Consider the following 56,354-nt stretch of genomic DNA (forward strand, 5'->3'; position numbering starts at 1 on the left):
CAGGCAGGCGCTGTCATCGGGCCAGCGCCGGCGCAGCACGATGTGGCTGCCCTGTACCAGCCGCAGCGCGGGGCCACCGCTGCGCGCCTGCATCCGTTCCAGCAGGCCGCCCGCCCATGGGCCGGCCGCATTGACCACCGCGCGGGCGCTTACATGCGGCTGCCGGCCATCGGCCGTTTCCAGCCGCGCCTGCCATCGGCCCTGTTCGGCGTGCAGATCCACGCAGCGGCAGTGCACCTGCACCCGTGCGCCCCGCTGTGCGGCATCCAGTGCATTGAGCAGCACCAGCCGCGCATCATCCACCTGCGCATCGGCGTAGCTGAAGGCCTGTCGCAGCGTCGGCGAGAGCCACGTGCCGAGCGGGTCATGCCGCAGGTCCAGTGCGTGGGAGGCGGGGAAGGCGGCGCTGCGCCGGCCCAGGTGGTCATACAGCCACAGCCCCGCGCGCAGCATCCAGCGTGGACGCAGGTGGGGTTCCCACGGCAGTACGAAGCGCAGGGGTCGAACCAGGAAAGGGGCCTGGCGCCGGACCACCTCGCGCTCGCCCAGTGCCTTGCGCACCAGGCCGAACTCGCCCTGTTCCAGATAGCGCAGACCGCCGTGGATCAGCTTGCTGCTGGCGCTGGAGGTGTGCGCGGCCAGGTCGTGCTGTTCGCACAGCAGCACGCGCAGGCCGCGGCCGCTGGCATCACGGGCGATGCCGGCGCCGTTGATGCCGCCACCGATCACCAGCAGGTCGACTTCGTCCATCGCGCCTCCGTGTCCTGTGTGTGCGTAGAGTCGAGCTTGCTCGACTGCCGTGCCGATCGATAGTCGAGCAAGCTCGACTCTACAAAAGAGCAGTCGAGCAAGCTCGACTCTACAGAACGCGGGTGACGGAAACGACGACGGGCCCCGCAGGGCCCGTCGCGTTACATCAATGAAGCAGGTGCAGCGTGGATCAGAAGCGGGCGCCGATGCCGAAGCCGACGGTCCACGGATCCATCTTGGCTTCGCCGATCTTCTCGCCGCCGACCTTGATGTCCGGGCGGGCGCGCATGTAGCGGGCGTCGGCACGGGCGAACCAGGTGGAGTTGATGTTCATGTCGACGCCGACGGTGCCGATCACGCCCTTGGCATCCTTGAAGCGGATGTCGGTGTCAGCGCCGTTGCCCAGCTTCTCGTTGCTGAAGCTCGACTGGTAGTAGCCCACGCCCACGAACGGACGGAACACGTTGTCAGCCTGGCCGAAGTGGTACTGGCCGCTCAGCGCGATCGGCTGCTGCTCGACCGAGCCCAGGCGGGCGTTGTTCGGGCCCTTGAACTTGTTGTCGAACTTGTCGGCCGCGCCCCACAGCTCAACGGCCCAGTTGTCGTTGATGTAGTAGCTGAAGCTGACGGTCGGCGCCGGGCCGCCATCGGTCTTCTTCACGCCGGTGATCGGATCGTTCTTCGGTTCCAGCAGCGAGATGCCGCCAACCACGGCAAAATGCTTGCCCGAGGCGGTGTCGGCAGAGCTGCTGTCCTGGGCGAAGGCGGCCGGTGCGAAGGCAGCGGAGGTCAGCAGGGCGAGACTCAGGATACGGATGGAGCGCATGGGGGTATCTCCTAATGCTTCTTGTTTTGGGCCCCCGGTTGCGGGGCGAGCACACCGTAGTCGCCTCAACATGAATCGAATCCGACGCGCGTTAAAAAATGGTTTTCCTCGTTCAGCGAAGGGTGCGAAAAGCCTGTTTTCATGGGCATTTCCGCGTGCGGTGACATTCATGCAGTTGGAGAAGATGTGAGCGCGGCGATGCTGTGCATCGGCCTGCACGCGCAGGTGAACGCGGACTGTCGCGTGTTGCTGCTCGGTTCGATGCCGGGTGTGGCGTCGTTGCAGGAGCAGCGTTACTACGCCCACCCGCGCAATCGCTTCTGGCCGATCGTGGCCGACCTCTGCGGGTTCGCTGCGGATCTGGACTATGCGCAACGATTGCAGGCAGCGAAGACCGCCGGCATTGGCCTGTGGGATGTGATCGGCCGCTGCGAACGACGCGGCAGCCTGGATGCGGGCATCGTGCGTGGCACGGAAGTCCCCAATGCGTTGCCGGAACTGATCGCGCAGCTGCCTGAGCTGAAGCTGATCGGCTGCAACGGCGGTGCCGCGCTGCAGGCGTACCAGCGCTGGGTTCTGCCTCACCTGGCGGCCCCGCCAACGCTGCTGGCACTGCCCTCCACCAGCCCGGCCAACGCGGCGTGGTCGCTGCCACGGCTGCGCCAGGCCTGGCAGCCGCTGGCCGTCGCACTGGCGACATGAAGCGGACATCCTGCCGACAATACGCTACCGACTGGTCGCAGCCGCCGCCCATGGGCAACAGCCTGTCCCGGCTGCGTGCGTACTGAAAACACCTGTAACGGTTGGCGCAGACCCCCGCTGGCCGCACAATAGACGTTTCCCTACACCAGATTGCCGGAGTTATCCCCATGGCCGAAATCAAGGAAGCACTTGTCCCCGATATCGGTGACTACAGCGATATCCCGGTAATCGAGGTGCTTGTCGCCGTCGGCGATACGGTCAAGAAGGACCAGGGTCTGGTCACGCTGGAAAGCGACAAGGCCACCATGGAAGTGCCGTCCTCGGTCGCCGGTGTGGTCAAGGAAATCAAGGTCAAGGTCGGCGACAACCTGTCCGAGGGCAAGGTCGTGGCGCTGATCCAAGTGGCCGAAGGCGAAGCCGCCAAGCCGGCTGCCGCCGCACCGGCCCCGGCCAAGGCCGCTGCCCCGGCCGCCGCCACCCAGAGCGCGCCGGCTCCGGCCGCCGCTGCCCCGGCCGCCCCGGTCGCCAGTGGCGGTGCGGTTGAAGCCCTGGTGCCGGACATCGGCGATTACACCGACATCCCGGTCATCGAGGTGCTGGTCGCCGTGGGCGACACCGTCAAGAAGGACCAGGGCCTGGTCACGCTGGAAAGCGACAAGGCCACCATGGAAGTGCCGTCTTCGGTCGCTGGCGTGGTCAAGGAACTGAAGGTCAAGGTCGGCGACACCCTGTCGCAGGGCGCCGTGGTTGCCATCATTGAAGCCGAAGGCGCCGCTGCTCCGGCCGCTGCTGCCCCGGCCCCGGTGGCAGCCGCACCGGCCGCCGCACCGGCGCCGGCCCAGGTCAGCGCCCCGGCGCCGGCTGCCGCTGCCCCGTCCGCAGGCGCGCCGTCCAGCCCGCCGGTGCAGTTCAACGCCGATGGCGTGCTGCCGGCCAAGGTGCCCTATGCCACCCCGGCCGTGCGCGTGTTCGCCCGCGAACTGGGCGTGGACCTGCTGCAGATCAACGGCACCGAGAAGGGCGGCCGCATCACCAAGGGTGACGTGCAGAAGTTCGTCAAGGCCGCGCTCAGCGGTGGCGTGCCGGCTGCCGGCGGTGCCGCCGCTGCTGCCGGCGGTGGCCTGAACCTGCTGCCGTGGCCGAAGGTCGACTTCAGCAAGTTCGGCGAGACCGAAGTGCAGCCGCTGTCGCGCATCAAGAAGATCTCCGGCGCGAACCTGGCCCGCAACTGGGCGATGATCCCGCACGTCACCCAGTTCGAGCAGGCCGACATCACCGACCTGGAAGGCCTGCGCGTGGCGCTGAACAAGGAGAACGAGAAGGCCGGCATCAAGCTGACCATGCTCGCCTTCCTGATCAAGGCCAGCGCCGCGGCACTGAAGAAGTTCCCGGAATTCAACGCCTCGCTCGATGCCAGCGGTGAAAACCTGACCCTGAAGAAGTACTTCCACATCGGTTTCGCTGCCGATACGCCGAACGGCCTGGTCGTGCCGGTGATCCGCGACGTGGACAAGAAGGGTGTGGTGCAGATCGCCCAGGAAACCGGCGAACTGGCCAAGAAGGCGCGCGACGGCAAGCTGGGCCCGGCCGACATGAGCGGTGGCTGCTTCTCGATCAGCTCGCTGGGCGGCATCGGTGGCACCGCGTTCACCCCGATCGTCAATGCACCGGAAGTGGCCATCCTGGGCGTGTCCAAGTCCTCCATCCAGCCGGTCTGGAATGGCAAGGAATTCGCGCCGAAGCTGATGCTGCCGCTGTCGCTGAGCTACGACCACCGCGTCATCGATGGCGCCCTGGCCGCACGCTTCACCACGTACCTGTCGCAGGTGCTGGCCGACATGCGCCGCGTGCTGCTGTAAGGCACCGCTTCGCCCCCACCGTGCGGCCGCTGCCCCTGGCGCGGCCGCGTGAACAGATGCAGTGACAGCCCGTCGGCGATGCCGGCCGGGCACAAGGAAAACCACCATGGCCACGATTGAAGTCAAGGTTCCCGACATCGGCGATTACAGCGATGTGCCGGTGATCGAAGTGTTGGTCGCCGTCGGCGACACGGTGAAGAAGGATCAGGGTCTGGTGACCCTGGAATCGGACAAGGCCACCCTGGAAGTGCCGTCGTCGGCCGCCGGCGTGGTCAAGGAAATCAAGGTCAAGCTGGGCGACACGCTGTCCGAAGGCGCCGTGGTCGTTGTGCTGGACGCCGAAGGCGCCGCCGAAGCCCCGGCCAAGGCCGCTGCGCCGGCCCCGGCAGCGGCCGCCCCGGCCAGCAAGCCGCCGGTGACCCCGTCGCACCGTGCCCCGGCCGAGCCGGCCGCGCCGAAGCCGGCGCTGTCCAGCGGCAAGCCGGCCGACATCGAATGCGAAATGGTCGTGCTGGGCTCGGGCCCGGGCGGCTACACCGCCGCCTTCCGCGCCGCCGACGTCGGCCTGGATACGGTGCTGGTCGAGCGCTACGCTAGCCTCGGCGGCGTCTGCCTCAACGTGGGCTGCATTCCGTCCAAGGCCCTGCTGCACGCCGCGGCGGTCATCGACGAAGTGGCCCATGCCGGTGATTTCGGCGTCGAGTTCGGCAAGCCGACCATCACCCTGGACAAGCTGCGCCAATACAAGGAAAAGGTCGTCAACCAGCTGACCAAGGGCCTGGCCGGCATGGCCAAGCAGCGCAAGGTCCGCAGCGTGCAGGGCGTGGGCAAGTTCGTTTCCGCCAACGAGCTGGAAATCACCGCCGCTGACGGCAGCACCCAGCTGCTGCGCTTCCAGAAGTGCATCATCGCCGCCGGTTCGCAGGCGGTGAAGCTGCCGAACTTCCCGTGGGACGACAAGCGCGTGATGGATTCCACCGACGCGCTGGAGCTGGCCGAAGTGCCGGGCTCGCTGCTGGTCGTCGGCGGCGGCATCATCGGCCTGGAAATGGCCACCGTGTATGGCGCGCTGGGCAGCAAGGTCACCGTGGTCGAGTTCATGGACCAGCTGATGCCGGGCGCCGACAAGGACCTGGTCAAGCCGCTGGCCGACCGCCTGAAGAAGCAGGGCATTGAAGTGCACCTGAAGACCAAGGCCTCGGGCGTCACCGCCGATGCCAAGGGCATCACGGTCACCTTCGAGGCCGCCGAGGAAGGCCAGGCGCCGGCGTTGGCGCAGGGCACCTTCGACCGCGTGCTGGTGGCCGTGGGCCGCTCGCCGAACGGCAAGAAGATCGATGCCGAGAAGGCCGGCGTGCAGGTCACCGACCGCGGCTTCATTCCGGTCGACCGGCAGATGCGCACCAACGTGCCGCACATCTTTGCCATCGGCGACATCGTGGGTAATCCGATGCTGGCCCACAAGGCCACGCACGAGGGCAAGCTGGCCGCTGAAGTGGCTGCCGGGCACAAGAAGGAATGGGTGGCCCGGGTGATTCCGTCGGTGGCTTACACCAACCCGGAAATCGCCTGGGTGGGCGTGACCGAGACCGAAGCCAAGGCCAAGGGCCTGAAGGTCGGCGTGGCCAAGTTCCCGTGGGCCGCCAGCGGCCGTGCGATCGGCATCGGCCGTACCGAAGGCTTCACCAAGCTGATCTTCGACGAAGAGACCCACCGCATCATCGGTGGTGCCATCGTCGGCGTGCATGCCGGTGACCTGCTGGCCGAGATCGGCCTGGCCATTGAAATGGGTGCCGAAGCCGAAGACATCGGCCACACCATCCATGCGCACCCGACGTTGAGCGAATCGGTGGCGATGGCCTCGGAAATCTACGACGGCACGATCACCGATCTGTACATGCCGAAGAAGAAGTAAGGCGCCCGCGCGATGGAGTCGAAAAACCCGGCGAAAGCCGGGTTTTTTGCGCGTAGCGTCGGCGGGGTAGATTCGACTGGGTAGAGTCGACTGTTAGTCGACTGCTCTCCCATCAGCTCGCGACAACCCCGCGCTGCGCGCGATAGTCGACGGGGTAGAGTCGACTGTCAGTCGACTGTTCTCCCTTCAGGTCGCGACAACCTCGCGCTGCGCGCGATAGTCGACTAACAGTCGACTCTACCCAGTCGACTCTACCCAGCCGGCTCTACTCAGAGCTCCGCGTCGCAAACAAAAAACGCGGCCCCCGATGTTCCGGAGGCCGCGCCAGGAGAGAGAGCGTGTGGAAGGAGCGGGGGATCAGAACACGAAGCTGACGCCCGCCACCGGGCCCTTGAATTCCTGCTTCAGGCCGATGGTGCCGTCGCTGCCCTTCTTGTCCGCATCGAGCTTGAACCAGTCGTAGCCGGCGAACACACCGAAGTTCTTGGTGAAGCGGTAATCGACGATCGCGTTGGCGCGGCTCAGGTCGCCCTTGTAGTCGTCGAAGCTGCCCCAACGGGTGTTCAGGTACTGGCCCTGCAGGGTGATCATCCACTTTTCCGACGGGGTGAAGCTCAGCCGCGCGCCGACCACCGGCGCCACGCCGTCGGTCTTCTCGTTGAGGAACTGGCCCTCATACACGGTGCCCAGATCGGCGTAGGCCTTGCTGCTGACCTTGGCGTACTCGGCACCCAGCTGCAGGCCGAGGTCGAAGGTATCGGTGTCCACCACCGAGTAGTCATAGACCAGGCTGGCCACCTGGTACTTCAGCTCGCCCTTGACGAAGCTGCCGGACGGCACGTTGACATCACCGAAGGAGATGTCCTGGCCCAGGGTCTCGCGGCGGTCCTTGTCGTACTTGAAGTAGTTGAACAGCAGGCGCTGGCGGTTGCTGATGCGGAACATGCCGTCGATGCGCGGTTCCCACTCCTTGCCACCCAGCTTGAAGTCCTCGGAGAAGCCGATGTCCTGGCCGGCGACGTTGGTCTTGCCGCGGATCGTGTTGTCCGAGTCGATGTTCATCGCACCCAGGCGCAGGGCGAAGCGGTCATCGCCTTCGGCGGCGTGGGCGGCATTGGCGAACGAAGCGCCGGCGGCGAGCAGGGAGAGGGCGAGCAGGGTGGGTACGGGGCGCATCGAAGAGTCCTTGCAGGGGTTCATCAGAATGAAAACCACTGTGCCGGACGCCGGCGTCCACCATCCGTGAACGTATGGTCCACGTCATGTGGACGGTTCAGCGCTGTCGCCACGATGCAAAAAGATGGCCCCGGAGCCGGGCTTCGGGGCCATCGTGGGACCTGCGGGGCGGAGCGTCGACGAGGTTGCTGCAGGCAGGTCGCAAGATCGGACCGACGGCCGCAGCAAAAGTTCCGCCGCCTGCGACCAAAGTTCAATATTGCACCGCAACATGACACGGACGTCATTGTCCCCGGGGCGGAACGCAAAAATGTAACCGTTACCGCAACTTGCGGCCTTCCGGGATGAACAGGGAGCGGTTGTCTCGCAAATTGTCCCATTGCTATAATTTGGCGGCTCGATGAGGCCCCCCTGCTGTAGCCGCCTCAGCCATCCACTTGCAACCACGCGGGACGTCCTGTGCTGAACTCCGTTGATGCGGGTCGGCGACTGATGCTGCGCGCCGCGGTCTACCCGCTGGCCGCGGTCGCTGTCCTGGCCCTGGCCTTCCTGCTGGTGGGTCCGAAATATGCCCTCGGCGCGCTGGCGTCCGGTGTGGCCATTTCGGCCGGCGGCTGGGTTGCGGCACGAATGGCGCTCAGTGGTGGGGCGGTGGCGGCGGGTTCGGCGATGGCGCGGCTGATCGTCGCGATCGTGGCCAAGTGGGTGGTCGTTTTCGGCGTCCTGCTGGTGGGGTTCCTGGTCTTCAAGCTGCCTGCATTGGCGCTGTTGGCCGGTATCGCCGTCGGCCTGATGTTCCAGGTCCTGGCCATGGCCAGGCGTTGACAAAAATTCAAATAACTAAGGTTCCGGACACATGGCGGGCGAGGCTCTAACCCCTACCAGCTACATCCAGCATCACCTGCAGAACCTGACCGCTCCGGTCGGCAAGGGCGAGGGGATGTTCTGGCATATCCACGTCGATACCTTCCTCACCGCGGTCCTGATGGGCCTGGTGATCGTGGTTGCCTTCTGGCTGGGCACCCGCAAGGCCACCGCCGGCGTGCCGGGCAAGTGGCAGGCGTTCGTGGAAATCTGCCTGGAGTTCGTCGACCGCCAGGCCAAGGACACCTACCACGGCAAGAGCAAGCTGGTCACGCCGATCGCCATCACCATCTTCTTCTGGATTCTGCTGATGAATCTGCTGAAGATGATCCCGGCCGATTTCATCGCCAAGCCGCTGGAAATGGCCGGTATCCACTACTGGAAGCCGGTGCCGACCGCTGACGTCAACGCCACCCTGGGCATGGCCTTCAGCGTGTTCTTCCTGATGCTGTTCTTCGCCCTGCGTGCGAAGGGCCTGGGCGGTTTCATCAAGGAATTCCTGACGGCGCCGTTCGGCAAGTGGATGATGCCGTTCAACCTGATCCTCAACATCGTCGAGTGGCTGAGCAAGCCGATCTCGCTGGCGATGCGACTGTTCGGCAACATGTTCGGCGGCGAAATCGTGTTCCTGCTGATCTGGGTGCTGGGTGGTGCCGGTTTCTTCGGTGCCATTGCCGGTGGTGCGTTCGGCCTTGGCTGGATGCTGTTCCACCTGCTGGTGATCCCGCTGCAGGCCTTCATCTTCATGATGCTGTCGATCGTGTACCTGAGCCTGTCGGAAGACGCTCACTAACGTTTCAAGCTTCAACGCGTTTCAACCTTCATCCGTTTCATCACCCTTAGCAACTTAAGTTCCTGGAGATAACCATGTACTTCGCCGTCCTGACCAACTTCGCGCAGATTCAGAGCTCCACCGCCCTTGCCGTCGGCATCATGATCGGCCTGGCCGCGCTGGGCGCCGGTCTGGGTCTGGCCATCATGGCTGGTAAGTTCCTGGAGTCGGCCGCCCGCCAGCCGGAACTGATCCCGGTCCTGCAGGTCCGCATGTTCATCACCGCCGGCCTGATCGACGCCGCGTTCATCATCTCGGTCGCCGTCGGCCTGCTGCTGGCCTTCGCCAACCCGCTGTCGGCTGCCTTCGCTGGCGCCGTCACCAAGGCTCTGGCCGGCTGATACAGCGGTTTGAGACGACCGGGTGCTGATGCACCCGGTTTCGGATGAAGGCCGGATGCGCCGCTACGGCGGCGCGTCCACCCCGAAACCAGCGATCGAGCTAACCATGAATATCAATTTCACCCTTCTCGCGCAGGCGCTCGCCTTCGCTGGTCTGATCTGGATCATCGCGACCAAGATCTGGCCGCCGCTGATGAACGCGATCGAAGAGCGCCAGCAGAAGATTGCTGAAGGCCTCGCTGCTGCCGACCGTAGTCAGAAAGATCTGGCCCAGGCGCAGGAGAAGGTCAACGAAGCGCTGAAGGAAGCCCGCACCAAGGCCAACGAGATCATCGATCAGGCCCACGCGCGCGCCAACCAGATCGTCGATGCTGCCCGCAACGAAGCGATCACCGAAGCCACCCGTCAGAAGGAACTGGCCCAGGCTGAAATCGACGCCGCCGCCAACCGTGCCCGTGAAGATCTGCGCAAGCAGGTGTCCGCGCTGGCCGTGACCGGTGCCGAAAAGCTGCTCAAGCGCGAAATCGACGCCAACGCCCACAAGGCGCTGCTCGACGAGCTGGCCTCGGAGATCTAAGGATGAGCCAGGCCCTCACGCTTGCCCGCCCGTACGCCCGCGCCGCGTTCGCGACCGCGCGCGACGAAGGCGCGTTCGCGCCGTGGTCGGACGCCCTGGCGTTCTCCGCCCACGTCGCCGCCGACCCGCGCGTGGCGGCCCTGCTCGCCAACCCGGAGCTGGGTCGTGACGACGCCGTCGCCCTGCTGGCGCCGGTGTCCCACGGCGAGACCTACTCGCGCTTCCTGGCCATCCTGGCCGATTCGCATCGTCTGCCGCTGCTGCCGGAAATCGCCGGCATGTTCGACGCCCTGCGCGCCGAAGCCGAGCACGTGGTCAAGGCCACGGTGACCTCGGCCGCCGAACTGTCGGCCGGCGAGCTGGACGCGATCAAGGTCGCGCTGCGCAAGCGCTTCAACCGCGAGGTCGATGTGACCACCGCGGTCGATGCCTCGCTGATCGGCGGCGCCGTGATCGACGCCGGCGACGTGGTCATCGATGGTTCGCTGAAGGGCAAGCTGGCCCGTCTGCAGACCGCGCTCGCTAACTGAATTCATTTAACGTCCGGCCCCGCTGCCGGCACTAGGACTTGACGATGGCAACCACGCTCAACCCCTCCGAAATCAGCGAACTGATCAAGAACCGCATCGAGAAGGTCAAGCTGGCCGCGGAATCGCGCAACGAAGGCACCGTGACCAGCGTGTCCGACGGCATCGTGCGCATCTTCGGTCTGGCCGACGTGATGCAGGGCGAAATGATCGAACTGCCGAACAACACCTTCGCCCTGGCCCTGAACCTGGAGCGCGACTCGGTCGGCGCCGTGGTGCTGGGTGACTACGAGCACCTGCGCGAAGGCGACGTCGCCAAGACCACCGGCCGCATCCTGGAAGTGCCGGTCGGTCCGGAACTGCTGGGCCGCGTCGTGAACGCGCTGGGCGAACCGATCGACGGCAAGGGCCCGCTGGGTACCGACCTGACCGCTCCGGTGGAGCGCGTTGCTCCGGGCGTGATCTGGCGCAAGTCGGTCGACCAGCCGGTGCAGACCGGTTACAAGTCGGTCGACGCGATGATCCCGATCGGCCGTGGCCAGCGCGAGCTGATCATCGGTGACCGCCAGACCGGCAAGACCGCGATGGCCATCGATGCGGTGATCAACCAGAAGGGCACCGGCATCAAGTGCGTGTACGTTGCGATCGGCCAGAAGGCTTCGACCATCGCCAACATCGTGCGTAAGCTGGAAGAAAACGGCGCGCTGGCCCACACCGTCGTGGTGGCCGCCACCGCTTCCGAATCGGCTGCCATGCAGTACATCAGCGCCTACTCGGGCTGCACCATGGGTGAGTACTTCATGGACCGCGGCGAAGACGCGCTGATCGTGTACGACGATCTGTCCAAGCAGGCCGTGGCCTACCGCCAGATCTCGCTGCTGCTGAAGCGCCCGCCGGGCCGTGAAGCCTACCCGGGTGACGTGTTCTACCTGCACTCCCGTCTGCTCGAGCGCGCTGCCCGCGTGTCCGAGGAATACGTCGAGAAGTTCACCGAAGGCAAGGTCACCGGCAAGACCGGTTCGCTGACCGCGCTGCCGATCATCGAAACCCAGGCCGGCGACGTGTCCGCCTTCGTTCCGACCAACGTGATCTCGATCACCGACGGCCAGATCTTCCTGGAAACCGATCTGTTCAACGCCGGCATCCGCCCGGCCGTGAACGCCGGTATCTCGGTGTCGCGCGTCGGTGGCTCGGCCCAGACCAAGATCATCAAGAAGCTGTCGGGCGGCATCCGTATCTCGCTGGCCCAGTACCGTGAGCTGGCTGCGTTCGCGCAGTTCGCCTCGGACCTGGACGAAGCGACCCGCAAGCAGCTGGAGCGCGGCCAGCGCGTCACCGAGCTGATGAAGCAGAAGCAGTACGCGCCGATGTCCATCGCCAATCAGGCGCTGTCGATCTACGCCGTCAACGAGGGTTACCTCGACGACGTTCCGGTCAACAAGCTGCTGGCGTTCGAAGAAGGCCTGCACGCCCACTTCGCCAACACCCAGGGCGAGCTGGTCAGCAAGGTCAACGCCACCGGCGGTTGGGACAACGACATCGAAGCTGCCTTCAAGAAGGGCATCGCCGAGTTCAAGACCACCGGCAGCTGGTAATCGCGGTCCTGTAGAGCGGAGCCGCTGGCTCCGCTGGACCAGATGACAAACGGTTGAACAACGCGGGGCAACCGCCCCGCGCCACGGGAAACAAGAGATGGCAAGCGGACGCGAAATCAAAACCAAGATCAAGAGCGTGCAGAACACCCGCAAGGTGACGCGCGCCCTGGAAATGGTCTCGGCCTCCAAGATCCGCAAGGCGCAGGATCGGATGAAGACCTCGCGTCCGTACGCGCAGGCGATGAAGCAGGTGATCGGTCATCTGGCCCAGGCCAGCACCGACTACCAGCATCCGTTCCTGGTCGAGCGCGAGCAGGTCAAGCGGGTCGGCTTCATCGTGATCTCCTCCGATCGCGGTCTGGCCGGTGGCCTGAACAACAACCTGTTCCGCAAGATGCTGGGCGAAGCCAAGGCATGGCAGGACAAGGGTGCCGAAGTGGACCTGGTGACCATCGGCCAGAAGGCATCGACCTTCTTCCGCCGCGTGAAGGTCAACATGGTCGGCAGCGTGACCCACATCGGCGACGTGCCGAAGCTGGAATCGCTGATCGGTGTGATCAAGGTCATGCTCGACGCCTTCACCGAAGGCAAGGTCGACCGCGTGTACCTGGTCTACAACCGCTTCGTGAACACCATGACGCAGAAGGCCAGCTTCGATCAGCTGCTGCCGCTGCCGCCGGCTGAAAAGCAGGTCGCTCACCACGACTGGGATTACCTGTACGAACCCGATGCCGCGACCGTGCTCGAGCACGTGATGACGCGTTACATCGAATCGCTGGTGTACCAGGCACTGCTGGAAAACGTTGCCTCCGAGCATGCAGCTCGCATGGTTGCGATGAAGGCGGCGAGCGACAACGCCAACAAGCTGATCGGCACCCTGCAGCTCGTCTACAACAAGGCGCGCCAGGCAGCGATCACCCAGGAAATCTCCGAAATCGTCGGCGGCGCGGCAGCAGTCTGACCGCGTTCGTTCAAAGCACACATTAGAGGATGCAGCAATGAGTCAGGGCAAGATCGTTCAGATCATCGGCGCGGTCGTCGACGTCGAATTCCCGCGTGAGTCGGTGCCGAAGGTGTACGACGCACTGAAGGTCGAAAACACCGAAATCACCCTCGAAGTCCAGCAGCAGCTGGGCGACGGCGTGGTGCGTACCATCGCCCTCGGTTCCACCGACGGCCTGAAGCGCAACCTGGTTGCCGTCAACACCGGCCGTGGCATCTCGGTGCCGGTCGGCGCCGGCACCCTGGGCCGCATCATGGACGTGCTGGGCCGTCCGATCGACGAAGCCGGCCCGGTGGCCGCCAGCGACAGCTGGGAAATCCACCGTGCGGCCCCGTCGTACGAAGACCAGTCCCCGGCTACCGAACTGCTGGAAACCGGCATCAAGGTCATCGACCTGATGTGCCCGTTCGCCAAGGGCGGCAAGGTCGGCCTGTTCGGCGGCGCCGGCGTCGGCAAGACCGTCAACATGATGGAACTGATCAACAACATCGCCAAGGCGCACAGCGGTCTGTCCGTGTTCGCCGGCGTGGGTGAGCGTACCCGTGAGGGCAACGACTTCTACCACGAAATGAAGGACTCCAACGTCCTGGACAAGGTGGCGATGGTGTACGGCCAGATGAACGAGCCGCCGGGCAACCGTCTGCGCGTCGCCCTGACCGGCCTGACCATGGCCGAGTACTTCCGCGATGAGAAGGACGAAAACGGCAAGGGTAAGGACGTCCTGCTGTTCGTCGACAACATCTACCGCTACACCCTGGCCGGTACCGAAGTGTCGGCACTGCTGGGTCGTATGCCGTCGGCGGTGGGTTACCAGCCGACCCTGGCCGAGGAAATGGGCGTCCTGCAGGAGCGCATCACCTCGACCAAGAACGGTTCGATCACCTCGATCCAGGCCGTCTACGTTCCCGCGGATGACCTGACCGACCCGTCGCCGGCGACCACCTTCGCCCACCTGGACTCGACCGTCACCCTGTCGCGTTCGATCGCTTCGCTGGGTATCTACCCGGCCGTCGATCCGCTGGACTCCACCAGCCGCCAGATGGACCCGCTGGTCATCGGCCACGAGCACTACGACACCGCCCAGCGCGTCCAGCAGACCCTGCAGAAGTACAAGGAACTGAAGGACATCATCGCCATCCTGGGCATGGACGAACTGTCCGAAGAAGACAAGCAGGCCGTGTCGCGCGCCCGCAAGATCGAGCGCTTCTTCAGCCAGCCGTTCCACGTGGCCGAAGTGTTCACCGGTTCGCCGGGCAAGTACGTGCCGCTGAAGGACACCATCCGTGGCTTCAAGGCCATCGTCGATGGCGAGTACGACCACCTGCCGGAGCAGGCGTTCTACATGGTCGGCGGCATCGAAGAAGCGGTTGAGAAGGCCAAGAAGATGGCTGAGAAGGCCTGATCATGAGCACCATTCGTTGCGACATCGTCAGCGCTGAACAGGAAATCTTCCGTGGCGAAGCGACCCTGGTCGTGGCGACCGGTGAGCTGGGCGAGCTGGGCATTGCGCCCAAGCACGCCCCGCTGATCACCCGACTCAAGCCCGGCAAGGTCGTGGTCACCACGCCGAACGGCGAGCAGCTGGATTTCGCCATTTCCGGCGGCATCCTGGAAGTGCAGCCGCAGGTAGTGACCGTGCTGGCTGACACCGCCATCCGCGCGCAGGACATCGACGAAGCCTCGGTCCGCAAGGCCAAGGAAGAAGCCGAGCGCATCCTGGCCAACCGCGGCGAAGCGATGGAAGTGGCCGAAGCCCAGCAGAAGCTGGCCGAAGCCGTTGTCCAGCTGCAGGCCCTGGAACGCCTGCGCAAGACCCTCAAGCACTGAGGTTCACGCGCAGCATCCACGAAAACGCCGGCCTTGTGCCGGCGTTTTTGTTTGCGCGGGTGGTGGCCGGCGCACCGCGACCATGCTCGACTGCCTTTCGTGCAACGGTCGGCGTAGAGTCGAGCTTGCTCGACTGCTTTTCGTGCAGTGGTCGTCGTAGAGTCGAGCTTGCTCGACTGCTTTTCGTGCGGCGGTCGGCGTAGAGTCGAGCTTGCTCGACTGCTTTTCGTGCGGCGGCGGGAAAGTCAGTCGACTGACAGTCGACTCTACCCCGTCACCCGCACCCGGTCGGCGTTTCAACCGTCAGCGGTACACCACATACCGCATCAGCAGGAACGAGACGCAGGCCAGCCCACCTTCCACCAGCGGTTTGGCCAGCCACGCGTACTGCAGGCCCAGCGCATGGTCGGCGGCGGCCACCAGCAGCGAGCTGGCCGCGGTCAGCAGCAGCCACAGCGGCAGGAAGCGTGCGAACCGGCGCCAACCCAGCCGCTGGCGGCCCTGGCCATCGACGAAGGTGTAGCGCCCGTTGAGCCAGAACCCCAGCAGCATGCCGCCCACGCGCCCGGCCACGTTGGCCGGCACCACCGCCATGCCCGCCGCCGTGCAGGCGACGAACAGCAGCCAGTCCAGCAGCAGCTGGGCCAGGCCGACAACAAGGTAGGAACGTCCCTGGCGGAACAGGCTCATGGCGGACCGGTGGGGCAATGGATGCCCATGTTAACGGCCCACGCTCTAGAATCATCGGCAACGAACCACGGACTGCTGTTGCCATGACCCAACCCCTGCACGTCATCATCCTCGCCGCCGGCGCCGGCAAGCGCATGAAGTCGGTGCTGCCGAAGGTGCTGCAGCCGATCGCCGGCGCGCCGATGCTGGCACACGTGATCGCTGCGGCGCGCGAGCTGGAGCCGGCCGCGATCCACGTGGTCTACGGCCACGGCGGCGAAGCCGTGCGCCAGTACTTCGCTGGCCAGCAGGATCTGCAATGGGCTGAACAGGCGCAGCAGCTCGGTACCGGCCATGCGGTCGCACAAGCGATGCCGCAGGTGCCCGATACCGCGCAGGTGCTGGTGCTGTACGGCGACGTGCCATTGATCCGCGCGCAGACCCTGCGCGACCTGCTGGCCCAGCCGGGGCGGCTGGCAGTGCTGGTGGCCGATGTCGATGATCCCACCGGCTACGGCCGTGTGCTGCGTGATGCCGAAGGCAAGGTGGGGTCGATCGTTGAACAGAAGGACGCCAGCGACGACCAGCTGCGCGTGCGCACGATCAATACCGGCATCATCGCGGCCGAATCCACCGCGCTGCGCCGCTGGCTGTCGCAGCTCTCCAATGGCAATGCGCAGGGTGAGTACTACCTGACCGACGTGTTCGCCTTCGCCGCGCACGAATACACCCCGGCCGAGATGGCGCTGGTGGCCGACCCGCAGGAGGCCGAGGGGGCCAATGATCCCTGGCAGCTGGCGCAGCTGGAGCGTGCCTGGCAGCGCCGCGCAGTGCGTGCACTGTGCGCGCAGGGCGCACGCGTGCGTGATCCGGCACGCCTGGATATCCGCGGCACGGTGAGCGTGGGCAGCGATGTGCTGATCGACGTCGATGTCATCCTCGAAGGTGATGTGGTGCTGGGTGACGGTGTGACCATCGGGCCGTTCAACCGGCTCAAGGATGTCACCCTCGGGCCGGGCACCAAGGTGCTCGCGCACTGCGACCTGGACGGCGTGGTCACCGAGGGCGCGGCGGAGATCGGCCCGTTCGCACGCCTGCGACCGGGTACCGTGCTGGCCGACGGCGTGCACATCGGCAATTTCGTCGAAGCGAAGAAGGCCAGGCTGGGTGTGGGCAGCAAGGCCAACCACCTGACCTACCTGGGCGATGCGGTGATCGGCAGCAAGGTGAACATCGGCGCCGGCACCATCACCTGCAACTACGACGGGGTGAACAAGTTCACCACCACCATCGGTGACAACGCGTTCATCGGCTCCAACAGTTCGCTGGTGGCGCCGCTGACCATTGGCGATGGCGCGACCATCGCCGCCGGCTCGGTCATCACCCGCAATGCCCCGGACGGCAAGCTGACACTGGCACGTGCACGACAGGAAACCATCGATGGCTGGAAGCGCCCGCTCAAGAAATCCTGAGCCCCGCCTTCCGCACGCCGATGAACTCGAGGTGCTGCCGGCCATCGAGCAACGTGCCGGCGGATTGCTGAAGGGCCATGAGGCGTATGCGGTGTTCGCCGCACATGGCCTGGATCTGCCGACACTGCACGAAGGCCTGCGACGCCGCCAGCTGTGGGTGGTGGATGCGGCTGACGGTGGTATCGCTGGCTATCTGCTGGCGGGCGAACTGGCGGGTGAGTTCCATGTGCTGCAGATGGATGTGGACCCTGCGCATGCGCGGCAGGGCCACGGGCGCGCGTTGCTGCGCCATGCGTTGGCACAGGCGCGGGCAAGCGGCTATCGCTCTGCTGTGCTGACCACCTTGTCCGATGTGCCGTGGAATGCGGCCTTCTATGCCAGCGAAGGGTTCGTTACCGTAGCGGAAGCGGAGTGGGGCGCGGCGCTGCGGGCAGTGATGGCCGAAGAGGCCGCGTTGGGGTTCCCGATGCATCTGCGGGTGGCGATGCGGCTGCTTTGGTAGGTGCCGACCTTGGTCGGCACATCCACGCATGGCGTGGATCTACCAACCCGATCGGAGCGCTCAACCCACCGGCAACAGGATCGACACGCACAATCCACCATCGCCGCGATTCTGCAATGAAACGCGCCCGCCGTGCGCCTCCACGATCTCGCGCGTCAACGCCAGCCCCAACCCGGTGCCGTTGCGCTTGGTGGAATAGAACGGCATCAACGCGTTCTGCAGCACCTGCTCGTTCATGCCCTTGCCGCGATCGAGCACATCCAGGCGCAGCCACTGCGGCAACCGCGTCAGCTGCACCTGCACATCGTCGTTGGGCGGATCAGCCTCGGCACACGCTTCGTGCGCGTTCTTCAGCAGGTTCAACAGTGCCTGCCCGAACTGCGCGATGTCGATGCGGCTGCTCAGTTCCTCGTCCGGCTCGCGATCCATGGTGAACGGAATCTGCTGGCGCAGGCTGGACAGGAACGGCGCCCAGTGCACGGTCTGCAACTGCGGCTGTGGCAGCTTGGCAAAGCGCGCATAGCCGCGGATGAAGCCTTCCAGATGGCGCGCGCGGTCTTCGATGGTGGTGAAGATCTCCGGCAGCCGGTCGAAGCGTTCGCGTTGCACCAGCACGCCGCCGGAATGGGCCAGCGAAGCAATCGGCGCCAGCGAATTGTTGAGTTCGTGGCTGATCACCCGGATCACCTTCTTCCAGGTCTGCACTTCCTGGCGTCGCAGTTCGGCGGTCAGCAGGCGCACCAGCAGCAGGTCATGCGGGCGGCCGTTGAGCTGGAACGCGCGACGCGAGAGGTGATAGACCTGCTCGTCATCTTCATCGCCATCCTCGCCCTCGGCATGCACCGCGAACAGGCTGTCACCGCCACGGGCGATGGCATCGCGCAGTTCCACCGGCACCTGCTCCAGCACGTCCTCCAGGCGCTGGCCTTCCAGCTTCCAGCCGCCGTGCAGCAGCTTGCGTGCGGCCAGGTTGGAGAACACCACGCGGGCGATGCCATCACCGCCGGAGGCGATCAGCAACATCGCCACCGGCGTGTTCTGCACCATGGTGTCCAGCAGCAGTTCGCGCTGCACCAGGCCCTGCCGCTGCGCGCGCAGCACGTCGCCCAGTTCGCGGTGGGCCTGCACCAGGTCGCCCAGCTCGTCATTGCCCGGCCAGTGCACGCCGAAGTTGTACTCGCCATCGCGGTAGCTGCTGGTGGTACCGGACAGGGCGCGCATCAGCGAACGCACCGGCGCGGTGGCGCGGCGCAGCGTCCACCACATCAGCGACAGCAGGATCAGTGCCGATACCGTGGTCACCACCCAGCCGTGATCCATCCAGTAGGCCAGCAGCCACGGCAATGCGGCGGCCAGCGCCAGCACCGGCAGCAGGCGCAGGAACAGGCGGAAGGTGAAGGAGCGCCGCTTCATTCGCGTGGAATGCCGTGGCGGTCCATGCGCCGGTACAGCGCCTGGCGGCTCAGGCCGAGTTCGGCAGCGGCCTGGGCGATGACGCCGTGGTTGCGCGCCAGTACATCCTCGATGCGCGCACGGTCGGGATCATTGCCCGCACTGGGCGCAGGCCGGGGCGCCGCAGGCGCGCGCGGCAGATTGAGGTCGGCCACTTCAATGCGGCTGCCGGTGGCCAGCAGCTCGGCGCGCTGGATCACGTTGCGCAGCTCGCGCACGTTGCCGGGCCACGGGTGCCGCTGCAGCGCAGCGGTGGCGGCACTGGACAGCGGCTTGCCTGCGGTCAGGAAGCGCTCGGCCAACGGCACGATGTCACCAGGGCGCTCGGCCAGCGCCGGCAGCACCAGCTCCACGGTATTGAGCCGGTAATAGAGGTCCTCGCGGAAGCTGCCATCGCGGATCATCGCCGGCAGGTCGGCATTGGTCGCGCTGACCACGCGCACCTTGACCTGGCGCTCGCGGTTGGAGCCCAGGCGCTCGAAGCGTCCGGTTTCCAGTACACGCAACAGCTTCATCTGCCCGCCCAGCGACAGGTTGCCGATCTCATCAAGGAACAGTGTGCCGCCGTCGGCGGCTTCGAACTTGCCTTCGCGTGCCTTGTTGGCGCCGGTGTAGGCGCCGGCTTCGGCACCGAACAGTTCGGCTTCGATCAGCTCCGATGGCAGTGCGCCACAGTTCACCGCCACGAATGCCCCCTTGGCCACCAGCGAGTTGGCCTGGATGATCTGCGCGATCTTCTCCTTGCCGGCGCCATTGGGGCCGGTGATCAGCACCGGCAGCTCCGAGCGCGCGACCTGGCAGGCCAGGGTGATGACGCGTTCGCTGGCCGGATCGGCGACCACGGCGCCGCACAGGTCGTACTTCTCTTCCAGGGCGTTGCGCTGGCGCAGTTCGCGCGAGCGACGGCGGTCCAGTTCGCGGCGTGCCTCGGACAGTTCCAGCAGGTTGTTGACCGTGGTCAGCAGCTTGCGGTCGTCCCAGGGCTTGGCCAGGTAGTCGGCGGCACCGGCCTTGACCAGGTCCACCGCACTGCTCAGATGGGTCCAGGCGGTGAGCAGGATCACCGGCAGGTCCGGGTGACGCGCGCGGATCTGTGCGAACAGCGCCTCGCCTTCCTCGCCCGAGGTGGTGTCTTCGCTGAAATTCATGTCCTGGATCACCAGGTCGACCGGCTGCGATTCGAGCAGCGCCAGGCCATCGGCCGGGGTCTGCGCCTGCAGGGTGTCGATGTCATGCAGGGAGAACAGCACGTCCAGCGCGGTGCCCACGCTGGCGTTGTCGTCGATGATCAGGATCGAAGGCATCAAGCAGTTCTGCGGAAAGGGATGGGCGGCGCCGTTGGAGCCGTTCGCGTGCCTGCGCCGGGAGAGCCCGGCGCCACCCATCAAGCATAGCCAAACCGGCGCCCGTGCAGGGCGCGTTGCTCAGCGCTGCGGCGCCGGAGGGGGCGGCGGCGGCGGCGGTGGTGGGGCGACCAGCGCCAGGCGCCAGGCGGCCGCGTCCACCGGTACCGTCAGCTCGCGCTTGTCGCGCCGCAGCAACAGGTACACGGTCGGTGCGCTGGTCTGGCGCAGGGCCTCGCTCAGATGCTCGACCCGGCGCACGGCGGTATCGTTCACCCGCAGGATGCGGTCGCCGTGGCGCACGCCGAAGCGTCCCTCCGGTTTCGCCGCCTCCACATGCACCTGGCCCTCGGTCGAGCGCAGCGACAAGCGCGCATCGTCCTGGCGCCAATCCAGTGTCTGCGCGCTGCCACCACCGGCCAGCGCCGGCAGTGGCAGAAGCAGCATCAACGCCATCGTGCAGGCGCGCATCTCACGCCCCTCGCGTGGCGACGGCCGGCGGCACCGCCGCCGCACGCCGGGCCGGCCCGAACACCGCGATCTGGCCCAGCACCCACAGCAGCAACGCACCCAGCGGCAGGTAGAACAATGGCATGCGCGGCAGCTCGTACAGGTTCATCAGAGCCAGATTGATCGCATAGGCGGCCAGCATGCCCAGCACGATGCCCAGCGTGGCCAGCAGGAAGTTCTCGGTCTGGAAGTAGCGCAGGATCTGCCCACGGGTGGCGCCCAGCGCACGGCGGATGCCGATCTGCTTGCTGCGCTGCTGCACCCAGAAGCTGGCCAGGCCGATGATGCCCAGCGCGGTGACCACCAGCAGCGAGATGCTGACGGTGATCAGCAGGCCGACCATGGCGCGGTCATTCTTGAAGAAGTCCTTGCGCTGGTCTTCATAGGTCAGCTTGTCGCGCATCAGCCGGTTGGGGTCGTTGCGTTCCAGCGCGACCGCACCGGCGTCGAGCACTTCCTGGCGGCGTTCCGGCGAGGTGCGCAGCATGTAGGTGCCACCGTCGTCGAAGGTGCGCCGCACCGGCAGCAGCATCGAATTGGTCCAGTTGTCATTCCAGCCATTGGGCGTGCTGAGCGTGTCGACGATGCCGACCACGTGCAGCGGCTGCTTGCCCATGTAGTAGGTCTTGCCCAGCGCGCTGCCGTTGGGTTCCATCTTGGCGGCGGTGGCCTGGGTGAAGATCACCGGGATGGCCTTTTCCTTGGCGCCGCCCTTGCTGACGTCTTCGAAGTTCTGGTACTCGTCGGGCAGGAAATCGCGGCCGGCGATCAGGTTGATGCCCATCGTGGCCAACCCGTTCTCCGAGAGGGTGTACATCGAAGCGTTGGTGGTCGGCCGTTCCTGGTCGACTTCGCGCGAGATGCTGCTGCTGGAGGAGCCGTTGCGGAACGGAACCTGGTTGATGATGGTGGCGTTGCTGACGCCGGGAATCGCACGCAGCGAGGCCAGGTCCTCGCGGGTGCGGGCCAGGGCGTCGGTCTGCTTGCCGATGCCACTGACGCGCAGCATCACCAGTTCGTTTTCGGCGATGCCGCTGGGCATGCTGATCTTCTCCACGCGCTGGCTGACCAGGAACAGCGCGTTGCAGACGATGGCGCAGGTCAGTGCGACTTCCAGCACGATCAGGGCGGCAGCGGTCTTGTGCCGGCGCAGTGTGCTGAGGATGGGGCGGATGTCCATGGGAGTCCTCGTTCGGGTGCTTACTGCGACTTGAGCTGGATGGCCGGGGTGACCTGCATGGCGCGCCAGGCGGGCAGGAAACCGGCGGCGAGGCTGGCAAACAGGGTCAGGCCCAGTGCGAGCAGCAGCATGTTGCCGTCCAGGTGGGCCAGCTTGGCGTACTCCACCGGCTGCTGGCGCACCGCGAACAGGCCGAGCAGGGCCAGGCCGATGCCCAGCACGCCACCGACCACGCCGACCGCGCCGGCTTCCACCAGGCACTGCAGGAAGATCTGGCCGCGGCTGGCGCCCAGGGCACGGCGCACGCCGATCTCACCGCTGCGGCGCAGGAACTTGGCCAGCAGCAGGCCGACCGTGTTGACCAGGCAGACGCCGAGGAAGCCCAGCGCCAGCCACAGCTGCAGGCGCACATCGCTGGGCACCGCGCCGTTGAAGTCCAGCCATTCCATCACGGTGCGCAGGCGCACGTTCGGCGGGTGCTTGAAGCGGCCGGCCTCGCGCTGCTGGGTCGAATAGTTCTCCAGGTAACGGCGGTAATCGCCGGCCTTGGCCGGGTCCATCTCCACCCAGTACTGCAGCCAGGCGCAGGGGGCGTTGAGCGAATAGCTGTTGCCGTCGGGGTTCTCGCCGAAGCAGTTCATGTTGCCGTTGTTGCCCAGCTTCAGATCGAACGAGGTGGAGATCGGCAGCAGCAGGTCTTCGTTCTTGCCGTAGCTGCCGGTGGTCAGGTCATAGAAGTGCGGCTCGGGGCTCCATTCCTTCATCACGCCGACGATGCGGTAGCTCTGGCCTTCCATGCGCAGGTCGCGGCCCACGCTGTTGGCGCCCTGGTACAGCTTGTCATTGAGCGCCTTGGAGATGACCACCACGCGCGCGCGTCCGTCATCGTCCTCGCGCGTCCACGGACGGCCGTACTGCATGGGCACCTCGAACATCGGGAAGAAATCGGCCGAGGTCCAGCGGGTGTCGATGCTGAAGGGCTTGAGGGTGCTGTTGTCCGGTTCGATGGTGCCGCCGCCGCCGCTCATCAGCGCCTGGCGTTCGCCCTTGGCTTCGCGCAGCAGCGCTTCACCGTCGAAGCGGGTCAACTGGGTTTCCGGCTCTTCGCCGGCGACATAGGCGCCGGTGGCGGCGTCGAGCTGCACGTAGAACAGGCGGTCGCTCTTGCCGGGAATCGGATCACCGGACAGCACATGGAACACGGTCAGGGTGGTCATCGAGGCGCCGATGCCAAGCGCGATGGCGATCACCATCAGCGCGGTCAGGACCTTGTTGCGGCGGAAGCTGCGGGCCGCCAATCGGGCGTAGTAGGCGAACATGGTCGGGCCCTCACTCGTTGACGGCGACGATGTGGCGCACCGGCGTGGCCAGCACCGGCTCGCGCACCAGGTCGGTCACCTGGCCATCGACGATGTGCACGTTGCGCTGTGCACGCGCGGCCAGTTCCGGGTCGTGGGTGACCATCACGATGGTGGTGCCGGCGGCGTTGATTTCTTCCAGCAGTTCCATCACGCCGCGGGCCATCTGCGTATCCAGGTTGCCGGTCGGTTCGTCGGCCAGCAGCAGGCGCGGGCTGCCGGCCAGGGCGCGCGCGATGGCCGCGCGCTGCTGCTGGCCGCCGGACAGTTCATTGGGGTAGTGCTTCATGCGCGAGCCGAGGCCGACCTGGCTCAGCGCCTTTTCGATGCGCTCGCGGCGCTCGCCGGCGCTCATCTTCCGGTAGCGCAGCGGCACATCGACGTTGTCGAACAGGTTCAGGTCGGGAATCAGGTTGAAGCCCTGGAAGATGAAGCCGATCTTCTGGTTGCGCAGGCGGCTGCGGGCGTCGTCGCCCAGCGTGCTCACGTCCTGGCCGTCGAGCATGTAGGTGCCGCTGGTGAAGGTTTCCAGCAGGCCCGCGATGTTGAGGAAGGTGGTCTTGCCGGAACCGGACGGACCGGTGACGGCGACGAACTCGCCTTCCTTGACCTGCAGTTCCAGCGAGCGCAACGCGTGGGTTTCCACCTGTTCGGTGCGGAAGACCTTGGCGACCGAGCGCATTTCGAGCATGTACATGGGGTGTCCTCTCTCCAGGATTCAGGGTTCAGGTATCAGTTGACGGAGACGCGCTCGGCGTCCTTGAACAGGTCGCTGCCGGAGACCACGATGCGGTCGCCCGGTTGCACACCCGACTTGATTTCCACTTCGCCCAGGCTGCTGACGCCCAGTTCCACCGGACGGCGCACGGCGGTGCGGCCATCCATCACGTAGGCCATGCCGTTGCCCTGTTCGACGAACGGGCCGCGCTCGACCTTCAGCACGTTCTTGCGGGTATCGAGCAGCACACGCACCGACATCCGCTGGCTCTGGCGCAGGCCTTCCGGCTGCGCGCTGGCGAAGCGCACGCGGGCGTTGACCTCGCCATTGACCACTTCCGGCGACACCGCGCTGATCTCACCCGGGAACGGCTGGCCGTTGCCGCCGGTCAACTGTGCCGGCATGCCGATCGCCAGATCGCGGGCGAAGCTTTCCGGCACCTTGATCTCGACTTCGAACTTGGACAGGTCGACCACGCCCAGCACCGGCGCGTTGGCGGCCAGGTTGGTGGACTGCACCGCCTGCACCTGGCCGACCTGGCCATCGAACGGGGCGCGCAGGGTCAGCGCATCGACCTGGCGCTGCACTTCGGCCACCACCGCCTTCTGGCGATCGGCCAGCAGGCGCTTGTTGCGCGCATCCAGGTCGGCGCCCTGGCTCTGCAGGCGGGCGTCGGTGGTGGCGTTGGCCAGGGTGATGTCGGCCTTCTTCAGCGAGTCCTTGGCCTTGGCCAGGTCGATCTGCGGCACCGCGCCACCGTCGTAGCCGCGCTGGTAGCGCTGCAGGTCACGGTCGGCGGCCTGCCGTTCGATGGTGGCCTGGTCGGTCTCCTTGCGCGACTTGGCGCGGGCCAGGGTGGCGTCCAGCGCGGCGCGGCTGGCCTCGGCCTCCAGGCCGGCCAGGGTGGCCTGTTCCTGGGCCAGCTTGCTGCGCAGTTCCGGGCTGTCGATGATCGCCAGTTCCTGGCCCTGCTTCACCACATCGCCGGCCACCACCTTCAGGTCCACAGTACCGGCCGAGATGGCGTACAGGATCGGGCTGTTGGCAGCGATCACGCGGCCGTCGGCGGCGATGTCGCGCACCAGGTCGCCACGCTTCACCTCGGCAATGCGCACGCGGCTGCTGTCGAAGGAGCGGCTGGCATTGGACCAGGCATGCACGGCCCAGCCGATGCCGGCGATCAGGGCGATGGCGCCCAGGGCCGGCCAGCGGTAGCGGTGCCAGCTGGCGCCGGTGGCGCTGGCCGGGGCGGAGGAAACGATCTGGTCCTGGGCGGAAGTGTCGCGGATCATCGGGTGCGTGCCTGACGGTGGTAGCCAATACCAAGCACGTAGCGTGCCAACTTTATTTCATTTGTTTTCAATGGGTTGGAAATGGCATGGAGGTGTCCGGGTGTCCGCGGACACCTTTCCGGACACTTTCATTAAGCGGACAGGAGGGGGAAGGCGGACACGCACGCTAGAATGCCGCGATCGTCTTCAAGGAAACGCGTGACATGTGTGGAATCGTGGGTGCGATCGCCGATCGCGACGTGGTGCCGGTGCTGATCGAGGGCCTGAAGCGGCTTGAGTACCGCGGTTACGATTCCTCCGGCATCGCCGTGATCGACCAGCACGCGCGTCCGGACGTTCGTCGCGTGCGCCGTACCGGTCGCGTTTCGGAGATGGCCACGGCCGCCGAGGCCGAGGGCTTCAATGCGCTGCTGGGTATCGGCCACACGCGCTGGGCCACCCACGGCGGCGTCACCGAGGCCAACGCACATCCGCACATCAGCCAGGGTGTGGCGCTGGTGCACAACGGCATCATCGAAAACCACGAGGAGCAGCGCGAGAAGCTGCGCGCGCTGGGCTATACCTTCGAATCGCAGACCGACACCGAAGTCATCGCGCACCTGATCCACCATCACCTGAAGAGTGGCGACGACCTGCTGGTGGCGCTGCAGCACACGGTGAAGGAACTGACCGGTGCCTACGCGCTGGCCGTGGTCAGCCGTGCCGAGCCGGAACGCTTCGTGTGCGCGCGCATGGGCTGCCCGCTGCTGGTCGGCCTGGGCGAGGGTGAGAACTTCGTTGCCTCGGATGTGTCGGCAGTGATCTCGGCCACGCGCAAGGTGATCTTCCTGGAAGAGGGCGACACCGCCGAAATCCGTCGCGACGGCGTGCGCATCTTCGACGGCCATGACCAGCCCGTCGAGCGCGAGGTGCACCTGTCCGACGTGTCGCTGGCCTCGCTGGAGCTGGGCCCGTACCGCCACTTCATGCAGAAGGAAATCCACGAGCAGCCGCGTGCGCTGGGGGATACCATCGAAGCGGCGATCGACGCCGGTGGTTTCCCGGCCGAACTGTTCGGCAAGAACGCCGAAGCGGTGCTGTCGGGCATCGAAGGCGTGCAGATCATCGCCTGCGGCACCAGCTACTACGCCGGCTTGACCGCACGCTACTGGATCGAGGCGATCGCCGGCCTGCCGTGCAGCGTGGAGATCGCCAGCGAGTACCGCTACCGCGCCGCCTACGCGAACCCCAAGCACCTGATCGTGACCATTTCCCAGTCTGGCGAAACGCTGGATACGATGGAGGCGCTCAAGTACGCCAAGTCGTTGGGCCACAAGCACACGCTGTCGATCTGCAACGTGCCGGAAAGCGCGATTCCGCGCGCCAGCGAGCTGGTCTGCTACACCCGTGCCGGCGCCGAGATCGGCGTGGCTTCGACCAAGGCGTTCACCACCCAGCTGGCCGCGCTGTTCCAGTTGACCGTGGTGCTGGGCAAGTTGCATGGCCGCATCGATGCAGCACGGGAAGCAGACTACCTGGAGCAGCTGCGCTTCCTGCCGGGCAGCGTGCAGCATGCGCTGAACCTGGAGCCGCAGATCGCCGCGTGGGCCGAGCGCTTCGCGCGCAAGGCCAACGCCCTGTTCCTGGGCCGCGGCCTGCATTACCCGATCGCGCTGGAAGGCGCGCTCAAGCTCAAGGAAATCTCCTATATCCACGCCGAAGCGTACCCGGCCGGCGAACTGAAGCACGGCCCGCTGGCACTGGTGGACGAAGACATGCCGGTGGTGGTGATCGCGCCCAACGACAGCCTGTTGGAGAAGGTGAAGTCGAACATGCAGGAAGTGCGCGCGCGTGGCGGCGAACTGTTCGTGTTTGCCGACCAGGACAGCAATTTCAACGAGTCCGAAGGCGTGCACGTGATCCGCACGCCGCGCCATGCCGGCGTACTCAGCCCGATCGTGCACACCATCCCGGTGCAGCTGCTGGCTTACCACACCGCACTGGCGCGCGGCACCGACGTGGACAAGCCGCGCAATCTGGCCAAGAGCGTTACGGTGGAGTAAGGCCTGGGCGATCTGCTGGCAGTACCGACGAGGGCGGCCCGATGGGTCGCCCTTTTTTCATGCCGGCATGGCATTCTCTGCGGCCGAACCCGCGCATCACGGAGGATGCCTGTGCAGGCTGCCATGCGACGATCCATGCCCTGCACAGTGATGCCGGAGCTTCATTTCACTGTTGGCAGTGCACACCCGCAACGGGTGTGCCTGGCCATGTCCATTCCGCGCGCGATGGCGCGCATTACAGGGGCTGTAGATGAAAAAGCTGCATGGAGTCGCGTTGGCGGTGGCAATCAGTGCGCTGTCCGGTTGCGCGAGCGTTCCGATGACCGAGAAGAGCGTGGTGGATTCGGCCAAGACCTTCCCGGCACCGCAGGACGGCAAGTCCGGGGTGTACGTATTCCGCAACAGTTTCGTCGGCAAGGCACTGAAGAAGGATGTGCTGATCGATGGGCAGTGCCTGGGCGAAACCGCCGACAAGGTGTTCTTCTATACCCAGGTTGCCGGTGACCAGGAACATGTGATCTCCACCGAGTCGGAGTTCTCGCCCAACGACCTCAAGCTGTTTACCGAAGCCGGTCGCAACTACTTCATCCAGCAGTCGATCAAGATGGGCGTGTTCGTCGGCGGCGCGAAGCTGACGGTGGTTCCGGAAGCGGAAGGCCGCAGCCAGGTGATGCAGCTGAAGATGGCCCAGAACGGGCGTTGCTCGAAGTAACTCCGGTGGCCGGCGGGAGGCTGCGCCTTTCGCCGGCCCACCCGAAGTGGGACGGCGCAGGGCCGTTCTGTCCGTGCCCGGCCGCGGAAGATCAATCTTGAGTGCGCGGAGCCGCCGGTGTTCAGCCTCGGTTTCAGCGGCGGTGCCATTCTCTGGATCGTCGGTGGGTTCCCACGACGAACTGTCCCATCGGTGCCGGTAGTGGCCGTGATCGGCAGTCGTAGAATCGAACCGACCGAGATACGGGTTGCGCTGCCGGACCCGCCTCGTTGGCGTTGCAGCACGTGGTCTGCCGGTCCGGTCCAGGAGCGCGCAGCCGGTGCGCCAGACGTGCGCTGAAAGGTCTGTTCCCGGGGAGGGGGCGTATCGGAAGAGCACACTTTTTTGACTTCAGTGACCTGCACCAGGAAACAAGAATGAACGTCCGCGAACTCCTGCAATCCAAGAAAGAAGCTGTCATCACCATCGACGCCGAAGACACCATCGGTGCCGCCGCCCACAAGATGAGCGCGAACAAGATCGCTGCGCTGGTGGTGATGAAGGACGATGCCCCGGTCGGCATCATTTCCGAGAAGGACATCGTGCGCACCCTGGCCGACGACGGCCCGCAGGCCGGGCGCCGGGTGATTTCCAGCGTGCCGACCACCGGCCTGGAAGGCATCGCGCCGGAGGCCACGCTGAAGCAGGCCATGTCGCTGATGACGTACTCGCGGCGCCGTCATCTGATGGTTACCGACGGCACGCGCCTGGTCGGCATCCTCAGCCTGGGCGACATCGTGAAGAACCTGCTGGGCGAGCTGGAGCTGGAAAAGGCCGTGCTGCAGGACATCTACATGGCGGCGCATTGACGCTGCAACAGAAGCCTCGCTGGTAGCAGAACAACGGCCGGGTGCGGATGCACCTGGCCGTTTTCCTGTGCGCGCTTTGATTCGGCTAGTCTGATCAGACGTGAACGTGCACGTTGCAGACAGCGAGAGGAAATGGAATGTTCCAGAATGCGAGAAGGGAATTACTGGGCCCGCTGCATAGCCTGCTGAAGCGGCCGCTGGAGTTCCGCGCGGTGGACAGCATTGAGAAGCATCTGCGCCGGTTGCTTGAAACACGCCCGGACTACGACGCATTGTGTGAGCTTGCGCGCTGGTACGACGCGCAGCGGGCGGCCGTATTGCCGCTGTTGCCGGCACTGCATGCGAAGTTGCAGGATCGGCTCTCCATCATCCTGCCTGCCGGTGCCTGTGTAGATCGCGTAGCGACCAGCGTGCGGCACGGGCAGGGCGGCGCCGAGCCGTTCCCGCAATGTGCGCAGGCATCGGCGCAGATCCAGCTGGAGCGCCTCTCCGACCTGCTGGAGCTCGCCCAGTGCGGAGCGGGCGATCCATCGCAGGACGACGTTGTATGCCAGACCCTGCAGGTCATGCTGCTGAGCGAGGCGCTTGCGCTGGTGCTTTCCGGATTGGCGTGCGCCTCCCGGCAGAGTGACGGATCGCTGCTGCTTGAACCCGGCGATGACCACAGCCTGGGTCTGCTGAAGCAGGCCTGGTTCGCGCGGTGGCTGGACAGCAACAGCGCGATGGCGTTGATGTTCCGCATTGCCGAGTGTTCTGCTCAGGCCGCGGGGCGTTCCACGCAACTGGATGAGCTGCTGGCCCATGCGGTACTGGACCGGGCACTGACCGTTACCTGGGCGTTTCTGGAATCGGATGCCACCTCGCACAGAAGCATGGCCTTTGCCCATGACGCTGCTCGTCTGGTCGTTTTCATGCTTTCCCGCCATGGAGCAGGAGAGATGTTCATTGGACGAGCACAGCTGCGCGAAGCGGACCTGGATGATGTCCTGCAGACCATCCTGGCGTGGCAGTCAAAGGGATTGAGAACCGATTGGATGGTGGTGCCGGGGCCAACGGGCTACATGCTGGCCGGTGGCTGGGACAAGGCGCTGCGCTGTGTGCTGGTGCAGTTCGCGCAGTCGACCGGTGAGACCGAGCTGCTGCGTAGGCTGATCGGCGGTGATGGATTCGAACGGAGCTATATCCGAAGCCGCCTGGAACGCCAGCTGATCCAGCCGCAGCGCTATTCCGTGCACGAGGGAATCCAGAAGCACCATGTGCTGAAGGATCCGCCAGCCGATCTGGATGTGGAGTACATCCTTCACGACTCGCTGTTGCAGCATCACTACTTCATTCAGGCCAAGCACGCCGCCAGGGGCGAGGTGGGGTATCTGGACAGCGTCGTCGCGGCGCTGCAGAAGGATCTCAGCGATGGCCTGCGGCAGTTGCGAGGGGCCAAGGCCTGCCTGGAAGATGGCCGGCTGGAGCCCCTGTGGGCGTCACGCGGGTTGTCGGGCGTGACCGCCGCCAACAGCAGTTTCCTGCTGGTCCACAACATCGCGCATCTTGACCTGCAGGTGACCCACGATGGCATCGCGCTTTATGACTGGCGGACGCTGCGGAATCTACTGGATGACGCGGCCGTCACTGTCAGAAGGCCTGGGGAGCAGGAGGTCCTTCGGCGCGCTGCTTCACCACTGAGCGTCGCCAATCCGATGGGTGTGGTGCACACGTTGCTGTCCGAACACGGCATCTATGCGGGAGCCGAACAGGCCGCGTGGGCACCCTTGGCCGTCACCAGTTCGATGGAGCTGGTGGCCGGCCGTGTGCATATGCGCGCCTTGGGGATCTGAGGGCGCCGCGCGCATCCAAGCGGACACCGCGTCGGCACCGGGCAGCTCCGATCGCAGCCAGGGCCTAGAACGTCACCTTGACCGAATCCGCGCTGTAGTTCGCCGGGCCGTGATAGACCACCTCGATGTTGTTGCCATCCGGGTCCAGCACGAACGCCCCGTAGTAGCCCGGATGGTAGGGACGCTCGCCCGGCGCGCCGTTGTCGGTGCCGCCGGCGGCGATCGCGGCGGTGTGGAAGGCATCCACGGTGGCGGCATCGCGGGCCTGGAAGGCCAGGTGGTGGCGACCGGTCAACTGGCCGGCCGCAGCCTCGCTGCTGGCGCTGGAAATGAACAGCTCGTCGGCCCAGAAGTAGTCATCGCCTTCGCCGGCGATCGGGATGCCGATGGTGTCGAACACCGCTTGGTAGAAGCGGCGGCTGGCGGCCAGATCACGCACCACCAGCTGGATGTGGTCGATCAGGCGACCACGGTGCAGTTCCATCGTTTCCATACGAACCTCGTAAAAAAGGGGACGGAGTCGGTAGCGCCGGGCCGTGCCCGGCGAGCGCGCAGCGCGGCCTGCTCAAGGCCGCCGGGCATGGCCCGGCGCTACCGGAATTGTGCCCCTTTCCGGGTCAGGCGTTGGCGATGATCTCGACCCAGTAGCCGTCCGGGTCCTTGATGAAGGCCAGGTTCTTCATGCGGCCGTCGGTCAGGCGCTTCTGGAAGGTGACGCCGAGGGCCTCGAAGCGCTGGCAGGCGGCCTCGATGTCCGGCACCGACACGCAGATGTGGCCGAAGCCGCGCGGGTCGCTGTTGCCGTCGTGGTAGACCGCGCTGTCCTGGGTCTCGGTGCCGTGGTTGTGGGTCAGTTCCAGCACGCCCGGCAGGCCGGCCATCCACAGTCGGCGCTGGGCATCGTCTTCCGGCACCACCGCGCCGGCCGGCACGTAGGCCAGGAAGTACAGGCTGAACTGGGCCTCCGGGAAATCGCGCTTGTCGATCAGCTGGTAGCCCAGCACGCGGGTGTAGAAGTCCAGCGAGGCGGTGATGTCCTTGACCCGCAGCATGGTGTGGTTGAACACGAAGCCGGTGGTCTCGGCCGGGGCCTGGGCGGCGACGCCGGGAACATCGCGCAGGGCGGGAATGGTCATGGGGGAGTCCTTCAGACAGGGCCGTTGCCGGCCGGATGCGTTCATTCTACCGGCCGCCACCTGACGGCACCGCGACGTACAATGGCCGGATCGCACCGTTCCGTCCTGACAACGATTGCCCGCCATGTCGCAGCGTGAATGGGTGGCCGCCGCCATCCGCAAGATCGAAGCCGATTTCAACCGTTCCGCCGATACCCACCTGATTCCGCTGGCACTGCCCGGGTTCGAGGGCATCGAGCTGTACCTGAAGGATGAATCGAGCCATCCCACCGGCAGCCTCAAGCATCGGCTGGCGCGCTCGCTGTTCCTGTATGCGCTGACCAACGGCTGGTTGCGCGAGGGGCGCCCGGTGATCGAGGCGTCCAGCGGATCGACGGCCGTCTCCGAAGCCTATTTCGCGCGCCTGCTCGGTTTGCCGTTCATCGCGGTGATTCCGGCCACGACCTCGCCGGAAAAGATTGCGGCCATCGAATTCCATGGCGGTCGCTGCCATCTGGTCGAGCGCGCCTGCGACCTCAACTGCGAATCAGAAAGGCTGGCCCGTGAAACCGGCGGCCACTTCATGGACCAGTTCACCTATGCCGAGCGCGCCACTGACTGGCGTGCCAACAACAACATCGCCGAATCCATCTTCAAGCAGATGGCCGAAGAGCCCAGCCCGATTCCGGAGTGGATCGTGTGCAGCCCGGGCACCGGCGGTACGGCGGCCACGCTGGGCCGCTACGTCAGCTACCGCCGGCACGATACCCGCATCCTCTGCGCGGACCCGGAAGTGTCGGTGTTCTTCGAGGGCTACCGGGCCGCTGTGGCGGGCGAGCAGGACTGGCGCGGCCGGACCTGCAGCGGGGGGTCACGGGTGGAAGGCATCGGCCGGCCGCGGGTGGAATCGAGCTTCATTCCGACCTGCGTCGATGCGATGGTGAAGGTGCCTGATGCACTGAGCCTGGCGGCGATGCGTCATGTCAGCCGCCAGCTGGGGCGCCGCGTCGGCGGCTCCACCGGCACCAACTTCATCGGCGTGCTGCAGGCCGCGCAGTGGATGCGCGAGGCCGGTCACCAGGGCAGCATCGTCAGCATCCTCTGCGATGCCGGCGAGCGCTATGCGCAGAGCTACTACGATCCTGCGTGGTATGTGCGCCAGGGCATCGACGTCGATGGCGCCGACGCGCAGTTGGCCGCCGCAGTGGCCGGGCAGGGGCTGCCCAAGCTGCCGTGGTGCAGTCTGGAAGCGCTGTAACCGGCCGACGTTGTCGCCGGGGAGCAGCGCAGAGGCGTGCGTCGATTGGGTAGAGTCGACTGTTGGTCGACTGCTCTACGCTCAGGTCGCGAAAATCCCGCGCTGCGCGCGATAGTCGACTAACAGTCGACTCTACCGGTCACCGGTCACCGGTCACCGGTCACCAGGGCGTCTCAATACCCCGCCGCGGTGAACGCATCCAGCACCGCATCGCGCAACGCATCGGGCAGGGCCTCGATGTCCATGGCGCGGTCATCCAGGTGCAGGCTCGGGTCCAGCACGCTGGCGCGGCCCTGGGCCAGCGCCTGCAGCCACAGCAGCACGCAGATCACGAACTCGCGCTCGTGGCCCAGCTGCAGCTGGCTGGCGCCGCGCTCGACCACTTCGAACGGGTACCACTCCTGGGCATCGTTGAAGGTGCCGCCCTGCTGCAGTACCGCCTGCAGCTGTTGCAGGTGGCGTGGGGCGTCGTCGCCGGCATCGCACAGCGCGGCGATCCAGGTCAGTTCGGCCGGGCTGGCGGACAACGCCAGCGACCGTGCCGGTGGGGCGGATGCAACTGCAGCCAGACCTTCCATGTGGGGCCTCGTTCGGTACCTACCGCTGCGGACTCCCCCGCAGCCAGAGCTTCGGCGCCGAACCGTAAGGCCGACGTGAATGCCGGGCCGCGCCCCCTTGTCAGCCCTGCCTGGCAGCGCCATATCTATCGGGCTGCCCGCCTGCCGGGCCCGTACCCTGGAGATCTGACGTGACCGTTGCCAACCCCCTGCTCGATTTTTCCGGCCTGCCGCGCTTCGAGGCGATCCGCCCCGAGCATGTGGCGCCGGCGCTGGACGTGCTGCTGGCCGAGGCCGAAGCCGCCGTCAGCACGGCCGAGCAGGTGCAGCCGGTTACCTGGCAGACCTTCGTGGCCCCGCTGGATGACGCCACCGAGCGCCTGTGGCGTGCCTGGGGCCTGGTCGGCCATCTGCAGGGCGTGGTCAACACCCCCGAGCTGCGCGAGGCCTACAACAGCAACCTGCCGCGGGTGACCCGCTTTGCCAGCGCGCTGGGCCAGAACCTGGCGCTGTATCGCCAGTACCAGGCACTGGCTGCCAGCGCGGAGGCCGCGACGTTCGACGACGCCCAGCGCAAGGTGCTGGACAACACCCTGCGCGATTTCCGCCTGGGCGGTGCCGAACTGGCGCCGGAGGCGCAGCAGCGCTTCGCGGCGATCAAGGAAGAACTGTCGGCACTGTCGGCGAAGTTTTCGCAGAACGTGCTCGATGCCACCGACGCGTGGTCGTTGATCATCGAGGATGAGGCACGCCTGGCTGGCGTGCCGGACGACGTGAAGGCGGCCGCGCATGCGGCAGCGGAAAAAGACGGCAACAAGGGCTGGAAACTGACCCTGCAGATGCCGTGCTATCTGCCGGTGCAGACCTGGGCCGAAGACCGTGACCTGCGCGAGATCCTGTACCGTGCCAGTGCACAGCGCGCCTCCGAATTCGGCGACGACGCGCTGGACAACAGCGGCAACATCGACCGCATCCTGGCCCTGCGCGCGGAACTGGCCGCGCTGCTCGGCTTCGGTTCGTATGGCGAGTATTCGGTAGCGACCAAGATGGCGCAGGACCCGGCCGAAGTGCTGGGTTTCCTGCGTGACCTGGCCACGCGAGCCAAGCCGTTCGCGGCCAAGGACCGCGCCGAGCTGGAGCAGTTCGCACGCGAGCAGCTCGGTATCGAACAGCTGCAGGCCTGGGACCTGGCCTTCGCCGCCGACCGCCTGAAGCAGGCGCGTTACAGCTATTCCGAGCAGGAAGTGAAGCAGTACTTCACCGAGCCCAAGGTGCTCGGTGGTCTGTTCTCGGTGATCGAGCAGCTGTACGGCCTGCGCGTGCAGGAAGACAGCGCACCAGTCTGGCACGAGGACGTACGCTTCTTCCGCCTGGTCGATGCGCAGGGCGCGCTGGTCGGCCAGTTCTACCTGGATCTGTACGCACGCGAAGGCAAGCGCGGCGGCGCCTGGATGGATGATTGCCGCAACCGCCGCGTGCGCACCGATGGCAGCGTGCAGACGCCGCTGGTCTACCTGGTGTGCAACTTCGGCCGCGGCGCGAACGGCAAGCCGGCCACCTTCAGCCACAACGAGGTGACCACGCTGTTCCATGAAATGGGCCATGGCCTGCATCAGCTGCTGACCCGCATCGGCGAGCTGGGCGTGGCCGGCATCAATGGCGTGGAATGGGATGCGGTGGAACTGCCCAGCCAGTTCATGGAGAACTTCTGCTGGGAGTGGGACCACCTGCAGGGCATGACGGCGCATGTGGAAACCGGCGAACCGCTGCCGCGCGCGCTGTACGAGCGCATGCTGGCCGCGCGCAATTTCCATAGTGGCATGGCCACCGTGCGCCAGCTGGAATTCGGTCTGTTCGACATGCTGCTGCACAGCCAGTACGAGCCGGCGCAGGACAGCGTGCTGGCACTGCTCGATCGCGTGCGCGGCGAAGTGGCGGTGAACCATCCGCCGGTCTGGAACCGCTTCCCGCATCAGTTCAGCCACATCTTCGCTGGCGGCTATGCGGCCGGCTATTACAGCTACAAGTGGGCCGAGGTGCTCAGCGCCGATGCCTACGCCGCGTTCGAGGAAGCACCGCAGGCACTGGCTGAAACCGGTGCGCGGTTCCGCGATGAGATCCTGTCGCGGGGTGGCAGCCGTCCGGCGGCGGAGAACTTCAGGGCTTTCCGTGGCCGCGCACCGCAGATCGACGCACTGCTGCGCCACTCGGGCATGGCGTAAACCGCGGTGGTGGGTGCCAACCTTGGTTGGCACATTGCCGCTGTCCACGCATGGCGTGGATCTACCGATGATATTCAGTAGATCCACGCCATGCGTGGATGAGGTGGGTCATTCGGCGTAGATCATCTTCCGGGTCATGCCGCCGTCGACGATGAAATCCTGGCCGGTGCTGAACCCGGACAGCGATGACAGCAGGTACACCGCCAGCGCGCCGATGTCCTCGGGCTGGCCGACGCGGCCGACCGGATGCTGGGCATGGTCGATGGCCGAGTAATCAGGTTCGTGGCGGCGCGCGGGCGCCTGCCAGGCCGTGGTACCGATCCAGCCGGGGCTGATGCTGTTCACCCGCACCGCCGGCCCGGCGCTGATCGCCAGCGCATGGGTGAAGGCCACCAGCCCGCCCTTGGCTGCGGCATAGGCTTCGCTGTGGGCTTCCGACTGCCAGGCACGGGTGGAGGCGATGTTGATCACCGCGCCTGCGCCACTGGCGGTCAGTGCCGGCAGCGCATGCTTGCAGCACAGGAACGCGCCATGCAGCGAGGACAGGCGGCGCTGCCATTCGTCCCACTCCATGTTTTCCAGCGTGGTGCCGTGCGGGCCGGCGATGCCGGCATTGTTGACCAGCCCGTCGATGCGGCCGAAGCGCTGCTGCGCCACTGCGATGAACGTGCTGACGCTGGCTTCGTCGGTGATGTCCAGGTGCTGGAACGCGGCATCCTCATCGCGCTGCCATTCGTCCAGGCAGGCCTGTCCGGCCGCGTCGTCGAGATCGCCGATCAGTACGCGTCCACCGGCACCGAGCACGGCCTGGGCGATGCCACGGCCGATGCCGTTGGCGCCACCGGTCACCAGCACCACCTTGCCTGCCAGCGGCGCGGCCGGCCACGCGGCAATCGGCGGCACGCGGCTCATGACAGGTCTTCGCCGCGCAGGCGCCGATACCAGCCATCCACGCCGATGCGGTCCAGGGTCTGGATGTTGCGCTCCACGATCACGTCCGGATCGGGGAACGCGTCCACCGCGCGCGCCACGCTGTCTTCGCGCAGCAGGTGCAGGGTGGGGAAGGGCGCACGGTTGGTGTAGTTGCTGGCATCGTCGGCAGCCACGCCTTCGAACTGGTAATCCGGATGGAAGCTGGCCACCTGCAGGATGCCCTGCAGGTCCAGCGCCTCGATCGCCGCGTCGGCGTTGTCGAGGAAGTCGTTGTAGTCGAGGAAGTCAGCCAGCACCTGCGGGTGCACGATCAACGTGGTGTCGATCTGCTCGGCCGGTGTGTCGCGCAGCAGCACCAGCTCCTCGGCCAGCTGTTCGACCAGTGCTTCGGGCGTGGTCGCATCGCTGAGCACGAAGCGGACCTGCTCCTTCACGTACACCGCCTTGGCGAACGGGCACAGGTTCAGGCCGATCACGATCCGCTCCAGCCACTGGCGGGTGGCGGCGATCGGGTCATCGGTGGGCAGCTGGGAATCGGTCATGGCGGGCACGTCGGCTGGCGGGGCCGCCATTGTAGGCGCGTGACTGGCAACGCGCCGTCGTGCCTGCCGCTGGCAGCGCCGGGTCATGCCCGGCGCAAGCCTCAGTCGCGGAAATTGTTGAACTGCAGCGGCAGTTCGAACTTGCCGGCCTTGAGCACGGCGATGGCGTCCTGCAGATCGTCGCGCTTCTTGCCCTGTACGCGCAGCTTGTCACCGTTGATCTGGCTTTCCACCTTCAGCTTGGCGTCCTTCAGTGCGGCGGCGATCTTCTTGGCGATCTTCTGCTCGATGCCCTGCTTGACGGTGATCTTCTGCCGGGCCTGGGCCAGGTTGGTCTCGATGTCGCCGAACTCCAGGCTGAGCACGTCGATGCCGCGTGCGGCCAGGCGCGCGCGCAGGATGTCGTTCATCTGCTTGAGCTGGAACTCGGTCGGCGCGGTCTGGTTGATGACATCGCCGTCGCGCTCGAACTTGGCGTCCACGCCCTTGAAGTCGAAGCGGGTGGCCAGTTCGCGGTTGGCCTGGTCGATGGCGTTGGTCAGCTCGTGGGTGTCGACTTCAGACACGACGTCGAAGGAAGGCATGGGCGCGGCTCCGCTGGATTCAGTGGTGGCCATTCTATCGCGTGGGCCCGCCGGCATTCTGTAGCGTCGAGCTTGCTCGACGGGCTTTCACGGGTCAGTCGAGCAAGCTCGACTCTACAGATGGGTAGCGGCGGGCGATAATGGGCCATGAACGTGCAACGCTCCCCTTCGCGCGCGGTGGCCTGGATGGTCGCGGCGGTCGCCTGCTTCTCGCTGATGGACGCCGGCATGAAGCAGCTGTCGGCCAGTTATCCCACCCTGGAAGTGACCTTCCTGCGTGGTGCGGCCTCGCTGCCGTTCGTGCTGGTCTGGGTGCTGGCCAGCGCCGGGCCGCGCTCGCTGGTGCCGCGGCGCTGGGGCCTGCACCTGCTGCGTGGCGCGCTGGGCATGGCGATGATCGGCTGCTTCGTGTTCGCCCTGCGCGACCTGCCGCTGTCCACCGCCTACACCATCTATTTCGTCGCGCCGCTGCTGATCGCCGCGCTGTCGGTGCCGCTGCTGGGTGAGCGGGTCGGGCCGCGGCGCTGGGTGGCCATCGGTATCGGCCTGATCGGCGTGCTGGTGGTGCTGCGGCCAGGCGTGGACGGTTTCATCTCGGTGCCGGGCCTGATGGTGCTGGCTGCGGCCACCGCCTACGCCGTGGCCGCGATCACGGTCAGCCTGCTGACCCGCACCGATACCTCGCAGTCGATGGTGGTCTGGTTCCTGGTGATCATGGCCCTCGGCGCCGGACTGCTGGCCCTTCCCGGCTGGGTGCCGCTGCAGCTGGCACACGCGCCGCTGATCGCCGGTATGGGGCTGGCCGGGGCATTGGGCCAGATCGCCCTGACCAAGGCCTTCCAGCTGGGCGAGGCGTCGATGATCGCGCCGCTGGAGTACAGCGGCCTGGTCTGGGTGATCGGCTGGGATCTGGCCTTCTGGGGCCAATTGCCGGATGGCTACACCTGGGTGGGCGCGGCGATCATCGTGGCTTCGGGGCTGTACCTGCTGCATCGCGAACGCCTGAACCGGGTGCAGCCGCCGAAACCGCTGGACCACCCCTGATCGTGTGGTAGTGCCGGCCGCTGGCCGGCAACCCCTTGCACCGGAGGGGCCGCTGTCGTTGCCGGCCAGCGGCCGGCACTACCGGATGCGAGGCGTTACGGGCGTCTTAGAACCAAAAGGAATAACATTCTGACCCATGGCGCGGGCGCGCGAGCGCCGGCGCTGGTAGGCTGCACGCCCCCTTCCGTCACCCAGCCGGTGAGCCACGCCCGTGATCGAGTTCCAGCGCCTGCACAAATCCTATGCCGTTGCCGGCCGCGAAGTCAGCGCGCTGCAACCGCTGGACCTGACCATCGAGGCCGGCGAGGTATTCGGCATCATCGGCCATTCCGGCGCGGGCAAGTCGACCCTGATCCGCATGATCAACCGCCTGGAAGAACCCAGCGGCGGCCGGCTGCTGATCGGTGGCGAGGATGTCACCGCACTGGACGCCGATGGCCTGCGCGCGCTGCGCCGGCGCATCGGCATGATCTTCCAGCACTTCAACCTGCTGTCCTCGCGCACGGTGGCCGGCAACGTGGCCTTCCCGCTGGAACTGGCCGGCACGCCGAAGGTGGAGATCGACGCACGCGTGGCCGAGCTGCTGCAGACCGTGGGCCTGGAAGCGCATGCGCAGAAGTACCCGGCGCAGCTGTCCGGCGGCCAGAAGCAGCGCGTCGGCATCGCCCGCGCACTGGCCACGCGCCCGCAGATCCTGCTGTGCGATGAGGCCACCAGCGCGCTCGATCCGCAGACCACGGCCTCGGTGCTGTCGCTGCTGTCGAAGATCAACCGCGAGCTGGGCCTGACCATCGTGCTGATCACCCACGAGATGGATGTGATCCGCCGTGTCTGCGACCGTGTGGCCGTGCTCGACGCCGGGCAGATGGTCGAGACCGGGCCGGTCACCCGGGTGTTCCTGCATCCGCAGCATGCGACCACGCGCCGTTTCGTCAGCGAATCGGAGCATGTCGACGAAGGTGCGCTGCACCGTGATTTCGACGTCGTGGGCGGGCGCATTGTGCGCCTGACCTTCCTCGGCGGCGACACCTACGAGCCCTTGCTCGGCAGCGTCGCGCGGCAGACCGGCGTCGACTACAACATCCTGTCCGGCCGTATCGACCGGATCAAGGACACCCCGTATGGCCAGCTGGTGGTCGCCCTGGTGGGCGGCGACCAGTCCGCCGCGCAGGCCGCGTTCGTGGCTGCCGGCGTGCACGTTGAGGAACTGCGTCGATGATCATCGCTACCGCCGGCGGCTTCTTCCGCCACCTGGATGCGGGCAAGTGGGCCGACATCGGCCAGGCCACCATCGACACCCTGCTGATGCTGCTCGGTTCGCTGCCGCTGACCCTGGCCATTGGCCTGCCGCTGGGCGTGCTGCTGTACCTGTTCGGCGCACCGCAGATGAAGCGCCGGCCGTTCGCCTATGGCGTGCTGGCGCTGGTGGTGAACCTGCTGCGTTCGGTGCCCTTCATCATCCTGATGATCGTGCTGATCCCGGTCACCCTGTTGCTGATGGGAACCTCGCTGGGCGTGCGCGGTGCGATCGTGCCACTGGTCATCGGTGCCGCACCGTTCTATGCGCGCCTGGTCGAGACCGCGTTGCGCGAGGTTGACCGCGGCGTGATCGAAGCCACCCAGGCAATGGGCGCCACCACCTGGCAGCTGGTCACCCGCGTGCTGTTGCCGGAAGCGCGTCCGGGCCTGATTGCCGGTGCGACGGTCACCACCGTGGCGCTGATCGGCTTCACCGCGATGGGCGGTGCGATCGGTTCCGGTGGTCTGGGCGATCTGGCCTTCCGCGATGGCTACCAGCGTTCGCATACCGACGTGGCCCTGGTCACCGTGGTGTTGCTGCTGGTGCTGGTGCAGCTGCTGCAGATGCTCGGCGACCGCCTGGTCGCGCATTACAGCCGCAGATAACAGAATGCCGGGCGGCGCCCGGCATCTCGTTGGGGTAGTGCCGGCCGCTGGCCGGCAATGCCACGCATGATCAACGCACGTTCGGCACTTCGTAACCCAGCTTGCCCACCTGCTCGGGGTGCTGCGGCACGCGCTTGAGCTTGTCGGTGTTCACGCCGTACTCGTCGCGCAGGCGTTCGGCCAGCTCCTTGTACAGCGCCTTGTCCATGTCCGGGGTGCGCGAGAAGATCCAGGCCATCTCACGGCCCGGGTAGCCGATCAGCGCCCAGGAATAATCCGGCGCGACTTCCAGCACCCGCGAATGGGTCGGCACGACGCGGTAGAACCAGGTGCGCCAGCCGTGGTTGCCGCTGTCCGGATCGACGCTGGCGCGGGCGCGCACTTCCTGCAGCGGTTCGCCGAAGCCATCGCGGTAGCGGTAGGTGATGCCGACCTTGTGGCTGTCGCGCAGTTCGTATTCGTTGACGCTGGCCACGTGGCCACGTTCGATGAAGTTGGGCACGCGGCCGATCACATACCAGGTGCCCATGAACCGCTTGAGGTCGATCGGCGCATCCAGGGCAGCCGCACCCGGGGTGCTGGTACGGGGCGACGGCGGCTCACTGGCGGCCATGGCGGGTGCCGCCAGGGACAGGGCCAGCAACACGGCGCAGAACGGGCGGATCGAAGTCATGCGGGAGCGGGCTCGGATGGGCTTTGCCCGAGCATGGTCGACTGTGCGTGCGGGATCCGTCAATGGTGTCGCAACCTGTGAGAAGGGACATGCCCAAGCTGTGTTGCATTGTCTACCGGAGAAGGCCCATGACCGCACGTTCCGCTCGTCGCCCTGCAACTGAACGCGTCAGCCAGCGCGTCGACCCACGCCTGCTGCGCAGCGTGCAGCAGGTGACCCTGGCCGGCGTGGCCCTGGTACTGGTGTGGCCGGCCGCGCGTGGCAGCAGCGACTGGCTCGGCTGGCTGCCGATGTGGCTGGTGGGCATGCCGCTGGTGGCGTGGTGGGCGCTGTTGCGCTTTCCATTGCCGCGCACGGGGTGGCTGCGGCTGGCGCGGCGTACCGGTGGACAGGCGCGGCGCCCTGGCCGTGGCGCGGCCCGTGGCCGCCGTGGCTCGACGGCCACGGCCTGACCTTCGACACAGGGGATGCGGCGACGTTCCGTGCTAGCGTTCCACGGCTTATGACTGCCTGGAGCTGCAATGTCACGACTCGCTTCCGCCTGCCTGCTGGCCGGCATGATGACCGCTGCCTCGGTGGGAACCGCCGTGGCCGCTGAAGACACCGATCGCTACGCCTGGCTGGAGGACGTCACCGGCGACAAGCCGCTGTCCTGGGTCAAGGAGCAGAACGCCAAGTCCGAGGCGCGCCTGGCGCAGACCCCGGCCTTCAAGCAGATGGAGACCAGCATCCGCGAGGTGCTCGACTCCGACGCCAAGATTCCCGGCGTGCAGAAGATCGGCGACTACTACTACAACTTCTGGAAGGACCAGCAGCACGAGCGCGGCCTGTGGCGCCGCACCACGCTGGCCGAGTACCGCAAGGCCTCGCCGCAGTGGGAAACCGTGCTCGACCTGGACGCGCTGAACAAGGCTGAGGGTGAGAACTGGGTCTGGCACGGTGCCGACTGCCTGCGCCCGGACTACAGCCGCTGCCTGATCGCGCTGTCGCGCGGTGGTGCCGATGCCGACGTCACCCGCGAGTTCGATCTGGCCAACAAGACCTGGATCAAGGATGGCTTCTTCCGTCCGGAGTCGAAGGGTGGCCTGAACTGGATCGATCGCGACACGGTGTTCGTCTATACCGACTTCGGTGCCGGCTCGATGACCACCTCCGGCTACCCGCGCGTGGCCAAGCTGTGGAAGCGCGGCACGCCGATGGCCTCGGCCAGCGTGGTCTATGAAGGCAAGCCGGAAGACATGTACATCGCGGCGATGCACGATGACACCCCGGGCTTCGAGCGCAACCTGGTCAGCCGTACCCTGGCCTTCTACAACAACGAGCTCTACCTGCGCGGCGACGATGGCACGCTGACCAAGATCGACGCGCCGAACTCGGCCGAGAAGGGCCTGCACAAGCAGTGGCTGACCCTGGAACTGCGTGATCCGTGGACCGTCGGCGGCAAGACCTATGCCTCCGGTTCGCTGCTGGCGACCCAGCTGGACGACTTCCTGGCCGGCAAGCGCGAGTTCGAGGTGCTGTTCACCCCGACCGCGACCACCTCGCTGGCCAGCGCCACCTGGACCAGGAGCCACCTGGTGCTGAACGTGCTGGATGACGTCAAGAACCGCCTGTCGGTGCTGACCCCGGGCGCAGATGGCTGGAAGACCAGCCGCTTCGTCGGCGCGCCGGCCTTCGGCACGCTGGGCGTGGCCGCGGTGGACAGCAATGACAGCGACGCGGTGTGGCTGACCGCCACCGACTACCTGACCCCGACCACGCTGGCCCTGGCCGAGATCGGCCAGGCGCCGGAAACGCTGAAGACCATGCCGGCCTTCTTCGACGCCAAGGGCAAGGTGATCGAGCAGCACTTCGCCACCAGCAAGGACGGCACCCGCGTGCCCTACTTCGTGGTGCACGACAAGGCGATGAAGCTCGACGGTTCCAACCCGACCCTGCTGTACGGCTACGGTGGCTTCGAGATCTCGCTGACCCCGAGCTATTCCGGTGGCATGGGCCGGGCCTGGCTGGACAAGGGCGGCGTGTACGTGGTCGCCAACATCCGTGGCGGTGGCGAGTATGGCCCGCGCTGGCACCAGGCGGCGCTGAAGCAGAACCGCCACAAGGCCTATGAAGACATGGCCGCGGTGGCACGCGATCTGGTCAAGCGCAAGATCACCACCGCCAAGCACCTGGGCGTGCAGGGCGGCAGCAACGGTGGCCTGCTGACCGGCAACATGCTCACCCAGTACCCGGAACTGTTCGGTGCGGTGGTGGTGCAGGTGCCGCTGCTGGACATGAAGCGCTACAGCCACCTGCTGGCTGGCGCCTCGTGGATGGCCGAGTACGGCAACCCGGACACCAGCGACTGGAACTTCATCAAGACCTTCTCGCCGTACCACCTGTTCGATGCGAAGAAGAACTATCCGCCGGTGCTGTTCACCACCTCCACCCGCGATGACCGCGTGCACCCGGGCCACGCCCGCAAGATGGCGGCGAAGATGATCGACGCCGGCAAGGACGTGACCTACTACGAGAACATCGAAGGCGGTCACGGCGGTGCAGCCAACAACGCGCAGGCCGCACACATGTCGGCACTGGCCTACAGCTTCCTGTGGGAACGCCTCGGCGGCAAATAAGCAGAACGGAAAACGCCGCCCCAGGGCGGCGTTTTTCTTTGGGTTCCACGTATCCATGCATGGCGTGGATCTACCCGTAGAGCCACGCCATGCGTGGATGCCGTTCGCGCCGGCCGGTCAGGCGCCCCAGCGCTTCAACCCACGCGCAATCCGCGCTACCGCCTCCTGCAACCGCGGCACTTCCTGCGTATACGCCAACCGCACGTGCTGGTTCGCACGATGGAAGCCGAAATCCAGGCCCGGGGTGAACGCTACGTGCTCGGTTTCCAGGAAGTGCGCACAGAACGCCTGCGCGTCGTCGGTGAAGGCGCTGACATCGGCGTAAAGATAGAACGCACCCTGCGGTTCCACCTCGATGCGGAATCCCAGCTCGCGCAACGCGGGCAGCAGGAAATCGCGGCGCTGCCGGAACGCTTCGCGGCGCTGCTCGAAGATCGCCATCGCTTCTTCGCTGAAACATGCCAGCGCGGCATGCTGGGCGATGCTCGACGCGCTGATGTACAGGTTCTGCGCCAGTTTCTCCAGGTCGGGCACGGCCGCCGGCGGTGCCACCAGCCAACCCAGCCTCCAGCCGGTCATGCCGAAGTACTTGGAGAAGCTGTTCAGCACGAACGCGCTGTCATCCACCTGCAGCACGCTGGGCGCATCCAGGCCATAGGTCAGGCCGTGATAGATCTCGTCCACCACCAGGTGGCCGCCGCGCGCGTGCAGCGTCTTCGACAAGGCCGCCAGTTCGTCGGCCGACAGCACGGTGCCGGTGGGATTGGCCGGTGATGCCACCAGCGCGCCGACGCTGTCGGCATTCCAGTGCTGTTGCACCAGTGACGGGGTGAGTTGATAGGCCGTCTCCGGCCCGACCGGCACCAGCTGCGCGCCGCCTTCGACCAGTCGCAGGAAGTGGCGGTTGCAGGGGTAGCCGGGGTCAGCCAGCAGCCAGTGGCGGCCTGGATCGACCAGCAGGCTGCTGGCCAGCAGCAGCGCGCCGGAGCCGCCGGGGGTCACCAGGATGCGTTCGGGGTCGATGTCCAGCCCGTAGTGGCTGCGATAGAAGCCGCTGATGGCCTGGCGCAGGGCCGGCAGCCCGCGTGCGGCGGTGTAGCGGGTATGGCCGGCGGCCAGTGCGGTCTGGCCGGCGCGCACGATGGGATCGGCGGTGGTGAAGTCCGGTTCACCGATTTCCAGGTGGATCACATCGTGGCCGGCCTGTTCCAGCGCCTGTGCGCGGGCCAGCAGCGACATCACGTGGAACGGGGCGATTTCATGGCTGCGCCGGCTGTAGCCCGGCGTGTGGGGCAGGGTACTCATGCGTCCATGGTACGCCGCAGGCCGCACGCCGGGGTCGGATCCCTTTTGCCCGCAAAAGGGCTCCGACCCCGGCGGCAGCCGCACCATGACGATCCGCAGGGTTGCCGCATCGCCGCGATTGGGGTCAGATCCCTTTTCGGGAAAAGGGATCTGACCCCGTCGAAGACCATTGCATTGATGCGCCTGGAGCCTTATTTCATGAAATCCACCCTCTGCCTGTTGCTTGCGAGCCTGATGACCACGACCGCTACCGCCGCCACGCCGCCCGTTCCGCCGGATGCCGCCAAGCACCCGCATGTGGTCAAGGCGCCGTTCGGTGCGACCCGTAACGACGACTACTACTGGCTGCGCGACGACAAGCGCGAGAACACGGACATGCTGGCCTACCTGCAGGCCGAGAATGCCTACGCCGACCAGCTGCTGGCGCCGCTCAAGCCGCTGGAGGACGCGCTGTACAAGGAGATCGTCGGCCGCATCAAGCAGGACGATTCCAGCGTGCCGGCACGTGAGCGTGGCTACTGGTACTACAGCCGCTACGAGACCGGCCAGGACTACCCGATCCATGCGCGCCGCAAGGGCAGCATGGACGCGGCCGAAGAGATCCTGCTGGACGTCAACGCGATGGCCGCCGGCAAGGGCTATTTCAGCGTCGGCTCGATGGAAGTGAGCCAGGACAACCAGCTGCTGGCCTGGGCCGATGATGACGTCGGCCGCCGCCAGTACACGATCCGCTTCAAGGACCTGCGCAGCGGCCAGGTGCTGCCCGATGTGATCACCGGCAGTTCCGGCGACCTGGTCTGGGCCGACGACAACCGCACCGTGCTGTACGTGGAAAACGACCCGGAAACGCTGCTGACCGTGCGGGTGAAGAAGCACGTGCTGGGCACCCCGGCCAGCGCTGACACCGTCGTCTACGAAGAGAAGGACGACAGCTTCTACATGGGCATCGGCCGCACCCGCGACGATCGCTTCATCACCATCGGCGTGCACAGCACGGTGTCTTCGGAAGAGCGCTATGCGCCGGCCAGCGACCCGACCACGTTCACCGTGCTGGCGCCGCGCCAGCGCGATGTAGAGTACGACGCCGACCACTACGATGGCCGCTGGGTGATCCGTACCAACGACGGTGCGAAGAACTTCAAGCTGGTCACCGCACCGACCGACGCGACCTCGCGCGCGCAATGGAAGGACTGGATCGCGCACGACAATGCAGTGTTCATCGAAGGCTTCGAGCTGTTCGACAGCTACACCGCCATCGCCGAACGTTCCGAAGGCCTGGAGCGCGTGCGCCTGCTGTTCAAGGACGGCCGCAGCGACTACGTGAAGGCCGATGAGCCGGCCTACTCGATGGGCCTGGGCGACAACACCGAGGCCGATACGCCGTGGCTGCGCTACGTCTATACCTCGATGACCACCCCGACCACGGTGTTCGAACTGAATACCGCCACCGGTGAGCGTCGCCAGTTGAAGGTGCAGCCGGTGATCGGCTACGACGCCAGCAAGTACGAAACCGACCGCGTCTGGATCACCGCGCGCGATGGCGTGAAGGTGCCGGTCTCGCTGGTCTACCGCAAGGGCTACCAGAAGGATGGCAAGGGCGCGCTGTTCCAGTACGCCTACGGCAGCTACGGCATGTCGATGGACCCGTACTTCAACCAGACCGCGGTGAGTCTGCTCGACCGCGGCGTGGTGTATGCCATCGCGCATATCCGCGGCGGCCAGGAAATGGGCCGTGACTGGTACGAGAACGGCAAGCTGCTGCACAAGCAGAACACCTTCAACGACTTCATCGACGTCACCCGTGGGCTGGTGGCGCAGGGTTGGGCGGCGAAGGACCGCGTTGCCGCTTCCGGCGGCAGCGCCGGCGGCCTGCTGATGGGCGCGGTGGCCAACCAGGCGCCGCAGGATTACCGGGTGATGGTGGCGCAGGTGCCGTTCGTCGACGTGGTCACCACCATGCTCGACCCGACCATTCCGCTGACCACCAACGAGTACGACGAGTGGGGCAACCCGGAACAGAAGCCGTACTACGACTACATGCTGTCCTACTCGCCCTACGACAACGTAAAGAAGCAGGCCTACCCGGCACTGTTCGTGGGTACCGGCCTGTGGGATTCGCAGGTGCAGTACTGGGAGCCGGCCAAGTGGGTGGCCAAGCTGCGTGACGACAACACCGGCCATTACCCGATCCTGTTCCGCACCAACATGGAAGCCGGCCACGGCGGCAAGTCCGGGCGCTTCCAGCGCTACCGCGAGTTGTCCGAGTCGTATGCGTTCGTGCTGCAGCAGCTGGGCATCGCCCAGCCGTGATGGCGACAGGGTGCCGGACACTGCCTGGCACCCTGAACCGGTATCCTTGCGCACATGAGCCCACCTGATCCCGTCACCCGCGATGCCGCCACGCCGCCGCGCGTGGTGCGTTTCCGCTGGGCCTGGTGGCTGCTGGCCTACGTCAGCCTGGGCACCGGCATCGTCGGCATCTTCGTGCCGGGCCTGCCCACCACCGTATTCATCCTGATCTCGGCCTGGGCCGCCTCGCGTGGTTCCGAACGACTGCACAACTGGTTGCTGCAGCATCCGCGCTTCGGCCCGGCCATCGCCAACTGGCAGGCGCATGGCGCGGTCAGCCGCTACGGCAAGTGGATGGCCACGATCACCATGGCCGTGTGTGCCGGCATCATGCTGTGGTGCGTGCCGATTGCCTGGGTGAAGTGGTTCTCCATCAGCAGCATGACGGTGGTGGCGATCTGGTTGTGGACCCGGCCGTTGCCGCCGCCGGAAGGCTGAACATGGCCTGCCGTGGGCGGCCCGTGGCGGGTGGTCAGGGGGGTAGAGTCGACTGTTGGTCGACTGCTCCTGCAGCGGCCGTGAAAATCCCGCGCTGCGCGCGATAGTCGACTGACAGTCGACTCTACCAACCGCTCAGCCACCAATGGCTATACTCGGGGCATGAAGATCCCCCATCGAAATGTCCTCCTGATTCCGCTGGCAGCGGCCTCGCTGCTGTTCCTTGCCGCCTGCGGCAACAAGGGCCCGCTGGTACTGCCGCAGAAGCCGGTGCCGGTGGAAGAGGCCGTTGAACCGGCGGCCGAGCCCGCCACCGAGGCGACCCCGGCGCAGACCGAAGGCACCGGCACCCCGGCTACGACTGCAGAGCCGGCACCGCAACCGACGCCGACGCCGGCGAAGAAGGCGGGCGGCGGGAATGAGTAAGAGCGGTTCCACGGCGCTGCGCTTCAGCAAGATGCACGGCGCCGGCAACGATTTCGTGGTGATCGACCTGCGCGACGGCACCCCGCCGCCGACGCCGGAACTGGCCGCGCGCCTGGCCGACCGCCATACCGGCGTGGGCTGCGACCAGATCCTGACCATTGAAGCGCCGCGCGCAGAGGGCTCGGTCGCCTCCTATCGCATCTGGAATGCCGATGGCTCCAATTCCGAACAGTGCGGCAACGGCGCGCGCTGCATCGCCGCCTGGCTGGTGCGCGAAGGCAGTGCACAGGGCGATGCCTTCGTTATCGACAGCCCGCTGGCCAGCCATGAAGTGAAGGTGCTGGGCGGGGGGCAGTTCGCGGTGACCATGGGCGTGCCCGCGTTCGAGCCGGCCAATGTGCCGTTGATGGGCTTTGCTCATGCGCGCGAGGAATACCTGCTGCCGTTGCAGGGCGAGAGCGTGCGCTTCGCCGCGGTGTCGATGGGCAACCCGCATGCGGTGATCGAGGTGGGCCTGATCGACGCTGCACCGGTCGAGCGCGTCGGAGCGCTGCTGCAGCAGCATGCGTCGTTCCCGCGCTCGGTGAATGTGGGCTTCGCCCAGGTGATGGGCCCGGAACATGCGCGCCTGCGCGTGTTCGAGCGCGGTGTCGGCGAAACCCTGGCCTGCGGCAGTGGCGCCTGCGCCGCTGCGGTGACCCTGATGCAGCGCGGCCGTTTGCAGCGCGATGCACGCATCAGCCTGCCCGGTGGCGACCTGCGCATCCAGTGGCCGGGCGATGGCCTGCCGGTGGTGATGGCCGGCCCGACCGCATTCGTCTTCGAAGGGGAGTGGATCGCATGACCGAAACCGTCGACAAGCTCGGTGCCCACGAAGTCGCTGCCTGGTTGCGGCGTCATCCGGGGTTCCTCAAGCAGTTCCCGGACCTGGCATTGACCCTGGTGGTGCCACGCGATGACGGCCCGACCGCGTCGCTGGCCAGCTACCAGCTGGAAGTGCTGCGCGAGAAGAACCGCGAGCTGGCACGACGGTTGGCCGACCTGGGCGCGACCGCCCAGGTCAACGAACGGCTGGCGGTGCGCACGCATCAGCTGACCCTGGCGTTGATGAAGCAGGACAATGCCGCCGACACCCTGCGCGCGATGGCGGCTTCATTGCAGGAAGACTTCGCCGGCGACCTGGTGCGGTTGGTGGTACACGCGCCGGTGGCCGGGCTGGAACAGGCCGACTGGCTGCAGGTGATTGCCGCCGATGATCCGCAGCTGACGCCGTTCCGCGATTGCCTGAAGGACGGCGAGCCGATCTGCGGCCGCCTGCAGGCGGAAAAGAACACGGTGCTGTACGGCGTGCGCAGCGAGGAAGTGCAGACCACCGCACTGCTGCCGCTGCCTGGCGTCGGACTGATCGCGGTCGGCAGCCATGACCCGAACCGCTTCTATCCGGGCATGGGCACCTTGTTCCTGCGCATGATGGGCGACGCCCTGGCCACTGGCCTGAAGCGCTTCGCGGGCTGAGCAGGACCCGACGGCGATGAGCGCGGTACAGGCCTTCCTGCAGCACCTGCAGGTGGAACGGCGGATGTCGGCACATACGCTCGACGCCTACCGCCGCGACCTGGAGGCACTGTCGGTGTGGGCCGAGCCACGTGGCGTGGCGGTGGAGGCGCTGGATGCCGACGCGTTGCGCCAGTTCGTGGCCGATGAGCACCGGCGCGGTCTGTCGGCCAAGAGCCTGCAACGCCGCTTGTCGGCCTGCCGCAGCTTCTACGCGTGGCTGCTGAAGCATGGCCACATCGAAGTGAGTCCGGCCGCGACGCTGAAGGCGCCGCGCGCACCGCGCCGTTTGCCGCAGGTGCTCGATGCCGACGAAGCCGTGCAGCTGGTCGAGCTGGAACCGGAAGGTGAACTCGGCCGCCGTGACCGCGCGCTGCTGGAACTGTTCTATTCCTCGGGCCTGCGCCTGAGCGAAGTCTGCGCGCTGACCTGGCGCGACCTGGATTTCGCCAGCGGCCTGGTCAACGTGATGGGCAAGGGCAACCGGCAGCGCCGGGTGCCGTTCGGGCGGCCGGCGCGCGAGGCGCTGCAGGCGTGGCGTGCGGAAAGTGGCGGTGGCCCGGCCTCGCCGGTGTTCCCCGGGCGCAACGGGCCGATCAGCCAGCGCGCGGTGCAGATCCGCATCCGCCAGCTGGCGCAGCGCCAGGGCCTGTTCAAGCACGTGCACCCGCACATGCTGCGGCACAGTTTTGCCAGCCATATCCTGGAATCGTCCGGTGACCTGCGTGGCGTGCAGGAGCTGCTCGGCCACGCCGACATCGCCACCACCCAGATCTACACCCATCTCGATTTCCAGCACCTGGCCAAGGTCTACGACGCCGCGCACCCGCGCGCCAAGCGCCGCAAAAGCAACGAGGGCAGCGGAGAAAGCTGAACGTTGCCCCTGCGGCAGCCGGTCGCGGGTGGCTTGAAGGGCGCAGGGCAGTCCCCACCTCTGGTTCTGTCACCCCGGAGGCATCATGGACCCCAGTCAGAACCCCAACGTTTTCCACGCCACCACCATCGTCTGCGTCCGTCGCGGCGAGCACGTGGCCATTGCCGGCGACGGCCAGGTCACGCTGGGCCACACCGTGATGAAGGGCAATGCGCGCAAGGTGCGCCGCCTTGGCCGTGACGGCCAGGTGCTGGCTGGCTTTGCCGGCGCCGCCGCCGATGCCTTCACCCTGTTCGAGCTGTTCGAGGCCAAGCTGGAAAAGCACGGCCAGCTGCAGCGTGCCGCGGTCGAACTGGCCAAGGATTGGCGCACCGAGCGCCGCCTGGGCAAGCTCGAAGCCCTGTTGGCAGTGGCCGACAAGGAAACCTCGCTGATCATCAGCGGCACCGGCGATGTGATCGAACCGGAGGACGGCATCATCGCCATCGGTTCCGGTGGTTCGTATGCCCTGTCGGCCGCCCGCGCGCTGATGGCGCATACCGAACTGGATGCACGCACCATTGCCAGCGAAGCGATCGGCATTGCTGGGGACATCTGCATCTACACCAACCGCAACGTGGTGGTCGAAGAGCTCTGAGGGTGGTGCCGGCCGCTGGCCGGCAACCTCGTGAGCCCCCGCACCCGTGCCTGGTTGCCGGCCAGCGGCCGGCACTACCGACAACGCATCCGTGAGCACATCCATGTCGAAGATCGAAGTTTCCTCCGCCACCATGACCCCGCGCGAGATCGTGCAGGAACTGGACCGGCACATCGTCGGCCAGCACGACGCCAAGCGCGCGGTGGCCATCGCCCTGCGCAACCGCTGGCGCCGCATGCAGCTGCCGGCCGAACTGCGCAACGAAGTGATGCCGAAGAACATCCTGATGATCGGTCCGACCGGCGTCGGCAAGACCGAGATCGCGCGCCGCCTGGCCACGCTGGCCAACGCGCCGTTCGTGAAGGTCGAAGCGACCCGCTTCACCGAAGTGGGCTATGTCGGCAAGGACGTCGAGCAGATCATCCGTGATCTGGCCGATACCGCGGTCAAGCTGTACCGCGAGCAGGCCAAGGTGCGCGTGCGTACCCAGGCCGAAGAACGCGCCGAAGACCGCATCCTCGATGCGCTGTTGCCGCGTCGTAGTGGTGGCATCGGTTTCGATCCGGAAGTGGCGCGCAGCGAGCCGTCGGCGCAGGACAACGAGACCCGCATCAAGTTCCGCAAGATGCTGCGCAACGGCGAGCTGGACGAGCGCGAGATCGAGCTCGACCTGGCCGCGAACGTGAGCATGGACATCATGACCCCGCCGGGCATGGAGGAAATGGGCCAGCAGCTGAAGTCGATGTTCGCCAACCTCGGTGGCGGTGCCAAGGCGCACAAGCGCACGCTGACCATCAAGGCCGCACGCCCGCTGCTGGTGGAAGAAGAGGCCGGCAAGCTGGTCAACGAGGACGACATCCGCACTGCGGCGATCGAAGCCTGCGAGCAGCACGGCATCGTGTTCATCGATGAGATCGACAAGGTGGCCAAGCGCGGCGATAACGTGGGCGGCGGCGATGTCTCGCGCGAAGGCGTGCAGCGCGACCTGCTGCCGCTGGTGGAAGGTTCCAACGTGTCGACCAAGTACGGCACGATCAAGACCGACCACATCCTGTTCATCGCCTCCGGTGCGTTCCACCTGGCCAAGCCCAGCGACCTGATTCCGGAACTGCAGGGTCGTTTCCCGATCCGGGTGGAGCTGGGCGCGTTGAGCAAGGGCGACTTCGTGCGCATCCTGACCGAACCGAAGGCCGCGCTGACCAAGCAGTACGAAGCGCTGCTGGCCACCGAAGGCGTCAAGGTCAGCTTCACCGCCGATGCCATCGAGCGCCTGGCCGAGATCGCCTTCCAGGTGAACGAGCGCCAGGAAAACATCGGCGCGCGCCGCCTGCACACCGTGCTGGAGCGCCTGCTGGATTCGCTCAGCTACGAGGCGCCGGACCGCGATGGTGAAACCCTGGCGATCGACAGCGCCTACGTCGATGCGCACCTGGGTGAGCTGGTGCAGGACCCGGACCTGAGCCGCTACATCCTGTAATGCAGAAGGCCGCCGAAAGGCGGCCTTTTTGTTTGAGGGGTCGGATCCCTCGCCCTGGCGAGGGCTCTGCCCCCTGTGCCCTCACGCTTCCGGCAGTGGCTCGGGCACCGTGCCCGGCACGAACACGCCGTCCTTCACGTAGGCGGCCAGGGTCATGTCCAGCGCGAGCATGCCGTCGCGCTTGAGGTCCATCAGGTCCGGCTCGACCATCGCGCCGTGCAGCACGCCGAGGATCGTCGCGTGCAGCATGCGCGCAGCGATCTTCGGGTCGGCACCGTCGCGCAGCTGGCCCAGATCACCCGCACGGCGCAGGGCGCGCTCCATCCGTTCCAGCGCATCGCGGAAGCCGGCCTGCTGCAGTTCGGTCAGCACCTTGGTATCGGCCGAGGCATCGCTGCGCAGCATGATCTCCATGGTCTTGCGCAGGCGCTCATCTTCGGACAGCTCGATGAACGAGTGGATCATCACCGCGCGCAGGTCATGCACCGGGGTGTCGCGCTGGTCGCTGGAGGTGCGCTCCAGTTCCTGCATGAAGGGCAGGTGCACGCGCTCGACGATCGCGGCCAGCACCTCGCCCTTGTTCTTGAAGTGCCAGTAGACCGCGCCACGGGTATAGCCGGCGCGGGCACCGATCATCTCCAGCGTGGTACGGGCCACGCCGTGTTCATGGAAGCAGGCTTCGGCGGCGTCAAGGATGCCTTCCCGGGTTGCCTGGGTGTCCTCTTTGGTCTTGCGGGCCATGGGTGGGTACGAGTGCGGGTGAAACGTGGCTGAATTGTACCGGTTTACAAACAAACACGCATGTATGTATATTTCCGTCCCATCATTCCCGCCGTGTGCGTGGCAGGCCGTTGCCGGCTGCTGCTCCCCGCCGGTGAGCGTTGCCTGCTGGCGCTTTCGGCCTGTATCAGCGCGTTTTGAGATTCCTTCCCCTGAGAGCCTTTCCGTCATGTTGCTGAGCCGAATCCGACCCATCGCGCTGTCGCTGGCCATCGCCGCGGCCGTGGCTGCCTGCGGCGGCCAACCCCAGGCCCCCGAGCAGGGCCCGGGCGACGTCACCGTGGTCACGCTGAAGTCCGAGACCGTGGGCCTGACCCGCGAACTGCCGGGCCGTACCAACGCCTTCCTGGTCGCCGAAGTGCGCCCGCAGGTCAACGGCATCGTCGCCAAGCGCCTGTTCACCGAAGGCGGCATGGTCAAGGCCGGCGAGCCGCTGTACCAGATCGAGGACGCCAGCTACCGTGCCCAGGCCAACAGCGCCCGTGCCCAGCTGGCCCGCGCCGAAGCCACCGCCAACGCCGCCCGCCTGAGCGCCAAGCGCATCACCGAGCTGGCCAAGGTCGATGCGGTCAGCCAGCAGGATCTGGAAAACGCCGTGGCTGCGCAGAAGCAGGCCGAGGCCGACGTCGGCGCCGCCAAGGCCTCGCTGGATGCGGCCAACGTCACCCTTGGCTATGCCCGCATCACCGCCCCGATCAGCGGCCGCATCGGCAAGTCCAGCGTCACCCAGGGTGCGCTGGTCAGCGCCGGCCAGGCCACGGCACTGGCCACCGTGCAGCAGCTGGACCCGATCTATGTCGACCTGACCCAGTCCTCGGCCGAGCTGCTGCAGCTGCGCCGTGAACTGGCCGCCGGTCGCCTGCAGGACAACCAGACGCTGCCGGTCAGCATCCTGATGGAAGACGGCAGCACCTTCGAGCACAAGGGCTCGCTGGAGTTCTCCGAAGTCAGCGTCGATCCGGCCACCGGCAGCTTCGCGCTGCGCGTGAAGGTGGACAATCCGGACGGCCTGCTGATGCCGGGCATGTACGTGCGTGCAGTAATCGGCGGCGGCGTGCGCAGCGATGCGGTGCTGGTACCGATGCAGGGCATCGCGCGCGATCCGAAGGGCGACACCACCGCGATGGTGGTCGGCAAGGACAACAAGGTCGAAGTGCGCCCGGTCAAGGTCAGCCGCACGGTCGGCGACAAGTGGCTGGTCGAGGACGGCCTGAAGGCCGGCGACAAGGTCATCGTCGAAGGCCTGCAGAAGATCGGCCCCGGCATGCCGGTCAAGGCCACCGAGAAGGGCGCAGCACCGGCCAAGCCGGCTGCCGCCGCCCAGCCTGCGGCCCCGGCCGGCGACGCGAAGTAAGCGGAGAACCCCATGGCACGCTTTTTCATCGATCGACCCATCTTCGCGTGGGTCATCGCCATCATCATCATGCTCGCCGGCGGCCTGGCCCTGTTCAAGCTGCCGGTCTCGATGTACCCCAACGTCGCACCGCCGGCGGTGGAAATCAGCGCCACCTACCCGGGTGCATCGGCCAAGGTGGTCGAGGACTCGGTGACGCAGATCATCGAGCAGAACATGAAGGGCCTTGATGGCCTGATCTACTTCTCCTCCAACAGCTCGTCCAACGGCCAGGCCACCATCACCCTGACCTTCGAGAGCGGCACCAACCCGGACATCGCCCAGGTGCAGGTGCAGAACAAGCTGCAGCTGGCCATGCCGCTGCTGCCGCAGGAAGTGCAGCGGCAGGGCATCAACGTGGCCAAGTCCAGCTCGGGCTTCCTGAACGTCATCGCGTTCGTGTCCGAGGACGGCAGCATGGACGCCAACGACATCGCCGACTATGTCGGTTCCAATGTCGTTGATCGTCTGAGCCGCGTGCCGGGCGTGGGCAACATCCAGGTGTTCGGTGGCAAGTACGCCATGCGCATCTGGCTGGACCCGAACAAGCTGCACACCTACGGCCTGTCCGTTGCCGAAGTGACCGCCGCGGTGCAGGCGCAGAACGCCCAGGTGGCGATCGGCCAGCTCGGCGGTGCGCCGTCGGTGAAGGGCCAGCAGCTCAATGCCACCATCAACGCGCAGTCGCGCCTGCAGACCCCCGAACAGTTCCGCAACATCATCCTGCGCGGCGCGCAGGACGGTGCCGAGCTGCGCCTGGGCGACGTGGCCCGCGTCGAGCTGGGTGCCGAATCCTACGACTTCGTCACCCGCTACAACGGCCAGCCGGCCAGCGGCCTGGCCGTCACCCTGGCCACCGGCGCCAACGCGCTGGATACCGCCGCCGGCGTGGACGCCGCGCTGGAAGACATGAAGAGCTTCTTCCCGGCCGGGCTGAAGGCGGAGA

General features: G+C 66.3%; 54 protein-coding genes and 1 pseudogene (2 of these 55 running past the window's edge). 35 read left to right on the forward strand and 20 right to left on the reverse strand.

The window, feature by feature from the left end; genetic code table 11:
• On the reverse strand, positions 1–750 hold the 5' portion of the coding sequence (gene glpD / locus C9412_RS12550) for a glycerol-3-phosphate dehydrogenase (RefSeq protein ID WP_107231926.1). Its footprint begins 735 nt before the window's first position; only the first 750 of its 1,485 coding nucleotides appear in the window; its start codon is at positions 748–750; the stop codon falls past the left edge of the window.
• Between the two features lie 190 nt (positions 751–940).
• Positions 941–1,576, reverse strand: a complete 636-nt coding sequence (locus C9412_RS12555; protein ID WP_107231927.1) for an OmpW family outer membrane protein — start codon at positions 1,574–1,576, stop codon at positions 941–943.
• Positions 1,577–1,762: 186 nt separating this feature from the next.
• On the opposite strand from C9412_RS12555, the gene C9412_RS12560 reads away from it, so the two are divergent.
• The 3 genes from C9412_RS12560 (at position 1,763) to lpdA (ending at position 6,052) form a co-directional block, all read left to right on the forward strand.
• Positions 1,763–2,278, forward strand: coding sequence for a DNA-deoxyinosine glycosylase (locus tag C9412_RS12560; RefSeq protein WP_107231928.1), 516 nt, complete (start codon positions 1,763–1,765; stop codon positions 2,276–2,278).
• 167 nt (positions 2,279–2,445) lie between these two features.
• On the forward strand, positions 2,446–4,137 hold the full coding sequence (gene aceF, locus C9412_RS12565; protein ID WP_107231929.1) for a dihydrolipoyllysine-residue acetyltransferase: 1,692 nt from the start codon (positions 2,446–2,448) through the stop codon (positions 4,135–4,137).
• Between the two features lie 106 nt (positions 4,138–4,243).
• Entirely contained in the window at positions 4,244–6,052 is a 1,809-nt protein-coding gene (lpdA, locus tag C9412_RS12570) for a dihydrolipoyl dehydrogenase (protein WP_107231930.1), read from the forward strand.
• 357 nt (positions 6,053–6,409) lie between these two features.
• Here the strand turns inward: lpdA and C9412_RS12575 are convergent, their stop codons facing one another.
• A complete protein-coding gene (locus tag C9412_RS12575) occupies positions 6,410–7,228 on the reverse strand; it encodes a hypothetical protein (protein ID WP_107231931.1) in 819 nt (272 codons plus the stop codon).
• A 459-nt stretch (positions 7,229–7,687) separates the two neighbouring features.
• Between C9412_RS12575 and C9412_RS12580 the strand changes: the two genes are divergently transcribed.
• From C9412_RS12580 to C9412_RS12620, 9 genes are all read left to right on the forward strand, one after another.
• Positions 7,688–8,053, forward strand: coding sequence for a hypothetical protein (locus C9412_RS12580; RefSeq protein ID WP_181358707.1), 366 nt, complete (start codon positions 7,688–7,690; stop codon positions 8,051–8,053).
• A 31-nt stretch (positions 8,054–8,084) separates the two neighbouring features.
• Positions 8,085–8,885 carry a F0F1 ATP synthase subunit A gene (gene atpB, locus C9412_RS12585; RefSeq protein ID WP_057496519.1) on the forward strand — a complete coding sequence of 267 codons (801 nt, stop codon included), beginning with the start codon at positions 8,085–8,087 and terminating at the stop codon, positions 8,883–8,885.
• Between the two features lie 74 nt (positions 8,886–8,959).
• Complete coding sequence (gene atpE / locus C9412_RS12590) at positions 8,960–9,265, forward strand: F0F1 ATP synthase subunit C (protein ID WP_005411133.1); 306 nt, start codon at positions 8,960–8,962, stop codon at positions 9,263–9,265.
• Positions 9,266–9,371: 106 nt separating this feature from the next.
• Positions 9,372–9,842 (forward strand): F0F1 ATP synthase subunit B, encoded by a 471-nt coding sequence (locus tag C9412_RS12595; protein ID WP_005419512.1) that lies wholly within the window; start codon positions 9,372–9,374, stop codon positions 9,840–9,842.
• A gap of 2 nt (positions 9,843–9,844) precedes the next feature.
• On the forward strand, positions 9,845–10,372 hold the full coding sequence (locus tag C9412_RS12600) for a F0F1 ATP synthase subunit delta (protein ID WP_107231932.1): 528 nt from the start codon (positions 9,845–9,847) through the stop codon (positions 10,370–10,372).
• Positions 10,373–10,416: 44 nt separating this feature from the next.
• On the forward strand, positions 10,417–11,964 hold the full coding sequence (gene atpA, locus C9412_RS12605) for a F0F1 ATP synthase subunit alpha (protein WP_107231933.1): 1,548 nt from the start codon (positions 10,417–10,419) through the stop codon (positions 11,962–11,964).
• Between the two features lie 97 nt (positions 11,965–12,061).
• On the forward strand, positions 12,062–12,925 hold the full coding sequence (gene atpG / locus C9412_RS12610) for a F0F1 ATP synthase subunit gamma (RefSeq protein WP_006471334.1): 864 nt from the start codon (positions 12,062–12,064) through the stop codon (positions 12,923–12,925).
• Positions 12,926–12,962: 37 nt separating this feature from the next.
• Positions 12,963–14,369: a F0F1 ATP synthase subunit beta gene (gene atpD / locus C9412_RS12615; protein WP_005411128.1), complete on the forward strand. Its 1,407-nt coding sequence runs from the start codon at positions 12,963–12,965 to the stop codon at positions 14,367–14,369.
• A gap of 2 nt (positions 14,370–14,371) precedes the next feature.
• The gene (locus tag C9412_RS12620) at positions 14,372–14,794 is read left to right on the forward strand and encodes a F0F1 ATP synthase subunit epsilon (RefSeq protein ID WP_005411127.1); all 423 of its coding nucleotides are present in this window, start codon (positions 14,372–14,374) and stop codon (positions 14,792–14,794) included.
• Positions 14,795–15,097: 303 nt separating this feature from the next.
• On the opposite strand, the gene C9412_RS12625 is transcribed toward C9412_RS12620, so the two are convergent.
• Positions 15,098–15,484: a GtrA family protein gene (locus C9412_RS12625; protein ID WP_107231934.1), complete on the reverse strand. Its 387-nt coding sequence runs from the start codon at positions 15,482–15,484 to the stop codon at positions 15,098–15,100.
• A gap of 83 nt (positions 15,485–15,567) precedes the next feature.
• Here C9412_RS12625 and glmU point away from each other — a divergent pair, with 83 nt between their 5' ends.
• On the forward strand, positions 15,568–16,935 hold the full coding sequence (gene glmU / locus C9412_RS12630) for a bifunctional UDP-N-acetylglucosamine diphosphorylase/glucosamine-1-phosphate N-acetyltransferase GlmU (protein ID WP_107231935.1): 1,368 nt from the start codon (positions 15,568–15,570) through the stop codon (positions 16,933–16,935).
• Entirely contained in the window at positions 16,904–17,437 is a 534-nt protein-coding gene (locus C9412_RS12635) for a GNAT family N-acetyltransferase (RefSeq protein WP_107231936.1), read from the forward strand. Before glmU ends, C9412_RS12635 begins: the two co-directional genes overlap by 32 nt.
• A 60-nt stretch (positions 17,438–17,497) precedes the next feature.
• Here C9412_RS12635 and C9412_RS12640 read toward each other — a convergent pair.
• From C9412_RS12640 to C9412_RS12670, 7 genes and pseudogenes are all read right to left on the reverse strand, one after another.
• A pseudogene (locus C9412_RS12640) lies at positions 17,498–18,922 on the reverse strand (HAMP domain-containing sensor histidine kinase); the annotation flags it as partial.
• Positions 18,847–20,193: a sigma-54 dependent transcriptional regulator gene (locus C9412_RS12645; protein ID WP_107231938.1), complete on the reverse strand. Its 1,347-nt coding sequence runs from the start codon at positions 20,191–20,193 to the stop codon at positions 18,847–18,849. The gene C9412_RS12645 and the pseudogene C9412_RS12640, both read right to left, overlap by 76 nt.
• 120 nt (positions 20,194–20,313) lie before the next feature.
• Complete coding sequence (locus C9412_RS12650) at positions 20,314–20,688, reverse strand: PDZ domain-containing protein (RefSeq protein ID WP_181358709.1); 375 nt, start codon at positions 20,686–20,688, stop codon at positions 20,314–20,316.
• Between the two features lie 16 nt (positions 20,689–20,704).
• Positions 20,705–21,922 (reverse strand): FtsX-like permease family protein, encoded by a 1,218-nt coding sequence (locus C9412_RS12655; RefSeq protein ID WP_107231940.1) that lies wholly within the window; start codon positions 21,920–21,922, stop codon positions 20,705–20,707.
• A gap of 20 nt (positions 21,923–21,942) precedes the next feature.
• Positions 21,943–23,241 carry an ABC transporter permease gene (locus tag C9412_RS12660; protein ID WP_107231941.1) on the reverse strand — a complete coding sequence of 433 codons (1,299 nt, stop codon included), beginning with the start codon at positions 23,239–23,241 and terminating at the stop codon, positions 21,943–21,945.
• 10 nt (positions 23,242–23,251) lie between these two features.
• Complete coding sequence (locus C9412_RS12665) at positions 23,252–23,977, reverse strand: ABC transporter ATP-binding protein (RefSeq protein WP_107231942.1); 726 nt, start codon at positions 23,975–23,977, stop codon at positions 23,252–23,254.
• A 35-nt stretch (positions 23,978–24,012) separates the two neighbouring features.
• Entirely contained in the window at positions 24,013–25,290 is a 1,278-nt protein-coding gene (locus C9412_RS12670; protein ID WP_107231943.1) for an efflux RND transporter periplasmic adaptor subunit, read from the reverse strand.
• Between the two features lie 203 nt (positions 25,291–25,493).
• Here C9412_RS12670 and glmS point away from each other — a divergent pair, with 203 nt between their 5' ends.
• The 4 genes from glmS (at position 25,494) to C9412_RS12690 (ending at position 30,724) form a co-directional block, all read left to right on the forward strand.
• Positions 25,494–27,332 (forward strand): glutamine--fructose-6-phosphate transaminase (isomerizing), encoded by a 1,839-nt coding sequence (glmS, locus tag C9412_RS12675; RefSeq protein ID WP_107231944.1) that lies wholly within the window; start codon positions 25,494–25,496, stop codon positions 27,330–27,332.
• 319 nt (positions 27,333–27,651) lie between these two features.
• Positions 27,652–28,044, forward strand: coding sequence for a DUF2846 domain-containing protein (locus C9412_RS12680; RefSeq protein WP_258190185.1), 393 nt, complete (start codon positions 27,652–27,654; stop codon positions 28,042–28,044).
• Between the two features lie 416 nt (positions 28,045–28,460).
• Positions 28,461–28,892 carry a CBS domain-containing protein gene (locus C9412_RS12685; protein WP_107231946.1) on the forward strand — a complete coding sequence of 144 codons (432 nt, stop codon included), beginning with the start codon at positions 28,461–28,463 and terminating at the stop codon, positions 28,890–28,892.
• A 137-nt stretch (positions 28,893–29,029) separates the two neighbouring features.
• Complete coding sequence (locus C9412_RS12690) at positions 29,030–30,724, forward strand: hypothetical protein (protein ID WP_107231947.1); 1,695 nt, start codon at positions 29,030–29,032, stop codon at positions 30,722–30,724.
• A 64-nt stretch (positions 30,725–30,788) separates the two neighbouring features.
• Here C9412_RS12690 and C9412_RS12695 read toward each other — a convergent pair whose 3' ends face one another.
• Positions 30,789–31,217: a VOC family protein gene (locus C9412_RS12695; protein WP_107231948.1), complete on the reverse strand. Its 429-nt coding sequence runs from the start codon at positions 31,215–31,217 to the stop codon at positions 30,789–30,791.
• A 124-nt stretch (positions 31,218–31,341) separates the two neighbouring features.
• A complete protein-coding gene (gene gloA, locus C9412_RS12700) occupies positions 31,342–31,860 on the reverse strand; it encodes a lactoylglutathione lyase (RefSeq protein WP_107231949.1) in 519 nt (172 codons plus the stop codon).
• 124 nt (positions 31,861–31,984) lie between these two features.
• Between gloA and C9412_RS12705 the strand changes: the two genes are divergently transcribed.
• A complete protein-coding gene (locus C9412_RS12705) occupies positions 31,985–33,097 on the forward strand; it encodes a PLP-dependent cysteine synthase family protein (RefSeq protein ID WP_107231950.1) in 1,113 nt (370 codons plus the stop codon).
• A 173-nt stretch (positions 33,098–33,270) separates the two neighbouring features.
• On the opposite strand, the gene C9412_RS12710 is transcribed toward C9412_RS12705, so the two are convergent.
• Positions 33,271–33,675: a hypothetical protein gene (locus tag C9412_RS12710; protein ID WP_107231951.1), complete on the reverse strand. Its 405-nt coding sequence runs from the start codon at positions 33,673–33,675 to the stop codon at positions 33,271–33,273.
• Between the two features lie 170 nt (positions 33,676–33,845).
• On the opposite strand from C9412_RS12710, the gene C9412_RS12715 reads away from it, so the two are divergent.
• A complete protein-coding gene (locus tag C9412_RS12715; protein ID WP_107231952.1) occupies positions 33,846–35,876 on the forward strand; it encodes a M3 family metallopeptidase in 2,031 nt (676 codons plus the stop codon).
• A gap of 108 nt (positions 35,877–35,984) precedes the next feature.
• On the opposite strand, the gene C9412_RS12720 is transcribed toward C9412_RS12715, so the two are convergent.
• From C9412_RS12720 to C9412_RS12730, 3 genes are all read right to left on the reverse strand, one after another.
• The gene (locus tag C9412_RS12720) at positions 35,985–36,788 is read right to left on the reverse strand and encodes an SDR family oxidoreductase (protein ID WP_107231953.1); all 804 of its coding nucleotides are present in this window, start codon (positions 36,786–36,788) and stop codon (positions 35,985–35,987) included.
• On the reverse strand, positions 36,785–37,351 hold the full coding sequence (locus C9412_RS12725) for a DUF1415 domain-containing protein (protein WP_107232082.1): 567 nt from the start codon (positions 37,349–37,351) through the stop codon (positions 36,785–36,787). The genes C9412_RS12720 and C9412_RS12725 overlap by 4 nt, the downstream gene beginning before the upstream one ends.
• Before the next feature lie 101 nt (positions 37,352–37,452).
• Positions 37,453–37,935 (reverse strand): YajQ family cyclic di-GMP-binding protein, encoded by a 483-nt coding sequence (locus C9412_RS12730; protein ID WP_006471121.1) that lies wholly within the window; start codon positions 37,933–37,935, stop codon positions 37,453–37,455.
• Between the two features lie 147 nt (positions 37,936–38,082).
• Between C9412_RS12730 and C9412_RS12735 the strand changes: the two genes are divergently transcribed.
• The 3 genes from C9412_RS12735 (at position 38,083) to C9412_RS12745 (ending at position 40,884) form a co-directional block, all read left to right on the forward strand.
• A complete protein-coding gene (locus C9412_RS12735; RefSeq protein WP_107231954.1) occupies positions 38,083–38,979 on the forward strand; it encodes a DMT family transporter in 897 nt (298 codons plus the stop codon).
• A gap of 211 nt (positions 38,980–39,190) precedes the next feature.
• A complete protein-coding gene (locus C9412_RS12740; RefSeq protein WP_107231955.1) occupies positions 39,191–40,198 on the forward strand; it encodes a methionine ABC transporter ATP-binding protein in 1,008 nt (335 codons plus the stop codon).
• Entirely contained in the window at positions 40,195–40,884 is a 690-nt protein-coding gene (locus tag C9412_RS12745; RefSeq protein ID WP_057496544.1) for a methionine ABC transporter permease, read from the forward strand. The genes C9412_RS12740 and C9412_RS12745 overlap by 4 nt, the downstream gene beginning before the upstream one ends.
• 70 nt (positions 40,885–40,954) lie before the next feature.
• On the opposite strand, the gene C9412_RS12750 is transcribed toward C9412_RS12745, so the two are convergent.
• Positions 40,955–41,557 carry a lipocalin family protein gene (locus tag C9412_RS12750; protein WP_107231956.1) on the reverse strand — a complete coding sequence of 201 codons (603 nt, stop codon included), beginning with the start codon at positions 41,555–41,557 and terminating at the stop codon, positions 40,955–40,957.
• 128 nt (positions 41,558–41,685) lie between these two features.
• Here C9412_RS12750 and C9412_RS12755 point away from each other — a divergent pair, with 128 nt between their 5' ends.
• Positions 41,686–42,009, forward strand: coding sequence for a hypothetical protein (locus C9412_RS12755; RefSeq protein ID WP_107231957.1), 324 nt, complete (start codon positions 41,686–41,688; stop codon positions 42,007–42,009).
• Positions 42,010–42,078: 69 nt separating this feature from the next.
• Positions 42,079–44,175, forward strand: coding sequence for a prolyl oligopeptidase family serine peptidase (locus tag C9412_RS12760; protein WP_107231958.1), 2,097 nt, complete (start codon positions 42,079–42,081; stop codon positions 44,173–44,175).
• 117 nt (positions 44,176–44,292) lie between these two features.
• Here C9412_RS12760 and C9412_RS12765 read toward each other — a convergent pair whose 3' ends face one another.
• The gene (locus tag C9412_RS12765) at positions 44,293–45,480 is read right to left on the reverse strand and encodes a pyridoxal phosphate-dependent aminotransferase (protein WP_107231959.1); all 1,188 of its coding nucleotides are present in this window, start codon (positions 45,478–45,480) and stop codon (positions 44,293–44,295) included.
• A 198-nt stretch (positions 45,481–45,678) separates the two neighbouring features.
• On the opposite strand from C9412_RS12765, the gene C9412_RS12770 reads away from it, so the two are divergent.
• The 8 genes from C9412_RS12770 to hslU all read left to right on the forward strand — a co-directional run bounded on the left by C9412_RS12770 (position 45,679) and on the right by hslU (position 53,235).
• A complete protein-coding gene (locus tag C9412_RS12770; protein ID WP_107231960.1) occupies positions 45,679–47,790 on the forward strand; it encodes a S9 family peptidase in 2,112 nt (703 codons plus the stop codon).
• 54 nt (positions 47,791–47,844) lie between these two features.
• Positions 47,845–48,267 (forward strand): YbaN family protein, encoded by a 423-nt coding sequence (locus C9412_RS12775; protein WP_107231961.1) that lies wholly within the window; start codon positions 47,845–47,847, stop codon positions 48,265–48,267.
• A gap of 162 nt (positions 48,268–48,429) precedes the next feature.
• The gene (locus C9412_RS12780) at positions 48,430–48,693 is read left to right on the forward strand and encodes a lipoprotein (RefSeq protein ID WP_107231962.1); all 264 of its coding nucleotides are present in this window, start codon (positions 48,430–48,432) and stop codon (positions 48,691–48,693) included.
• Entirely contained in the window at positions 48,686–49,537 is an 852-nt protein-coding gene (gene dapF, locus C9412_RS12785; protein ID WP_107231963.1) for a diaminopimelate epimerase, read from the forward strand. The genes C9412_RS12780 and dapF overlap by 8 nt, the downstream gene beginning before the upstream one ends.
• Positions 49,534–50,208 carry a DUF484 family protein gene (locus C9412_RS12790; protein ID WP_107231964.1) on the forward strand — a complete coding sequence of 225 codons (675 nt, stop codon included), beginning with the start codon at positions 49,534–49,536 and terminating at the stop codon, positions 50,206–50,208. Before dapF ends, C9412_RS12790 begins: the two co-directional genes overlap by 4 nt.
• Before the next feature lie 16 nt (positions 50,209–50,224).
• Positions 50,225–51,121 (forward strand): tyrosine recombinase XerC, encoded by an 897-nt coding sequence (xerC, locus tag C9412_RS12795; RefSeq protein WP_107231965.1) that lies wholly within the window; start codon positions 50,225–50,227, stop codon positions 51,119–51,121.
• Positions 51,122–51,206: 85 nt separating this feature from the next.
• Positions 51,207–51,758: an ATP-dependent protease subunit HslV gene (gene hslV, locus C9412_RS12800; RefSeq protein WP_005411093.1), complete on the forward strand. Its 552-nt coding sequence runs from the start codon at positions 51,207–51,209 to the stop codon at positions 51,756–51,758.
• 103 nt (positions 51,759–51,861) lie between these two features.
• Complete coding sequence (gene hslU / locus C9412_RS12805) at positions 51,862–53,235, forward strand: ATP-dependent protease ATPase subunit HslU (RefSeq protein ID WP_107231966.1); 1,374 nt, start codon at positions 51,862–51,864, stop codon at positions 53,233–53,235.
• An 81-nt stretch (positions 53,236–53,316) separates the two neighbouring features.
• Here hslU and smeT read toward each other — a convergent pair whose 3' ends face one another.
• Positions 53,317–53,976, reverse strand: a complete 660-nt coding sequence (smeT, locus tag C9412_RS12810; protein WP_107231967.1) for an efflux transporter SmeDEF transcriptional repressor SmeT — start codon at positions 53,974–53,976, stop codon at positions 53,317–53,319.
• 208 nt (positions 53,977–54,184) lie between these two features.
• Here smeT and smeD point away from each other — a divergent pair, with 208 nt between their 5' ends.
• Positions 54,185–55,369, forward strand: coding sequence for a multidrug efflux RND transporter periplasmic adaptor subunit SmeD (gene smeD / locus C9412_RS12815; protein ID WP_107231968.1), 1,185 nt, complete (start codon positions 54,185–54,187; stop codon positions 55,367–55,369).
• A gap of 12 nt (positions 55,370–55,381) precedes the next feature.
• Positions 55,382–56,354, forward strand: the beginning of a protein-coding gene (gene smeE / locus C9412_RS12820; RefSeq protein ID WP_107231969.1) for a multidrug efflux RND transporter permease subunit SmeE. It continues 2,150 nt past the right edge of the window; only the first 973 of its 3,123 coding nucleotides appear in the window; it begins with the start codon at positions 55,382–55,384; its stop codon lies off the right edge, out of view.

It is taken from the genome of Stenotrophomonas sp. Nf1 (assembly GCF_003028475.1).
Classification (GTDB): domain Bacteria; phylum Pseudomonadota; class Gammaproteobacteria; order Xanthomonadales; family Xanthomonadaceae; genus Stenotrophomonas.

Bases quoted from the DNA above. Each gene is read 5' to 3' on its own strand.
- smeT (WP_107231967.1), bottom strand. From the start codon at position 53,976: ATGGCCCGCAAGACCAAAGAGGACACCCAGGCAACCCGGGAAGGCATC.
- C9412_RS12780 (WP_107231962.1), top strand. From the start codon at position 48,430: ATGAAGATCCCCCATCGAAATGTCCTCCTGATTCCGCTGGCAGCGGCC.
- C9412_RS12555 (WP_107231927.1), bottom strand. From the start codon at position 1,576: ATGCGCTCCATCCGTATCCTGAGTCTCGCCCTGCTGACCTCCGCTGCC.
- C9412_RS12720 (WP_107231953.1), bottom strand. From the start codon at position 36,788: ATGAGCCGCGTGCCGCCGATTGCCGCGTGGCCGGCCGCGCCGCTGGCA.
- C9412_RS12705 (WP_107231950.1), top strand. From the start codon at position 31,985: ATGTCGCAGCGTGAATGGGTGGCCGCCGCCATCCGCAAGATCGAAGCC.
- dapF (WP_107231963.1), top strand. From the start codon at position 48,686: ATGAGTAAGAGCGGTTCCACGGCGCTGCGCTTCAGCAAGATGCACGGC.
- C9412_RS12625 (WP_107231934.1), bottom strand. From the start codon at position 15,484: ATGAGCCTGTTCCGCCAGGGACGTTCCTACCTTGTTGTCGGCCTGGCC.
- C9412_RS12770 (WP_107231960.1), top strand. From the start codon at position 45,679: ATGAAATCCACCCTCTGCCTGTTGCTTGCGAGCCTGATGACCACGACC.
- C9412_RS12690 (WP_107231947.1), top strand. From the start codon at position 29,030: ATGTTCCAGAATGCGAGAAGGGAATTACTGGGCCCGCTGCATAGCCTG.
- aceF (WP_107231929.1), top strand. From the start codon at position 2,446: ATGGCCGAAATCAAGGAAGCACTTGTCCCCGATATCGGTGACTACAGC.
- lpdA (WP_107231930.1), top strand. From the start codon at position 4,244: ATGGCCACGATTGAAGTCAAGGTTCCCGACATCGGCGATTACAGCGAT.
- C9412_RS12775 (WP_107231961.1), top strand. From the start codon at position 47,845: ATGAGCCCACCTGATCCCGTCACCCGCGATGCCGCCACGCCGCCGCGC.
- C9412_RS12685 (WP_107231946.1), top strand. From the start codon at position 28,461: ATGAACGTCCGCGAACTCCTGCAATCCAAGAAAGAAGCTGTCATCACC.
- atpB (WP_057496519.1), top strand. From the start codon at position 8,085: ATGGCGGGCGAGGCTCTAACCCCTACCAGCTACATCCAGCATCACCTG.
- C9412_RS12730 (WP_006471121.1), bottom strand. From the start codon at position 37,935: ATGCCTTCCTTCGACGTCGTGTCTGAAGTCGACACCCACGAGCTGACC.
- glmU (WP_107231935.1), top strand. From the start codon at position 15,568: ATGACCCAACCCCTGCACGTCATCATCCTCGCCGCCGGCGCCGGCAAG.
- C9412_RS12595 (WP_005419512.1), top strand. From the start codon at position 9,372: ATGAATATCAATTTCACCCTTCTCGCGCAGGCGCTCGCCTTCGCTGGT.
- C9412_RS12745 (WP_057496544.1), top strand. From the start codon at position 40,195: ATGATCATCGCTACCGCCGGCGGCTTCTTCCGCCACCTGGATGCGGGC.
- atpE (WP_005411133.1), top strand. From the start codon at position 8,960: ATGTACTTCGCCGTCCTGACCAACTTCGCGCAGATTCAGAGCTCCACC.
- atpG (WP_006471334.1), top strand. From the start codon at position 12,062: ATGGCAAGCGGACGCGAAATCAAAACCAAGATCAAGAGCGTGCAGAAC.
- C9412_RS12710 (WP_107231951.1), bottom strand. From the start codon at position 33,675: ATGGAAGGTCTGGCTGCAGTTGCATCCGCCCCACCGGCACGGTCGCTG.
- smeD (WP_107231968.1), top strand. From the start codon at position 54,185: ATGTTGCTGAGCCGAATCCGACCCATCGCGCTGTCGCTGGCCATCGCC.
- C9412_RS12660 (WP_107231941.1), bottom strand. From the start codon at position 23,241: ATGTTCGCCTACTACGCCCGATTGGCGGCCCGCAGCTTCCGCCGCAAC.
- hslV (WP_005411093.1), top strand. From the start codon at position 51,207: ATGGACCCCAGTCAGAACCCCAACGTTTTCCACGCCACCACCATCGTC.
- hslU (WP_107231966.1), top strand. From the start codon at position 51,862: ATGTCGAAGATCGAAGTTTCCTCCGCCACCATGACCCCGCGCGAGATC.
- atpA (WP_107231933.1), top strand. From the start codon at position 10,417: ATGGCAACCACGCTCAACCCCTCCGAAATCAGCGAACTGATCAAGAAC.
- C9412_RS12760 (WP_107231958.1), top strand. From the start codon at position 42,079: ATGTCACGACTCGCTTCCGCCTGCCTGCTGGCCGGCATGATGACCGCT.
- xerC (WP_107231965.1), top strand. From the start codon at position 50,225: ATGAGCGCGGTACAGGCCTTCCTGCAGCACCTGCAGGTGGAACGGCGG.
- gloA (WP_107231949.1), bottom strand. From the start codon at position 31,860: ATGACCATTCCCGCCCTGCGCGATGTTCCCGGCGTCGCCGCCCAGGCC.
- C9412_RS12645 (WP_107231938.1), bottom strand. From the start codon at position 20,193: ATGCCTTCGATCCTGATCATCGACGACAACGCCAGCGTGGGCACCGCG.
- C9412_RS12665 (WP_107231942.1), bottom strand. From the start codon at position 23,977: ATGTACATGCTCGAAATGCGCTCGGTCGCCAAGGTCTTCCGCACCGAA.
- C9412_RS12635 (WP_107231936.1), top strand. From the start codon at position 16,904: ATGGCTGGAAGCGCCCGCTCAAGAAATCCTGAGCCCCGCCTTCCGCAC.
- C9412_RS12670 (WP_107231943.1), bottom strand. From the start codon at position 25,290: ATGATCCGCGACACTTCCGCCCAGGACCAGATCGTTTCCTCCGCCCCG.
- C9412_RS12790 (WP_107231964.1), top strand. From the start codon at position 49,534: ATGACCGAAACCGTCGACAAGCTCGGTGCCCACGAAGTCGCTGCCTGG.
- C9412_RS12755 (WP_107231957.1), top strand. From the start codon at position 41,686: ATGACCGCACGTTCCGCTCGTCGCCCTGCAACTGAACGCGTCAGCCAG.
- C9412_RS12600 (WP_107231932.1), top strand. From the start codon at position 9,845: ATGAGCCAGGCCCTCACGCTTGCCCGCCCGTACGCCCGCGCCGCGTTC.
- glmS (WP_107231944.1), top strand. From the start codon at position 25,494: ATGTGTGGAATCGTGGGTGCGATCGCCGATCGCGACGTGGTGCCGGTG.
- C9412_RS12725 (WP_107232082.1), bottom strand. From the start codon at position 37,351: ATGACCGATTCCCAGCTGCCCACCGATGACCCGATCGCCGCCACCCGC.
- C9412_RS12620 (WP_005411127.1), top strand. From the start codon at position 14,372: ATGAGCACCATTCGTTGCGACATCGTCAGCGCTGAACAGGAAATCTTC.
- C9412_RS12695 (WP_107231948.1), bottom strand. From the start codon at position 31,217: ATGGAAACGATGGAACTGCACCGTGGTCGCCTGATCGACCACATCCAG.
- C9412_RS12750 (WP_107231956.1), bottom strand. From the start codon at position 41,557: ATGACTTCGATCCGCCCGTTCTGCGCCGTGTTGCTGGCCCTGTCCCTG.
- C9412_RS12680 (WP_258190185.1), top strand. From the start codon at position 27,652: ATGACCGAGAAGAGCGTGGTGGATTCGGCCAAGACCTTCCCGGCACCG.
- C9412_RS12655 (WP_107231940.1), bottom strand. From the start codon at position 21,922: ATGGACATCCGCCCCATCCTCAGCACACTGCGCCGGCACAAGACCGCT.
- atpD (WP_005411128.1), top strand. From the start codon at position 12,963: ATGAGTCAGGGCAAGATCGTTCAGATCATCGGCGCGGTCGTCGACGTC.
- C9412_RS12735 (WP_107231954.1), top strand. From the start codon at position 38,083: ATGAACGTGCAACGCTCCCCTTCGCGCGCGGTGGCCTGGATGGTCGCG.
- C9412_RS12765 (WP_107231959.1), bottom strand. From the start codon at position 45,480: ATGAGTACCCTGCCCCACACGCCGGGCTACAGCCGGCGCAGCCATGAA.
- C9412_RS12650 (WP_181358709.1), bottom strand. From the start codon at position 20,688: ATGGCGTTGATGCTGCTTCTGCCACTGCCGGCGCTGGCCGGTGGTGGC.
- C9412_RS12575 (WP_107231931.1), bottom strand. From the start codon at position 7,228: ATGCGCCCCGTACCCACCCTGCTCGCCCTCTCCCTGCTCGCCGCCGGC.